The sequence below is a fragment of the Microcoleus sp. B7-D4 genome (assembly GCF_036705125.1).
Classification (GTDB): Bacteria; Cyanobacteriota; Cyanobacteriia; order Cyanobacteriales; family Microcoleaceae; genus Microcoleus.
Genome location: NZ_JAUBTT010000057.1, coordinates 1 through 57,122, shown reverse-complemented (window position 1 = coordinate 57,122; position 57,122 = coordinate 1). Strand labels below are relative to the sequence as shown.

Below are 57,122 nucleotides of genomic sequence, written 5' to 3'. Positions count from 1 at the left end.
GCCGTCAATATCGACAAAGGTGGGGGAGGCGTTTAACCCCACATTGGTGAGGTTGAAGGGGTTTGTTTGGGGGGCGGTAAAAGTTTTGGGTATGTTATCGGCGATTTGCAGTACGGCAGTTTTAGTCTTCGTTACGTTGTATCCTGTGCCAGCAGTGAGGGTGATTTGTACGGTTTCGCTGGGATCGCTGACGTTATCTAAGACGGGAATGACGTTAATATTGGCTGTGGTTTGCCCTGTGAGGATGGTGACGCTACCCGATAAGGCGGTGTAGTCGCTGCCCGGTGTGGCTTTACCGCTGACGGTGTAGTTGATGGTGGTGTTGGCGGTGGCGGCGGCTGAGAGGGTGACGACGAAGTTGCCGTTGACGGGGGCAATGGGTTCGGCTTCGCTGGGTCTGGTGCCGGGGGCAATGCTGACACCGGGAAGCAAATCTTGGTAGTAGCGCGTGTTGCCGTCCCGTGCCCCAACAAAGGCATCTAAATCGCCGTCGCCGTCAATATCGACAAAGGTGGGGGAGGCGTAACTCCCCACATCGGTGAGGTTGAAGGGGTTATTTTGGGGGGCGGCAAAGGCTGGGGTGCTAGCGTTGCCGGTATTCCGGTAGTAGAAAGTGTTGCCGTCACTTCTCCCAACAAAGGCATCTAAATCGCCGTCGCCGTCAATATCGACAAAGGTGGGGGAGGCGTTATTCCCCACATCGGTGAGGTTGAAGGGGCTTGTTTGGGGGGCGGCAAAGACTGGGGCGCTAGCGGTGCCGGTATTCCGGTAGTAGTAAGTGTTGCCGTCATTACTCCCAACGAAGGCATCTAAATCGCCGTCGCCGTCAATATCGACTAAGGTGGGAGAGGTGTAAGTCCCCACAGCGTTGAGGTTGAAGGGGTTTGTTTGGGGGGGGGCAAAGGCGGGCATAGTTTTTTAAGGGGTAGGGGGTCAGGGGGATTTGGGCTATTACCCTGAGTTTTGGATACTTTCAGAGCGGCTTGATTTTAGGTTGTTTGAATTTTTGGTGCGGCTATTCCCGCAGGGGGATGACATTTTTTTTATATTGTTCTATAATAGAGGGTTAAGTTTAAATGTGTCAACCCCTAGCTCGGTTTGGTTTTGAAAACCGAGCTAGGGGTAAGGGTTAAGGAGAGGCATCGCGCCCAAGTGAAGTAATACTTTAGCTGTTTGAAGCTTTAGTAAAACCGAGAGACTTCTGTAACAGTTTAACGGCGATGCGCGAAGAGCCTATTCCGGTTAAATAGGGGCGCAGATGCCGATTAAGGAAGGAGAGCATTGGCTCGTTGTCTGCCGCCACTGAAAAAGTGCAATTCTCTATCTCACTGTCGATTTGCAGTTTAATTGATGCGGCTAACAGGGATATTCCTCGACCTAATTTTTGATACTTTTTTCGCACCAATAAGCTGGAGTAGCGAATAGTATTTGGGGCGACGCGGTGGGTGATCATCCAGCCGATGACTTCTCCATTATGGCACAATCCTAAACTATTGAGCGGTTCGATTCTGGATTCGTCGCTAAAGGGATTCAATGGGTTTGGATATTCCCCTTGTTGGAGAATGGCTTGGCGCTCCTGGGCGGTTAATTCGCTCCAGGGAAAAACGGTAAATGAATCGGGTAAGGGGTATTTGTGCAGCCAAGGGGCTTCGGCAATTTTTTTGGTTGTGGTTTGGGCTAATAAAAAGGTGGTTTGAGGGGGGAGCCAGCCTTTGTTTTTTAATAGGGGTTCGAGGGCTAGTGCTGTTAATTCACTGCTTTTGTAGGAGATTTCGACTCGCTGACAACCGACTTTTTTCAGTTCTTTTTCCAAATTCCCGATCAGGGTTGTGCCGATGCTTTGATGGCGATGGTTGGGAACGACGTAGCAGGAGATGATGCTGGCAGATAAGGATGGCTGGTTCTGGGATTCGGGAAGGATTTCTGCGATCGCCATTCCTACCATTTGATGGGAAATGGTGGCAGAAATTCCTACAATTTCGCCCCGTTTAGTTTGGGTTTGCCAGCGTTTTTGCAGGCTGGGGAAGGTGAAGGCATCGTAGGCGGAAATATTGTCGGCTGTGAGGTTGTAAACAGCTTGGTATTTGACGGGATAGCGCGTTTCTTCTGGTTGACGCGGTGGGTTTAGCAAGGTTGGTTTTCCAGAAGTCAGGCTTTCAAGAACTGTTCTCACTTCGGTATTGTCGGGTTTGAGGCGCAGCACTTTTCTCAAATAACCTTCAGCTATGGCAGTTTCTCCGTGGGAGGCGTGCAACTTTCCGAGGTTAAGATAGGCGAGATAGAAATTCGGATCGAGGCGTAGTGTTTCTTCATATCCAGCTTTTGCTGCTGCGATATTCCCTTGCAATAGGTAAGCGCTGGCGAGATTGCAGCGGGTGGCTGCTTGATTGGGATTAATCTCGATGGCGCGTTGGAGTAGGGCGATCGCTTCTGGGATTTTTCCCTGTAATTGCAGGAGATTTCCTAAGTTATTGTAGGCAGGGATATAGTTGCGATCGAGGGAAATGGCTTCTCGAAAATAAGCGGCTGCTTCTTCTAATTTTAGTTGTTTTTGTAACTCTCTGCCGCGATCGAAAGCTGCGGCTGCGGTTTCTAATTTTTCTGTGCCAATCACGGCAGGCACGAGGGATTCGCTGACTTTGACAGATGTTTCAGGGGGTTGATGAATGCCGGGTCTGATTGATATAATGCTAGAACCTGGGAAAGTAACTAATCGTTCGATTTCGTCGGTTTGAAATCCTAATGCCATTGGCTGCCGCACTCCGGGCAATACAGCAATGTCAAATAATTCTTTGACGACTTCTTCAAATATCAGCGAGTGGACGATATTGCCTGTGTTTAAATCGACTACCATCAATCCGCATTGAGGTTGTTGCTGTTGGGCGGATAAGCGATCGCTTAATGTCAATCCTTGAAAATTTTCATGTCTGGGTTTGGAGAGTCCGACGATCGCATAGTTGTTATGAAATGCCAACCCTCTGACGAAACCGGGGCAGAAGGCGATCGCCTGAAATTGTCCATTGTCTACATAGCCTAATTCGCCAGTACCGGAGTTGAGTACCCACAGTTTATTCTGGTAAAATCGGGGCGAGTGGGGCATGGTTAAGCCGCTACAAATGATTTCGTTAGAACGGATATCGATAATGCAGCCGCCGCCGCCTCGATGCGATCGCCAACCTGCGGGAATATCGGTTTGGGAACAAGCAGTGACGTAAGCGGGTTCGCCATCTACCATTGCTAAACCGTTGAGGTGACAGCGATCTTCGGCGGCGAGGGAGGAGATAAACGGCGGTTGCCAGATGGGGCGAAAACTGTAGTCGCGATCGCGTGTTGCCAGACAACTAAATTGGGTGTTGACAAATACCCAGTTTTGCGATTTATCTACGATTAGGTCGTGAGTATTTATGTCACCAGTGGTGTAGCCGATGCGGGGAACGTAGAGTTTGTCGTACCCTAAATAATCGCCCACTTCCTCACGGCAAAGATTGTCAAATTGCCAGATTTGATAACAGGTACTCATCACGAGGCTTTCAGGGGTGGCAAATAGTCCCATCGGGCGATCGAATTCGCGATCGAACACTGACAACCTGCCATCGGGTTTCAATCCAATCAAGAATAACCGATTGGTTTGATAGGTGGTGAAGGCGAGGCTGATTTTCTGTGCAGCCAGCCATTGATTGAAGTGTGTTAAGGGGGTAATCTGAATCATAGAACTCATAAATTGACTTTATAGTTAAAGATTTTTGGCGTTGCTTAATCAGGGTATGAAAAAGAACCAGGCAAAAATCCAGAAGCTTTGTGGACAATGGTTTTTATGATTTGCATATTTAGCCGTTCATACCGTAAATCAGCAACGCTGATATAATTATCCCATTGCCTAGTTAGTATCCAGCTTTTATTTGACGAATTTGGCTATGACAGAAACACCAAAATTTTATATTATCAAACGTCCTGCCGGTAATTGCGAAATTTTGCCGTTGGCGCAGCCCTCGCAGAGGATCGCGCAACTCGAAGAACAAAACCCGAATATTATTGAAAAGTGGGGCCCTTACGATTCGGCAGAAGATGCCATCGCCCGTCGCGTCGGATTAATTCGTGCAGGCAAATGTCAACCAACCAAATTTTAGATTTTAGATTTTAGATTTTAGATTGAAGATAAGAAGGACTAAAATTCTGACTACAAACCAGGTTCGTAGTGAGGACTTTAGTCCTTCTTTACTGAAGTTTTTGTGACTAAAAACTACTTGGATTTAGCCGGTGCCACACTCGGTTTGGCCTGCGCCGCCGTCGGCTTAGCTGGCGCTGCATTCGGTTTCGACTCCGCCTTATTGTTCCCTGTTTTACCAGTAACTTGCTTTGTCAAAACTTCCATAGCTTTCGCGTACTGCGGATCTGCCGTCGTAGCAATTTTATCGCGATCGCGCCTCAATTCCTGTTTTTGAGCCTCGGTGAGTTCTACCTTAAAATCCGGTTCAATCCCGGCCTTGTTGATATCAGTGCCGTTGGGAGTAAAATACTTGGCAATTGTCACCGCCAAACCGGCACCATTTCCCACGCCGCGTACTGACTGAACTAAACCTTTACCAAAGGTCTTTGTTCCCACCAAAACCGCGCGTTTGTTGTCTTGCAAAGCACCGGATAGAATCTCGCTAGCACTTGCTGAACCGCCGTCTACCAGTATAACTAACGGTTTGTCTGTGATCGCTCCCTTATTTGCCGTTTGTTTATCAGCCTCACCGACTCGATCGACCGTCGAGACGATCGTACCTTCTTTGAGCCACATTCGAGCAATTTCAATACTTCCGTACAGCAACCCGCCGGGATTGGAACGCAAGTCTAAAATATAGCCCGTCACCTTTTTCTGTTCCAAATCCTTAATTGCCGATCGCATTTCCGATGCAGCATTGGCACTGAACTGATTTAAGCGAATATAGCCGACTTCTCCGATGGGAGTTTTCTGCACCGACTTCCGCACTGGATGAATTTCAATTTTAGCGCGTTTCAGTTTAAAGTCTAATTCCTTGTTTCCCCGCAAAATAGTCAGCGTCACCTCAGTATTCACCTGACCGCGAATCAAACTTACTGCTTGATTCGTATCCATGCCTTCTGTGCTCTTGCCGTCAATCTTAGTAATGATATCTTTTGCCAGAATACCAGCACTAAAAGCAGGGGTATCTTCGATCGGCGAAATCACCACCAACTTCTTAGTTTCCTCATCTTGAGTCAACTGAATCCCAACTCCTGTCAGTTCCCCAGAAGTTTCAACCTGCATATTTCTGAACTCTTGAGGGTCCATAAACCGCGTATAAGGATCATCCAGCTTCTTCAACATTTCCCGAATTGCTTTGTAAGCTTCGTCGTCGCTGGTATAAGTCCGGTTCAAATAATCATTTCGCACCGCTTTCCAGTCAACCTGGTTAAAAGTGCCATCAACATAACTTTTGTCAATAATCTGCCAAACTTCATCAACCAACTCTTTAGGGCTTCCCCGAAAAGAAGCCAGAGATTTAGAACTGCAACCAGTGTTCGCAAGAGTTACAGCAGTGAGTACCACCGCTGCTGCACTTAGAACAAGCCCTCGTTTTGTTATAACCATTTGTCTGACGCGCGGGACGAAAAGAGTTCAGAATAATTACGCTCAATCTAACACAGGCAAGGCCCGGTCGTAGTTGGCGTACATATATTATTCAACTTTGCCGAGTTCTGCGGTGTCAACTTAAGACTGAAACCCTCTATCTCCATGTTTGTATCAAAGTCTCGATCCCCCTAAATCCCCCTTAAGAAGCAGGGCTGTTTCATTCTCGGTAGGGGCAAACCCCCCGTGGTTGCCCCCATGTCCCAAACGCCTGTGAAATCGTCTGTGGGGGGGCGGGCACGGGGGCACCGCCCCTACAAAACCCTGGTTTTTCTGAGAATGAAACAGCCCTGCCTTAAAAAGGGGAGTAGGGGTTTACTTCGATCCCTCTTGTCCCCCCCTTAACAAGGACTTTGAGCGCTCTTGTCCCCCCCTTACTAAGGGGGGTTAGGGGGGATCTCCGGGTTTAAAAACACGCATTAGGGGCGATCGAGAGCAATTAAGGATCGACCCAGCGATCGTCCGATTTAATCAAGTCAATCAATTCTGCCACGCCTCGGTCTTCCGGCACCTTCTTAATTTCTTCCCGGCCCCGGTACAGCGAAATATAACCCGGTTGCTTCCCGACGTAGCCGTAATCAGCATCAGCCATTTCTCCGGGCCCATTGACAATACAGCCCATTACTGCTATGTCCAAACCGGTGAGATGCTTCGTAGCCTCTCTCACTTGGTGTAACACTTCCTCTAAATTAAACAAAGTGCGACCGCAGGAAGGACAAGCGACATACTCAACCATCGTTTTCCGCAGTCCCAAGGCTTGCAGAATGCTGTAGCAGACGGGAATCTCCTTTTCTGGGGCCTCTGTCAGCGAGACGCGGATAGTGTCGCCAATGCCGTCAGCTAACAAAGGTGCGAGGCCTGCGGTGGATTTGATGCGGCCGTATTCGCCGTCTCCTGCTTCCGTGACGCCCAAATGCAGCGGGTAATCCATGCCGAGTTCGTCCATCCGGTGCACCATCAAGCGGTAAGCAGCCACCATCACGGGCGCGCGGGAGGCTTTCAGGGAAATTACAATATTTCGGAAGTCGAGGGATTCACAAATTTTGATGAATTCCAGGGCCGATTCCACCATGCCTTCGGGCGTGTCGCCGTAGGTAAAAAGCATCCGTTCGGCGAGGGAACCGTGATTAACGCCGATTCGCAAAGCTTTGCCTTGGTCGCGCAGGGAAATTACCAGAGGTTCCAGGGTTTCGCGGATTTTTGCGCCAATTTCCGCGAATTCGCTTTCGGTGTATTCGCTTCTGTCGGCTTTCGGCTTCTCGAACACGTACAGTCCGGGATTGATTCTCACTTTGTCTACGTGTTTGGCGACTTCCAGGGCAATTTTCATGCCGTTGTGGTGGACATCGGCGACGAGGGGCACGGGTTGGTAGGTGGCGTGCAGTTTTTGCTTGATTTCGGCTAAAGCTTTGGCGTGGGCCATGCTGGGCACGGTGACGCGGACGATTTCGCAGCCAATCTCGTGCAAGCGCCGAATTCCGGCCACTGAACCGTCGATGTCGAGGGTGTCTTCGTTAATCATCGACTGAACTACGACGGGGTAGCCACCGCCGATGGTGACGCTACCGACTTTGACGGGCCGGGTTTTGCGGCGTTTGATGGTGGTGTCGAAGGTTGGTTGGGTGGTGGGGGTTTTAGTGGGGTTCGGCAGAGTTTGCATAACTGGTTGCTAGAGTTTTGTTACTAAGGTCTATAAAATTCTGTTTCCTATTTTTCAGGTTGCCATAGAAAGGGTCTGTTTGGACAAAGAGGTTTTGGGATTTAGGATTTGGGATAAAAATGCTCGCCTACCTCCCACTCACATGATGTAGGTTGGGTTCGTCGTGTTACGCAGGCATCACCGGGAACGCGAAGATAGGTTAATGAAGATTTTGGCTGCAATTTCTCGTTAGAATATAAGTTAGAATATGACAAAATTATATAAATACTTTGGAGTTTTCAGCAGTTATGCCAGATGAAACGATTAGGATTGTGACCAGCGATATTCCGGGCGAGTCGCCTCAAGTCGTTACTGCTGATGGTGGCAAAAGTCTGGGAATGGGGGGAGCACCTTTCTTGGATATGGAATCACCGTCAAAGTCTTCTAAAACGCCAAAAGTTCCCGATGCCACGGGTGAATTTAGAATTCATAATGTCAGTGTAGAGACATTAGAGCAAGAAATGGCTCATTTGCTGGCAGTTGTCGATCGACTCCTAATCCGCAGTGAAGAGAAGCGCGAGCGCAAGTCTAAGATGGAGTTAGATGAAATTGAGTTATCGGTGGAAATTAACGGTCAGGGGCAAATTAGCATCATCGGTAACGGGGCCGCAGCGGGAGGAAAAGGAGCGATAAAGCTCAAGTTTAAACGGGAACAATCAAAGTGAAATGGCGAAAAATTGGGCTGTTGTCATAGGTATTAATGAATACGAACACCTGCAACGTCCGCTGAAATATGCTAAGCGCGATGCAGAATTAATGCGGGATTTTCTCTGCAATGAGGCGGGATTTGAGAAAGTTTACCATTTCTCGGAAGACTCATCGGAAAAACAGTTGCTGCCTACTAGATCGAACGTGATGCGGTTGTTACACGTTATGTTTGAACAGCCTTTTATGAGTGCGGGAGATAACTTTTGGTTTTTCTTCAGCGGTCACGGGGTTCGTCAAAATGGGTGCGATTATTTGATGCCGACTGACGGTTTTCCCGAAGATATTGCAAATAGTAATATTTCAGTTAATTACATTATCCAACGCTTGCGACGCTGCGGTGCTGATAATATTGTTCTGATTCTGGATGCTTGCCGTGATGAGGGAAAGTCTGTTGAGGGGATTGGCCGTCAAACCGCTGAACAAGCGCGGCAAATGGGAGTCATCAGCATTGCTTCCTGTAGTCCGAATCAGATATCTTATGAAATTGAAGATTTACAACAAGGTGCTTTTACTTCTGCGTTACTAGAAGGATTGGGAACTCAAGGTCAATGTGCGACTGTTGAACGATTGAATCAATATTTAATCCATCGAGTACCCGAACTCAATCGCCAATGTGGGAAACCCAAGCAAACACCTCTCACTATTGCTGAACCTATTGAAAAATCTCACCTAATTCTTTTGCCAAAATACGCTACTTTAGCTGATGTGCTGACGCTAAAGTATGATGCTTCCCAAGCTGAAATCAACAAGAATCTAGATTTAGCAGAACAGTTGTGGATTCGGGTATTAGTTGCATCTCCTGGTGATACGGATGCGATTAAAGCAGTAAAAAGAATTGCTATTTCACAGACACAGCCAACAGCTATACCAGATCAACCGAGTTCGGAAAATCGTGCTAAAACCCAAAAATCCCCTCAACCTGCACCTCCTAATTCTACTCCTATTGAGTCGGATGTTCCCCTCAAGTCAGAACGCGGAGTAGACTACACTAAGTTGCGCGATTTACTGGCAACTCAAGAATGGCAAAAGGCCGATAAGGAAACGGTTAAAAAAATGCTGGAAGCAGCGGGGAAAACAGAGGAGACCTGCCTCAGAATGGAAGATATTGATCGATTTCCCTGTGAAGATTTACGCACCATTGACCGACTTTGGGTAAAATACAGTAATGGACGTTTCGGCTTTTCGGTGCAGAAGCGCATTTATCAAAGTCTGGGGGGAACCAGGGAATTTGATAGTAAAATATGGGAAGCTTTTGGCGATCGGGTGGGATGGCGTGTGAAAGGAGAATGGGGAAAAGATCTAAAATTCAACACAATAGCACCTGAAGCACACCTCCCGTTGTTGGGGGGTTGGGTTTGGTTGTGGGTGGGGGAGGTGTGGGGGCGGAGATGGTTAGGGTTGTTGGGGGGTGTGGTAAATGGTGGGGGAAGTGGTAAGGCAAGGGGGGGGTGGTGGGCATCTCTTCTCTCGCGTCGAGACTTGTAAAGTGTAACATCTAAGCGTTTCAGGATTTCGTGAAGATTTATAACAAAGGCTTGAAGCACGAAACCGCGCCACTTCTACGTTTCCGATACCTGGCACATTCGATTTACCAAATTACTAAAGAGTAGAAACTAGCTATTTTTTGATCGGCTGTAATAATAGCAGCTTGACTTCTTTTGGCAACTGCTACAACCACTCTATCTGCTGGATCTCGGTGTTCCCATTCTAATTTGACACTTTCTAGCCAAATGTCCTCATCAATTGGAACGATCCGAATAACATTAGACTTTTTTAAAGTAGCAATATAGTCATCAATACTTACTCCTAAATCTAACTTATGATTTTTGATCTTGATAGCTATTTCCCAGATGGCCGTTGATGGAACTAAACCATTTTTTTCTTGTTCCATCTGCTGACAAGCATCTTTTGCCGATTGAGAAAGTTTCTCTGGATCTAAACTCCACCAGATGAGAGCGCAGGTATCCAGGACAACTGTCATACTTCCTGCCATTCTTCAGTTGTTGGCGTAGTTAAATCTTCAAAATATTTTACTTTACCCCGCATATCCTTAAATAATTCTTCAGTTGAAAGAGACTTTTCATACTGAGAAATTATCACAAGTGGTTTAGTCCCATCCATCACTAAAATTTCTTCGCCTTCAAGCTCGACAAGTCGCAAAAATTCTAGTAATTGAGCTGTTAATTGACTTTTGTCTATGGTTTTCATAGGACAAGGATTGGTGTTGTGTTCAAACTACATTATATCTCAATACGGTTCACTGAGCAAAGGATGTCATTGCACTACGGGAAAGTAATCGCAGGGACTATGAGGCTTTTGAGTTAAAGGAGGTGCGGGGCGAGCAATGCTTTTTTTCCTGATTAACTTTTACCCAATCGTACCTCATCTTTATGAGAAAAGCTATACTTAATCTATGGTGAAAGCTTTAGAGGCGATTTATCTGCCAGATGCGAATCGATGGATTAATTGGATACAAAGGAGAAATTAACAATGCTATCTGTAGAAAAATGCCCAATTTGCGGCGGTGAAATAGTTGTCAAAGAAGTCGATAAACTTTTACGGGGCGGCAAGCATACTGCTATATTAAAAGTATCCGCTGAAGTTTGCCTAAGCTGTGGAGAACGGTTGTACTCTGTGGAAACAGTTAGGAAATTTGCCAAAATTAGACAGCAATTGCAGCGAGAAGAGACTCAAGAATTTCAAGCGATGGGGCAATCTTTTCGCGTTGGATAAGTTATACAATAAAAAAAATGAAAAACTTAACTCAATTAACCCAGCTTGAATTAGTGATGCTGGAATTAGTAGCTAAAGGTCAAGGAAAGTGGAGTTGGTACGAACTCGCGAATGCACTTTCCCGTCGAGATGTACCGCGAGAACCTGACATGATGGTTGTCTTAAAAAAACTGGCTGCTGATGGCTTGGTTCAGCGATATATAGAAACAGGTTCGCCTCGCGATAGATGGGAATTGACAACTGAGGGGACGATTTTGTTGACAGAGTTAACTGCTTCTGAACTGACTACTTTATGCAAATATGTTGAAGTTTAACTTAGAAACACAATTTGTAGTTTGCATTAACAATCAAGACTATCAAGCATCCTTGGAAGTGCGAAAAATCTACCAAATAATACCGGATAATCGCGCTGCGGAACATCAATTTATCCGAGTTATTGACGAATCCGGCGAAGATTATTTGTATCCAGTCGCATATTTCGTACCCATCGCATTGCCGAAAGCCGTAGAAGCAGTATTTGCATAGACAAAGGTTGTGTAGGGGCGGGTTCACCAACATCTATGTTTATAAACAGCAATCTCAATAAACCCGCCCCGCCCAATATTGTGTTACAATAAATAAACCTGAGTGTTAACATCGCAAATGTATGACAGCTAAAATACACATCAGCAAATTAGGTAATTCCTTGGCTTTGCCAATACCAGACTACATAGTAAAGTTTCTCAACCTTAAAGCCGAAGATTCAGTAATTTGCAGCATAGAAAATGGGAAACTGGTCATAGAGCCTGTAAATAATAAAATATCAAAGTATACCCTAGATGAATTATTGGCAGGCGAAATAGAATCTAGCGAAGAAGTCTCTTGGGGAAAACCAGAAGGAGAGGAAGTTTGGTAAACTATATCCCCGAACGAGGTCATTTTATTCGCCTCAATTTTGATCCTCAATCAGGACACGAACAAATGGGGACTAGGCCTGCACTGGTGGTGAGTCAAACTAAATTTAACCGAAAAATTGGGTTTGTGTTCGTCTGTCCCATTAGCAACACACAACGCAAAAATCCGTTTTATGTTCCCATTCCAGAAGGTGAAGCGATAACAGGTGTAATTATGACGGATCAACTCCGTTATGCAAGATTATCGCGCAAGGCAGGCAAGTTTTCTTAGTGAATGTCGATCGGATATAATTGAGGAAGTTTTGAGGCTAATTCAACCTATTTTGTTTGAGAATATGACGGTTGATGAATAGTTAATCAAATTATAAACTAGATTTGTAGTTGGCATTAAGCATCAAGAGTATCCAGAAATCTCTCTCGCGGATGATGCGATCGCCCCTCCTCCCCAGCAAAACTAAAAAATGTACTGGCAAATCCCTTCACAGACCCAGGCTCAGCAGTTAAATAATCTGAGGTTTTCCATTGGACGATCGCACAAACTCACCCGCCACCGCTGTTAACAACCGCCGACCTCTAATTATCGCAGGAATTCTCCTCGGTATCGGTCAAGCAGGCTTTTTTGACGGCATTGTGCTGCACCAACTCCTCCAGTGGCACCATATGTTTAGCAGCGTTAAAACCGATGCTACCGTTGCCGGTCTAGAATTAAATACCCTCGGAGATGGATTGTTTCACGCTGCGGATTGGTTGGTAACACTAGCGGGAATCTTCTGTTTGTGGAGTGCTGTGAAGCGCAAAGATGTTCCTTTGTCAACTCAAACTTTTTTCGGTTCAATATTAATTGGTGCTGGATTGTTTGACTTTGTTGAAGGCATTGTTGACCATCAAATTTTGGGAATCCACCACGTCAAACCCGGTATCAACGAGTTAGCTTGGGATTTAGGATTTCTCATTCTCGGTCTTATTTTAGCGCTGTTAGGTTGGATGCTGGTACAGAGGGAAGTTCCCGCAGATACTAAAGTTTAAATGAATGGAAGATTGGGAATTATACCAAATCCGGGTTTAAAATCCCCGATGAGACTCGACCGTTTCAACCGTTGAGTCTCTTTTTAACTCATCAGTTCATCCCGCCGACTCCAACCACGCAATCAAATCCTCTTGACTCCTAAAATCCAACAAAGCTTCTCCCAAATCATCTAACTGTTCCCCAGATAATCCCTGGATGCGAGTTTGAACTTCCAGTGTCACCTCACCCACCCGCCGCACTATCTGACGCATAATTAATCCTATTTCCCCTTCAATTTTACCCCTTTCGATTCCTTGTTCGATTCCCTGTTCGATTCCTTGTTGTATTCCCTGTTCAATTCCTTGTTGTATACCAATTTCTATCCCTTTCATCACAGACCCGATTTGGTCTTGGATAAACATTTCTCGTTTGTCTACATCATTCAATTCGTCTAGTGTCAAATTTGCTCGGTTGGCAATTCCCAGCGCGGTATTAATCTCTTCAATAGACCCCAATGTATCTGGTACTGCTTCCAAAGAGGGCGCGTTTTTCATAAAGTAGAGCCATTTTTCCGGCAGAGTTTCGAGTTGGTTCAATTCTTTTTTGAATTTCGGTAACTCGACAAACACTAACTTTAACTCGCAGTTGGGATAGACGAATTTTTCTTCGGTTTCTGTGAATTCAAAGTTAGAGATTAGTTTTTCGGTGTTTTCAAATAAGATAAAGTCGGTAATGGTTAAAGCAATGACCGGATTTAATTTTAAATAACCTTCTCCAGCTTTTAGTTGAGTAGAATAGGTTTTGGCTGCATTGTAGACTACCCGTTTTTCAAAGGCGGCGACGTTGAGTACCTGCATTTCCACAATCACGGTTTTGTTGCCGGTAATCTTGGCTTTGACATCCAGGTAAGTGTCTTTCAATCCTGTAACGCTGCCGGCTGAATAAGGGTCAATGATTTCTATTTCTTGGATTGTTGGTTCTCCGTTATACAGCATTGCATTTAGGAAGCTGATTAAAATTTCTGGATGTTCGGAAGAAGCGAATATTTTTTTGAATGCAAAGTCTGTTTTGGGGCTGATGAAACGCATATATTTTAGAGGATTTTTTTTACCGCAGAGGGCGCAGAGGACGCAGAGGAAGAGAAAAGAGAGGAAGATGGATATTGGCCAATATTGGAAGGGTTGGGTTTTGTTGTCTCAACCCAACCTGTTATCTGAATGCTTTTATCAGCCTGTGGCTTCAGTAGTAGTTGCAGGTGACATAACTAGCTTTCCAGTTATATCCATCGTCGCAAGCTTCAGCACTTCATTAAAAGCTAAACCCCGAATTTTGAGTTCCCACCGAATGCCTTTTGCTTTCATTCGCTTGGCTTTCCGCATATCGACATCAGCAGCTTTTTGATGCAATAGCAAATACTTCATTGCTGCTGTAGCTTCTACTTTTGTGGGAAATGCAATATAGGTGATAAATCCGCCGTCCCAGTGATTGGCGTTGCGGACGCTGCTGATAGTCGCAACTCTCGGACTAAAGCGGTTCCAGTAAAAGTCGCTGTAGCCGATCGACTGTGTATTGACTTGGAGTTTGTTTGCCATTTGACTTAACTCCTATAACCTTGTGCGCGGGGTTAACAGCAGGGCTTTGATTCTGCTATTTATATTATAGCATTGGGAAGTGGGAATTGGGAGCGAATGCTGGCTCTTGTTTTACTTCTCTGACTGCTTCTGTGAAGTCGGGAAAGTAAAATCTCCCCAATATCTTTAGTTCTTTTTTGTCTCGAATACAACGGCCTCAAAAAGCTCTACAAGCTTTAAGTCTGAATAAACCGATAAATACAAATACTTTTCCAGTTTCGACCGATTTCTAGGTAAAAATAAACCTAAGCCTGATAAGTTTTTATACTTAGACCTAATTCTTGAGTCCAGTAATTCCCCATGCTGTTGCACTCTCTGAAGGAGAAAATCATTTAAAAATAACAATAAATCCTTACAAGCTGACGGACTTGCGCCTGATAATTGGGTAAGTTTTTGTAAAAAAATTGCGAAATCAACAAAGGTTTCTCCAGAGCTATGATAAACTACTACAGTATTGTTATTGGAAAAATTGACTTCAGGCCCTAAAATTGAGGAGATAAAAAGTTTTACAGGCACAATATCTGCTTGCAAAATAGAATCAATCACAACATTAACTTTTTCAGGCAAGTAGCGGAAATAATGATTGTTAGTTAATGTCAAACTATGGTACATATTAGGCGGTTCATAATCCATAATCTTTTTAGCTAGCTGGGAACCATCAATGTCTGGATAATCGCTCAAATAACTTAACGATTGCTCATAATAGTAATTGGGCGCTCCCAGTTGGAGTTGAGATGAAAGCGTATACTTAGCAGTATTTTGGAAGGTATGGTGTACTTCAATATTTCCTTTGTTACAATTTTGAAAAAATAATAATTCTAGATTTCCCTTTACAGATTGGTTAAAATTAAATATAACTTGATTGATTTTTTGAAGATTCATCCATCTAATTTCTGAAATATAAGGGGAGGTAGGATGTTCGTCGGGGCTGATTTCCATAAGCGTTCCACTATGACCTAAAAACACAATAGCCCAGCGTTTGGCTTGAAATTGAGATTGTGCCCAAGTCAGATACTCACTCAAGACTTCTGGGCTACTACTATCTGCTGTTTCTAAGTATTGCGTATCAACTTTACCTGGGCTAATGATGCTTCTAGAAACTTGTGCTGCTCCACTAAAGTCTGATTGTACTACGACCAAAACCTTGTCATTTTTTACACCTTTACTTAGCATTTGAATAATTGGTTGTCCGAATATTGAGAGATTATTGTCATAGGGCATCCAGTATAGTAATATCCAGTCATAATGATTTTTGACCGTACTTCCAAGCATATATTGGTCTCCCGAGTAATATATTGTCTCTATTAAAGAACTAATACTTACTGTTATCAATTTGATGGCTTTTCTTCTTTTCACGTTCTCTGCTCGTGGTTGAGGATCGTCAGCTTTTTGGAGACTGTATTTTTGGCTAACTAAAACCTCAATTCATATTCAGCAGTGACGCGATTGTCTCCTTGAAAATTACTGGAACTTCTGAGTAAGAGTTTATCGCTCAATCGATAGCGCACAGTAAATTCTGTCGGTTGATTTGCTGACAAAACTCGAATGATTGAGGCTGAAATATTGCGCGTGATGTCAAACCCAACTTCTAAACCTAAACCGAGAGAACCCGCACCAGAACTGGAACTAGCAGTTTGTGCTTCGTTACCTCTAATCCGAGTGGGAAATAAGCGAAATTCGCTCAATCCTGTGGCGTTGGTAATAGCAGATTGAAGGTTGTTCAATAAACCCGCACCGGCTAAATTTGCGATCGCCAGTGTACTATCTCCCTGTCCCAAAGTCTGCACGAAACTGCCGCCCAATAGGGCTACAATCTCTGTTTCCGATCGACTCGGAGAACTCCTTAACTCCAGACTTTCCGCCAACTGAGAAGCCCTTCCCTGCACTAACGCTTGAACTCGGACACTCCGCACATTGCCGAAACTTGTCGGTTCGTCTGCTATTTCAGAGGCTACAGATGCGCCGGGAGTGCGGAACCGCGTTACCTCCTGCACCGAAGTTGCTAATCTCACATCCAGCGTCGGATCGAGTCCTTGTGTTGGTATAAAGGTAGCAGTCTGCGCGTATCCTCGATCGAGTCTAAACTGCGTTGTAAACAAATTCACCGACCCGGAAGTCAACCGAATCGTACCCTCCGGGCGAAGGTCATCTAAAGTTCCATTCACCGTCAAGCCCCCAGTCGCCTGAAAACTCAATATCGGCGCACTCGTTACCCGAATTCCCCGGCCCAAATTCAGCCGCAAATCGTTCAATCCAACTTCAAAGGAAGGGGAAGGGGAAGGGGAAGGGGAAGTCGCAGCAGAAGGGGAATCAGAAACCTCAGTCGCAGGGGAAGCAGAAGATGTGGAATCAGAATCAGAAGCAGAAGAGGAAGAAGCTAACTCAGTTCTGCCGCCGCCGGGACTTCGGAGAAATACTTCACCGTTGTACAGTTCAATATTACCGCTCAACTGCGGACGCCTAGCCGTGCCCCTTGCCTGCACTTGACCGACTACGCCGCCACTGTACAATCCTCTGAGGTTCACTGCCAACTTGTCTAAATTTACAGCCAAAGGATTATCCGCATCGACATCGCCCTCCGCAAACGGCACAGACAACGGAATCACGCCCTGGGCGACAACTTCTCCCTGACTCAACTGTCCCCGAATTCCTTCTACCCGAATACGATCGCCCTCAAAGCGCACCGTCCCAGTTAGCCCTGTCAGCGGTTCTGGGAAGGCTTGCGCGCGGACGGTTGCATTTTCAAAATTCGCAATTCCTTGCGCTACAGGATCTTGCAGCGTCCCTCCCACGCGAATTTGCACCTGTCCCTGGCCGCTGACCCACGCAACTTGCGGAGTCAATACATTAATAATTGCCAAACCTTCATTTTGCAAATTCGCCCTCAAATCGATTTGATCGCTGTCAGGTTTCACGGCTGCAAACGGCAACTCAAAAGGCAAACTTCCTTGCACCTCAATCGGTTCGGTTTGAGTTACCAAAGCGCTGCCGCCAAAATTCAGGCGGGCATTGCTATAACTGAAACTGCCGTCGGCTTGTTTAATCGGTTCTCCGTTTAGCGTGCCCTCAAGCAAACTCAATTCTCCGGTGGCTTGCGGGTTTTCCAAACTGCCGGCTAAATTCGCCCGCAAATTCAAATTTCCTGTGACATCCACAAAAGGCAATTCCACCAGTTTGGCTAACTCTTCCACCGGCACATTTTCTACCCGCAACTGCCCGGATTGAGCTTTTTGGCCGAGTTGTCCAGAAAAGCCGATCGCACTTTTTCCCGATCGAATTTCCAAAGGCAAAACAGTTAAGATTCCGTCCTGAAAACTGCCTTCAAGGCTGAACGTTTCAGCAACATATTCTCCCCACTGCCAGTTATCACCTTTCACGTTAAATTGAGCTTGCACACCCGTTTGCAAAGAACCGGCGACAGCAATTTCCGCCCCAAAAGTGCCCTGCAATTGGGATAAAGGAGGCAATTTTTCTGATGCTTCCACTGCTTGCTGCTGCTGCAAAAGTATTTCAATTTCTGCCAAACGGCGCAACTGTTCGATTAGCGGCGCTTCGGGTTCTCCCACTGCTACAGTTTGCACGTCGCCACTGTCACCGTAAACGGGAGGTTTTATACCTCTAGCCAAGTCCCCTAAATTGAAATATTGCAAAGCGGTTAAAACCTGCTGCAAATTGCCTTGCTGGACGTTAACTTTTCCGGCAAATTGCGGATTTGCGCCTGTTTGAACATTGCCGGAAATTAAGTATTGACCGCTGCCTTGGCGGAATATGCCATTTGTGAGAGTGGCGCTGCCGTTAGCGTAACTGAATTCGGCTTGGAAACTGTCACCTTTAATGTAGCCGATCGCCGGTTGGGCGATCGCAATTTGTCCGCTTGCTTGCAAAGTCGCCGGATTTAACGGCATCTTCCAACCGGGCACATTTACTTGTCCCGAAACCGTACCAGTTATCGGCCCCAAACCGGCCTCTTTACCGGGTGATAGATTCAAAGCAGCGAGGGGAAAATCGCTTAAATTAACTCGCAAAGTTTCTCCCTCGGTTTGGCCGCTAGCCACAGATTCCCCGCGTTGAAGTAAGAAAGATGTCGGCAGAAAAGATTGATTTAAAGCTACTTGAATTTTGTCGCTGGCGCCGGCCAAACGCAAATCTACACTTTTCCCAGCATCCGCATTCACACTCCCCGCCAGTACCGGATCAAAAGCGATTTGATTTACTGCTAAATCCCGCACTTCCACGTCGCCAACTAAGCTGAGGGCGCTGAGGGTTCCGGTGAGGCTGCCGGTAAAATCTACATTGCCGCGCAGGGGAAGATTATTCTCTGAAGGATTTTTGAGACCAATTGGTCTCAAAAATGCTAGTTGTTCTGCTGGTAAAGCTTCCAGATTAAAGTTGGCAAGTTTGACATCCAAATCTAAGTTGGAAATTGAGGGCACTCGTTTACCTTCGAGTTCGACGTTAACAAAGCCGTTTGCTGTCAAACCGGGAGTTGTGGCGTTCTCAATTTCCACCCGTTTGCCGTCCCAATTAAATACTGCCTCAAAAGGTTGTTTCAAAAACGGCAATTCCGAGATGCGGAAACTGCCACCGGCGCGAACATTTTGTAGGGGCGGTGCCCCCGTGCCCGCCGCAATCGGGCCGGATAAATTGATATTGCCGTTAAACAGTCCTGCAAGCTGGGGGAGATTTTGGGCACCAGATACTACATCTCCGGTTTGCAAGCTTTGTCGCTGCGACTCAAAGGCTTGCTGGAAGCGACTTAGAGCAATTTGCTCGCCCTGTATTGACGCGCGCCAATTCCCCGATGCGGCGCGGCCTTTAGCATTGACAATTCCTCCGCCGTTGGCGAGTCGAATTTGTCCGTCGCCGTTGGCGGTGATGCCCTTGGCGGTTAGATTATCTACTGTTCCCAAAATGCGGACTTGGCCGTCGAGGGTTCCGTTAATTTCTGGCGGTAAATCCGCTGTCAGCAAACCTGTTTGTTTGAGGGTTTGTTCTAAATTACTGACGGCAATTCCGTTGGTTTCCAGCAATGCTTGCAAGTTGCCGTTTTCCAATTTTGCCGTAGTATCGATCGCCCCGAGTCGATCGACCAAAATCACTCCTTCTCCGCTAGCACTAATTCCCTTAGCTGTCAAGTTATCCAAACTACCCGCTGCTTGGAATTCGCCATTAACTCGGCCGTCAATCGATTTTAGATTTTGGATTTTGGATTTTAGATTGTTGATGTTGGCAGTTTGCTGACTTCCGGGATTAAATGCTGAAGCTACATCTAAAATAGGTATTCCCAAATCTAGTGCTAAGCGGCTGAGAATAACTCGATCGGCATCGGCGAAAGCTTGCCAGCGTCTGTCTTCTAATTTACCTCTAAAAGCAACAGCACCGTCGGCAATATTGAGTTGGCCGCTGCTGTTGACAGAAATATCGGCGGCGGTTGAATTATCAAGATTGCCGCTGGCTTGAATTTGATTGGATATTTGTCCGTCAATCGATTTTAGATTTTGGATTTTGGATTTTAGATTGTTGATATTGGCGACTGTTTGGGGATTGTCAGCAGTGAAAGCTAAGCCAACATCTAAAATCGGCAATCCTAAATCTACCAAGCGGCTGATGGAAGTGCGATCGGTTTCTGCTGTTCCCTGCCAGTTTCCGGCTACCAATTCTCCTTTAAAAATAACATCACTGCCGGCAAGATTGAGTCTGCCGCTGCCGATGGCATTGATGCTGCTAGCCGTCAAATTGTCAAGACTTCCCGATGCTGTAATTTGACTCGATAGCAGTCCGTCAATCGATTTTAGATTTTGGATTTTGGATTTGAGATTGTTGAGATTGGCTGATTGCTGATTTTCGGGATTGAATGCTGAAGCCACATCTAAAATCGGCAGTGTCAAATCTACCAAGCGACTGATGGAAGTGCGATCGGTTTCTGCTGTTGCTTGCCAGTTTCCCGCTACCAATTCTCCGTTTAAATTCACATTGCTGTCGGCAAAATTGAGCCTACCGTTGCCAGTAACATTGATTCCGCCCGCAGTCAAATCGTCAACCTTTCCCGCAACTTGAAATTCACCTGCTAGCTGTCCGCCTAACGATTTTATATTTTCGATTTTGGATTTTAGATTGTCTAGATTTGCGGTCGTTTCCCGTGTTAAAAACGGCAAGCCAATATCAATCAATTGATTGACAGCTACTTTTTCTGTGTTGCCAAAAACTTGCCAACGACCAGATTCTAGTTCGCCATTAACATCAACAATACTGTCAGCAATATTCAGCGTTCCTTTGCCCGTCGCAGCGATCGCATTTAAACTCAAATCGTCCAGAGTTCCTGCTGCTTCGACGGTTCCGCTGAACAAACCCGCTAGTTCAGGAGGCAAATTAAGGTCTGGCAGGGCTTGCTGCAAAATGTTGAGATCCACGCGATCGCCCTCGATCATAGCTTGCCATTGACGGTCTTTTAGCGCAGCATCCACGTTAACAGAAGCGTCGCCAATTTTCACAACCGTATTTTGCAAATCCGCCGAATTTCCTCCGGCTCGAATTTCGCCCGCAGCGGGGAAAGTCCCTTGCGGTGCTTGCCATTGAACTCTAGCTTGAATGTTGTCTAACGGGCCGAAAATTTGAGCTTTTGCGGACACACTGCCAATTGTAACAGTACCAGGAATCGGGAGAGCGTAAACTTGGGCGAGATTATCTGCGGGCAAGTTTTCAGCTTGCAAGTCAAACACCAAACCAGATGGAGAATTCTTACTTTTTAAAGCAATATCAACTTGACCTTTGCCGCCAAGTTTACCCCCCGCCGCCGGCACTACCAAAATATCGCTCAAAGTCAAAGCTAAAGAGGAAAAAGGGCGAATAGAAGATTTAGGATTGGGATTTGGGGTTTGAGCCATTCTCCCGCGTTCCAATTTGAAATTAGTGCTAATATTGTTTAATTGCAGTCGATCGACCGTAGCAGGTTTTGTCGAGGCGATCGTACCTGTGAGCACCGGCAGATCAACGGTTCCAGTTAGCTTGGCATCCGCCTTCACCTCCCCGGCAAAAGCAACGGGCAATACTACTTTCTTTCCTAACTCTGTCTCCACCGCACTGACAACACTTGCAAAAGCGACTGGTTGCACGCTAGTTGTCAGATTGAAGCTAGCGTTCTCCAAATTAAAATTAGTTCCAGTTGCAACTGTTCCTGCTATTCTCAGCGGAATTAGACCGTAATTAGCCGCCAGACTATCGACAATAAAATTAGTTCCCTGAAACCGCAACTGACCGCTGCTATTTTGTATGATTTGTTTCAGTGGAGCAATACTCGCTTGCACTCCTCCAAAACTAGCCGTTCCGGTAATTCCCGATACTTTATTCTCTCGCACTTGCACGGTCAAATTGCCATTAGCAAGACCTCTTTGTAAAGAAATGCTGGAAAGTCTTAGCAAGCGAGCGAGGTCGGGCAAAGGCAAATTTTGACCTTGTAACTGCAGGTTAGTTAGAGCTGCAGGTAACATAGAATCAGCTTTAAGTATAAAATTATCGCTGTTAGTAAACTGACCGTTTACTTCGTATAGAACGCGCTGATTTTGGTCGCGAAATAGAGCACTGCCATTTTTCAGATTTACAGAAATAGGAGCCGAAGTTGTCTGTCCGAGTGCGGGACGCGGCACCAAAACTGCGGCGGCATTTTCAGCTCTAATTGCTTCAACTTCAGTTTTAAATAAACCCGGAGATTTCCGCTCTGCTGTGGGAAGATTAACCCAGCGGCCTTTAGCATCCTGTTCGATATAAGCGTTGGGTTTAACTAAGGTAATATCTAATTTGAGAGTGCGGGTGAACAGCAGTTGCAAAACCGAAAACTGCACTTTAACTGCTTCTGTAGAAACGTTATCGGGATCGGTAGGAGTTGCAGGTAAAGTCGATCGGCCAAACCGCAAACTTGTCAGAGAAAATCCCTCCAAACGTCCGAGTTGCACGGGCCGCTTCAGCAACTGACTGACTTCAGTTTCCACCAAAGGAGCTAACTTTTCCCGCACCCACTGGTATCCTACCGCCGCGCCAACCAAGGCGAGAATGCCCAATCCCGTACCGCTAAGCAGCAGCAGACGCCACCAGCGGCGGTGGGGACGGGGTGCGAGTTGATTTTTGTTATCGTCCGAGTTAGTCATGGGTGTTTCTCAGAAATCAGAGAATTCAGGAATTAAGGGAATCAGCCGATTTTAGACAGGTATAATTTCTGCGATCCGCCAGCGTGGCTTCTGCCTTTGGTAGACTCACAAGTGAGATCGGAAGTGCCGATCGGGCGTAAGCGTTGCCCGCCCCTACGGGGGCTACGCCAACGCAGAGGATCGAATTTCAAGATTCACGTCCCACTCCGGGGCAGAGTCCAATAACCTTTACTAAACTTAATCAAAACACGCAACACCACCTAATACCAAGTCCTCCAACTCCCCTAAATCCTCTCGATCCCGCTAGTGCAGGCTCGGTGGTCAATCTAAAATCTAAAATCTAAAATCTAAAATCTAAACACGTCCCCCTCCAGGGTAGACTCCAGAAACCTTTACCGAACTTAATCAAAACACGCAACACCACCTAAAACCGACAGTCAATCTAAAATCTAAAATCTAAAATCTAAAATCGCACGATCGCTCCTAAGATAAAAAAACGGTGGTTAAGAAGGTCTTTAAAACTTATGCGAGTGTTCGTCTTACTCTTCAATGCCCGCACCGAGAATGAGGGAATTCATACCATTCAACTCGGCGATCGCAACAAAGTTCTGATGTTTGAGTCAGAAGACGACGCCACCCGCTTTGGCGTGATGTTGGAAGCTCAGGATTTCCCAGAGCCCACTGTCGAGGCGATCGACGATGAGGAAATTAAGGAGTTCTGCGATAGTGTTGATTATGATTGGGAACTGGTGCCGGCGGGCGCGCTGGCGATCCCGCCAGAAGACAATGTAACACAGACTCAGTGGCAGCCGGAGCAGGAGCCGGAGTCGGAGCCGGATTCTGACGTTTCCCAAAACGAACTGGATTCTATTCGCCGCCGACTCGAAGGACTTTTGTAATAAGAAGGAAGTTCGGCAACGGATTCGCTTTCTTCGGATGTAACGGATGGATGTTGAGGTTCGAGGGAAAAAGGAAGAAAGAAGAGGGAAGAAGGATAAATTTGATATCTTCCAGCGCGATCAATCAAGGGCTCCATTTGTAGATACAGGGTTCCAGGCTGAACCTGTGACTCTGTATGTCTCCGGACTTCGCTTGAATGCCGACAACTGACAATTAACAACTGAGAAAAAATGAAGAATTTGGAAGAACGGGGGCATCTGCTGACGGAACAGGTGAATGCCAACAGCGAGAATTTAGACCAACTCAGTTCGATCGAATTAGTGGACTTGTTCAACCGGGAAGACGCCCAAACCTTAAGCGCGATCGCCCGCGCCCGCGAACAGTTAGCCCATGCGATCGACATTGCAGCCGAGTCTCTACGTCAAGGAGGCCGCCTGTTTTACGTCGGTGCGGGTACTTCCGGGCGTTTGGGGGTGCTGGATGCGGCCGAGTGTCCCCCCACCTTCTGCACGCCGCCAGAACTCGTACAGGGCATAATTGCCGGGGGTGCGGGGGCTTTGGTGCGGAGTTCGGAGGATTTGGAGGATCGGGCTGAGGATGGGGCTGAGGCGATCGCCCACCGTCACATTACCAACTTAGATGTAGTTGTCGGGATTACGGCTGGGGGTACGACGCCGTTTGTCGCGGGCGCTTTGCAGGCGGCACGCCAGCGGGGGGCGAAAACTGTGTTTATGGCCTGCGTACCCGTCGAACAAGTGAATTTTGAGGCTGATGTTGATATTCGGTTGTTGGTTGGCCCGGAGGTAGTGGCGGGATCGACGCGCTTGAAAGCCGGTACAGTCACAAAAATGGCTTTAAATATCATTTCGACTGGGGTAATGGTGAAGCTGGGGAAGGTTTACGGCAATCGGATGGTTGATGTGGCGGTTACTAATAAGAAATTGCGCGATCGGGCTGTGCGGATGTTGCAAGATTTGACTGATTTGAACCGGGATGAGGCGGGTTTTCTGCTCGAAAAAAGTGGCAAGTCTGTAAAATTAGCTTTGATGATGCACTGGACTAATTTGGAGAAGGAAGAGTGCGATCGCATTTTGGGGGAGTTTCAAGGGAATTTGCGATCGGCAGTAGCATCAATTAGTCAGTAGTCAGCAGTCAGCAGTCAACAGTCATTAGTCATTAACAACTGCCAACTGCCAACTGTCAACTTTCAACTGTCATTTGCGATATCGATGCAAAAAATTGTGAAATCTCTTCAGTGGATCTGATGTGATAAACACTTTTGGTATTTTGGGCGCGATCGACATACTCGCGATATCTGGGAGTCAAATACTTGTGACACAACCAAAGAACGCGGTAACTATTAATTGAACTCTTCAAGATCGGACTCTTGTCAGGCCAGCCTTCTGGTAGCCTAAAGCTACCTGTAATCAGCCGTTTAGTCACCCACCAGAAATGCACGTATAGGGGCAGATCGACAAAAACCAGACTATCCGCCTCGTTGAGTCGAAGCCAGACGGTTTCCATACAACCAAAACCGTCTATAATCCATCGGTCAGTAGCCAAAATTTTCTCATGGATACGCTTATATTCTTCGTTTGGAACCTCAGCGCCCCCAGATTTATATTGAATCTTATCCAAGGGGTAAAGTGGCAAACCAGTGATTTCTGATAATCTCTTGCTGAGAGTTGATTTACCGCCTCCAGCGTTGCCAAACACCGCTACTTTTTTCATAGTTATCCCTCTTATGAATGATGCAGTTTGTAGCAATACTTGATATTATTACTATAATAATCAATCTATCAAAATAGCCCCCTTGATTATCCTCTCCAAATTCAACGTAAAGCGCTCTTGTTTTTAGATTCCCGACTTCTTGGAGGAGTCGGGAATCTGGATATGATGTTTTTTAGGCGTTGACAAAAACAGAAGATGTAAGCTGACTTTCACTTACACCCTGCACGATGCCCAGATAACTGGTACCCGACTTAATCGCCGTAGATGCGACGCTTGCACCTCCATCCAACTGCAAACTCACAGCTTCAAAAGTCAAGTTTGCAAATCCGATACCGTCAGTCAAACCAATTTTATCCCCAGCCCCAAAATCGACGATCACATCCGCCCCAATTAAAGTAGCCGAAGCAGACAAACCTCCGGCTAAAATAAACGTATCATTTCCGCCGCCGCCCGTCAGCATATCTTGCCCGCGATCGCCCGCCAACAACTCGTCGCCGTTACCGCCAATCAAGACATCATCTTCTTTTCCGCCACGGATAGTATTGTTACCGTCAGATCCAATTAGTCGATCGTTATCATTGTTGCCGCTGATAAAATCATTGCCAACACCGCCATCAATTAAATCGGATTCTTTGCCGCCGGATAAGCTGTCATTGCCTCCTGCGCCATTAATTGTATCCGCACCTTGCATTCCATTAATGCTATCAACACCTTCTCCCCCGGTGATATTATCTTTGCCGGAAAGGGCAAAAATTGGCAATCCCGCAGCATTTGCTGGTATTTGAGTATCGGCACTATCTGATAGGAAATAATTGCCGCCACTGGCTGTATTTTTGGGTGCTTGTGTCGGGCTGCCGTCCCCTGTAGCATTGGGTATTGGCGAAGTAATAGATATAGTGTTGGGTGTGGGAGTAGGTGTGGGAGTAGGTGTGGGAGTAGGTGCGGGATTGACACTACCGTCAAGAGAAGTCGCAAAAACTTGCGTCCAATAGTGATTCCAATTTTCTGTGCCAGTATCATCGGCTAAGAAATAGTAACCGATGCCAATTTCTTTGAGATTCGGGTTAAGAATGTTAGCCCGGTGGCCGCTGCTGTTCATCCACGATGATACAACTTGTTCGGGTGTAGAAGAACCCGCAGCAATGTTTTCTGCGGCCGCTGAGAATTGATAGCCCGTTGCAGAAATCCGACTTCCTAATGACGAACCATCTTTTCCGGTATGGGAAAAGAAGTCTTGCAGTGCCATGTTTTGGCTGTGATTTCCCGCCGCATTTAGTAACTGAGTATTTAAGGTTAGCGGGGACAAACCTAATTTGCTGCGTTCGATGTTGGTAAGTTCTAAAACTCTGTTAATAAAGTTTTGATTGGTGGTTGAAGTTGGTGCAACTTGAGAGACCGATCGCTCTCCTATTAAAATGTCAGAGGACTGATAACCGGAATTTTGTAGTTGTTCAAGCATGGGGACGTTCAAGAGTTTTAAGAGTTTTTTTTGCTGGTAGATGACTTACCCTCTTAACGATAGTTTCCCCGATCGCTAGCTGGCCCGGCACAATTGAATAATTGTGTTAATCCCTGCCGCTGCTGTATTTATTTTGATTATAGCTGTTCTCAAAGTGGGGATGTCAAGAGGCTGGCTCTGATTGGAAAAGGGAAGAGTACGCTCGATTTGAAGGAGAGTTTCACAAGAATTTGCGATCGCCCGTGGCATCAATACAATTTTAGATTTGAGATTTTAGATTTGAGATTTTTCCTGATTAGTATGGTTTACGCGGCGCACCCAGCCCGCTGGCTTGCTGGCTAGAAACCCGGTTTCTACGATTTTTGCAGAGAGGAACGACAAATATAGGAAGAAACCGGGTTTCTGAATTCTGTGTGCGATCGCAAACTAAGTTTTTAGTAGAATCCTCACAAAAAATTCTAAATTAATTCACAATTCACAACCGCGCAGGGTTGTTCCGGATCGCAAAAGCAATCTCAAGATTTCAAACTATTTTCTTGTCCGACTTTAGCCTCCTGAGCAACTTGATCAACCTCATCTTTGGCGAGAATTTCCAAAGCTGTCTGTGCTTCTGCACCGCCCAACCGCCCCAAAGCTTGGGCGACTCTGTAACGGATTTGCCAATCTGCATTGGAAGCGTAGGGAAGCAGCAGCGGCAGCGCCCGTTTATCTCCCAATTCACCTAATGCACTAATGGCAATGGTTTGGATTAATTCGTTTTCAGAAGTCAGGGCATTTTCTAACATCGGAAAGGCTTTGGGATCTCCCATCTCTCCCAAAGCCGCGACGATGCTTAGTTGCACCAGCCATTCAGAGGTACTGCTATAAACTTGCTGCAAATCTTCTAAAGCATCGGTTAATTTCAATGCGCCCAAAGCATCGGCTGCTGCTGCTTGCACGTCGGGTTCGGGGTCGTTGTTCAGGCTGTTTCGCAGTACCTCTAAAGCGTTCGGTAGATTCTGCGTGCCGAGGGTTGATAATTGGCTGACTGCTGCGTAGCGAACCCGGACGTTATTATCGCCGATCGCAATTTGAATTAGTTTATAGGCGATCGCGGGTTCTAGTTGCCGCAGTTGGTTGACTGCTCGCAGTCTTTCGCCAAAATCCTCGGAATTCAGCAATTGTTCGACAGACTCAGGGGTAATGCTCATCGGATTTTAGATTTTAGATTTTAGATTTTAGATTTGGTAATTGGTAATTGCCAAAAGCAAGCGAGATTTAAGGAGTGATCGACTCATTTTCTGATACACTCCTGGAACTGCAACAGTTAATTTAAGATTCGGCAGCCATCGAGCGAATAATATCTCCCCTAGTGAGGATGCCGATTACTTTGCCAGCCGAATCGACCACCGGCAATCGGTGGATACTGCGATCGTGCATCAGTTTGGCAGCTTCTTGGACAGATTTGTCGGGCCCGATGGTAACTGGCTCTGTACTCATGGCTTCTCCTACTGTTTGTCCTAAAGCCTTGTGGAGTTCTCGCTCGTAACGAGAGGGATTTTCCAAATAAATTACGCTGTCGAGCACCATTATGTAAGCGGGGGGAGTTACGCCGGTTTCCCGCCACATCAAGTCGGTTTCGGAGATGACTCCTACCAACAAGTCATTCTCATCTACGACGGGAAGACCGCTAATGCGTCGTTCGGCTAAAATTTTAATCGCTTCGTTCAAGGGCATTTCGGGTCGCGCCAAAATCGGCTCGCGGCTCATTACATCGGCTACTGTTTTTGGCATGATTAGGGGTTGATTGAGTTGTTGCTCTAAATCGATCATATAGGGAAAGGGCGGCACAGACTGAAGAAAGGCAGCTCTGCTGAAGGGATTCGTTAGAAAGTAGAAGGAAGGAAAAAGCTTGAATGCCAGAATTTTGCTGTTTTTTTCGATCGCACTATAAAATTCTGCCCTTTGCCGGACTCCGGCGAGCGATGGGTCTGACCAAAATTAATGGGATTCAAGCCCCGTCCTTCTAGGACGGCTTTTTCTTGGTTTTCAAATTCCTAATTAACTCTCTAAGAACATCAGACTTAGTTCTGCCAACCGCCACACAATATTTTTCAAGTATCTCTAATTCAAAGTCTTCGAGCCTAAAATCTAATCGTTTTTTCATGAGTTTGTACGGATATATGGTGTACAATACTAGCATGAAATCACGCTACCAGTACCGAATTTATCCATCCGAGCAACAACGCAAAGACCTGGCAAGGCTCTTTGGTTGTGTGAGAGTCGTATGGAACGACGCTCTGGCACTGTGTAAGAAATCGGAGAAACTACCTAGCAATGGAGATTTGCAAAAAATATGCATTACTCAAGCCAAAAAGACCCAAGAGCGTGAGTGGTTGAGCGAGGTTTCTAATATCCCATTACAGCAATCTATTGCTGATTTAGGTGTAGCTTGGAACAACTTTTTCGCATCTATTAAGGGAAAAAGAAAAGGCAAAAAGGTTAATCCCCCTAAATTTAAGCAGCGGACAAACAGACAGTCAGCCCGTTTCCGAAAAGGGGGATTTAGCATCAAAGCTGCCAAGGTTTTCTTAGCCAAAATTGGGTGTATTAAGACTAAATGGTCGCGACCTCTGCCGTCTGAACCAAGTTCAGTCACCGTTATTAAAGACACCGCAGGGCGCTACTTCCTTAGTTTTGTTGTTGAGGTGCAGCCCGAAACCAAGCTAGCTTCTAACCCAGCAGTGGGTATTGATTTGGGCATAAAAATTTTTGCGGCGCTCAGCACGGGAGAGCGAGTGGCAAGCCCCAGCTACTCAAAGTTAGACCGTAAAATTCGACGCTCTCAACGCAAGTTATCACGACGCTCTAAAACATCAAAGCGGCGTGAACGGATGCGATTGAAGGTGGCGAAACTCAAAGCAAAACTGCGAGATATCCGCAAGGACTTTCTGCATAAACTATCGACTAAGGTGATAAACGAGAACCAAGTTATCGCCCTAGAAGATTTAAACGTCTCCGGACTCCTGAAGAACCGCAAATTATCCAGAGCAATCAGCTCCGCTGGATGGCGGGAATTCAGAACAATGTGTGAGTCTAAGTCGGAGAAAGTTGGACGTGAGGCAAGTTGTCATCAGCAGATGGGAACCAACCAGCCAAGTTTGTTCGGATTGTGGTTACCGCTGGGGCAAGTTAGACCTTTCGGTGAGAGAAATTGTCTGTATGAATTGCGGCACTCTTCACGACAGAGACGACAACGCCTCAAAAAATATAGAACAAGTCGGGGTAGGGCATATCCACGACTCAAAATGGGCAGGGAGGGAGTGTAAGACCTCAATTGAGGCAGTTCCCGATGAACTGTCAACCCGTCTAAAGTACGAACAGTTAACTCTGTTCGACTGGTAGGGAATCACCGCGCCTTCAGGCCGGTGAGGATGTCAAAAGATTGTTAAGATATATTAAAGAGCGGATAAATCCTTACCAATGCCAGAATCTCCAGCCACAGAACCAGACTCCCAACCAGAAGCGCGCTGTGTATTGGTTTGCCAGTATCAATCTTGCCTGAAAAATGGTTCAGCAGCAGTGCTAGCTGCTTTTGAAGCTCAACAAGTTGCAGGGGTGAAAGTGGAGGCCTGTAGTTGTCAGGGACAGTGCACCACTGGCCCGACTGTGCGAGTTACCCCAGACGAAATTTGGTATTGTCGAGTTAAACCGAGTGATGTACCGTTGATTGTGGAAGAGCACCTCAAAGGGGGAAAACCTGTAGAGGCGCTGTTCAATCCGAGAATTCATGCGCGTTATTATTATTAATATTGACTTGATTCGGGAGAAATTTTAATACCAAATCCAAATTCTGTACCCCTCCAAATTATTCTGGTAATAAGCTGCTAGGCAGCTAAACCCGACAAAGTGAATCAGAGAAAATTTGGCTCCAGCTAATTAGGTTAGAATGACAGTAACTTCTACAACTTATGCAATTTGTTGCTACACATAGCACGCGATATCTTGAGAGACACGACTTGACATCATTGGTGTCCACTTAAGTCGAAGACTGCCTGGGACTGTTCTATTCTTTCACTTAACGGAGGTGTGAACATACTTTTTGACCGCTACTCTGAGGTAAAAACCCTCTGACTGTCAGGCAGAGAGAGGGTCGCAACTATCTACGCCTTAAAAGAGGTCGTGTTTGCCTTTATTCGCATCTAGCTCAATTCGTGCTGGACAATAGGCTGCTGGAACGTTGCAATAGCGACATTCCCAGTGACTCGGCGCTTGAGGTGGAGGAGTTGATCCACTAATTATGGCAACAGTTTGGAGGAAGAAATCCTTGAATTTAGTGTCAACATCTAATGGAGGAATTTCTACTATTTCATCGGGATACACGAGCCGCCCCGCAGGAGTCTGACCTTGGCAGAGAAGTTTGCCTTTTGGCGAGAGAGGAAACAGCAGCATATAAATCAGCACTTGATACTTGTGTGCAATTTTCTGCTTGCCGGATTTACAATCTTCTATGATGATCTGACCAAAATCATTCACTACAATGTCCGGCTTGCCACCGATGTCGCAAGTCTTGCCGTTAATTGTGAAGGAATTGTCATCCTCAACATAGACAGCAGACCCTTGGGCTTGATGTTGCATTTTCTGTTGGATTACCATCTTGTCATGGGCAGAGGAGTCAAAATCACTGGGTAGTTTGGGGAACTGGTAGTTAGCCAACGACCATGCTGTGAACTGGCACTGCTTTTCTTGAGCCATTAAGCCAGAAAGCCAAGTCACCCAGATATAGGGTTTTGAACGTTTTTTAGCAGCGGGTTGAGTCGTTCTGGTTTCCTTGGGGAGTTTGGTAGATGTTGATTTGCGAGTCGTCTTAGGTTTTTGATTGGAAGAAATTGAGAAAGCTTGTCCTGATTCTTCGGGAAAAAGGGAAAGTTGTATGTTCATATTTTTTTATGTGAAATCTACTTTTTTGGTAGATGATTGACTGCTGAATCTAGATTAATCAAGAAAACCTGTCAATTAAATAAGTTTAAAATAGAGAAGAAATAGAATTTAATAGAGTTTTTGGTCAAAACCGAATTTACGTCGAAATTAGAAGAATGAATTGCTATGCTAAGATGACTGGCAATAACTTAATATAATCTCCCTATTGCGGGTGTGATATGGACTCCCAGGATGACTCACAACAATTAAAGCTTATGTTTCTAGATAAAGTGGCTAACCACTACGGTTTTTTTGGGAAGCAGCGAGATGTTTTCTTAAGTCGTTTTGATCAGAACAATGCGAATAAGAAGCGTAAGGCACTTGCAGAATATCTGTGGAAAAACGAGGAGATTGTCAATCAGGAACAGACTTTCCAAGATCACTTGACTGCTGTATGCGATGTGCTGTCTATAAATGGCTGTCCTATTGTAAAACCAACTGGTCGAGGTCAGCCCCGCAAAGGTGAAAGCCCTTGGGAGCAAGCATTCAAGTGGTTGTGGGAAAAACAGTTTCCTGAGTGGCTTCAAAAACAAAGGTCTAATGATTCAAGCGTTGGTACAACCGCTCTTATCGCGGCAGAAATGGACGACTGGCGCAGACAGTTTCGATCACTGATTGACATTAAGACAGAAGGTTTCGTAGGTCGTAAATACGTTTTCGATAAGATTGAGGATTTCCTGAGCAACAAGCCCAACGGTTATTTCACCATCGAAGGCGACCCCGGCTTGGGTAAAAGTACAATACTCGCCGAGTACGTCCGACGACATGAATGCGTAGCCCATTTCAACGATCGCCTGGGAAGAATCAATTGCACTAGCCAATTCCTAGAGAGTGTTTGCACGCAACTGATCGCCAAATACCGCTTGCCCTACTCGGAGTTGCCGCCAGATGCCAATCAAAACAAGGCTTTCTTGGAAAAATTACTGTCTGAAGTCAGCGAACAACTCAAGCCGGGAGAACGACTGGTAATTGTTGTCGATGCGCTGGATGAGGTTGACTTGGAGAGCCAGGACAAAAGTGCCAACATCCTATACCTGCCCCGCTACTTGCCCAAGAATGTTTACTTCGTGATTTCACGGCGGCGGGGGGTCGATATTCTCTTTGTGGTGGATACGCCGAAGTACCTGTTTGACCTGATGGCAAAGGAATACGCTGACCGTAGCTTACAAGATGTCCAGACCTATATTCGGCAGCACGTTAATGAGCATGAGCGACTGCGCCAGTGGATTCAGGCTAACAGCTTGACAGTCGAAGATTTCATTACCCAACTAGCCGACAAGAGCGAAAACAACTTTATGTATCTGCGCTGCGTGCTAGTAGAAATTGAGGATGGGATTTACCAAGATGGAAGCATTGAAAGCTTACCCCAAGGTCTAGAAAATTATTACAAAGATCATTGGCGACTCATGGGCATGACCACCGACCCGCCACCGATCGCCAAGTTCAGAATTGTTTACATCCTATCAGAAACTTCCGAGCTTATCCCAGATAAAGACATTGTTCAAATCATCAAATATACGGGAGAACAAGAGGCCGAATTTAACGTGCAATACGTACTTAAGGGATGGAAACAGTTTTTACACAGCCCAATCATGTACGGACAAACCTTTTACAGGTTTTATCACCATAGTTACCGTCGGTTTATTGAAAACCGCGAGGATGTAAAGGCAGCAGGGATAACAATTGAGAACATAAAAACTCTGATGGCAGATAGTAACTGGCAGGAGTTGTACGGCGATGGGTAAGTTAGCAGAACGCTTAAAGCAACTACCGCAAGGTAGCCGGGTTTATAAATTGAAGGCTCTACCAAAGCTCCTGGCAGACGCTGTACAAGTAGATCGGCTGTACATCCTCCTAACAGATTTTGATTTCATTGAAGCTAAGATTTCTGAATTAGGGCCACAACCACTGATTGAGGATTATGACTTGGCTTTCACTCCCGATATCTTAAATGCTGGAGAGTGGGTTAAGAGTGAGGGTAACAATTTGAGATTGATTCAAGGCGCATTGCGGTTATCCGCGCACGTTTTGGATCAGGATAAAATGCAACTAGCAGGACAATTGTTAGGGCGTTTGATGGCTTTTGAGGAGCCAGAGATTAAGGGACTTCTGGAACAGGCCAAGCAGTGTAAAGCAGCTCCCTGGTTGCATCCACTGACATCTAACTTAACACCACCTAATGGAGCATTACTGCGTACCCTGATTGGGCATACCGGGGATGTAGATGCAATTGCCATTACGCCCAATGGACATCAGGTAGTCTGCGCTTCATCTGATAACACCCTAAAAGTTTGGGATTTGCAAAGTGGGGAAGAACTACGTACTCTCACCGGGCATACCAGCTTAGTACGGTCAGTCGCTATCACTCCCGATGGAAAACAAGCTGTTTCCGCTTCATTTGATAACACCCTAAGAGTTTGGGATTTGCAAAGTGGGGAAGAACTACGTACTCTCACTGGGCATACTAACTTCGTAGAGGCAGTCGCCATCACTGCCAATGGAAAACAAGCTGTTTCTGCTTCAGGGGATTTCACAGTTAAAGTCTGGAATTTGGAGAAGGGAACTGAAGAAAGCACCCTGAATGGGCATACCTTTTTTGTTGAAGCCATAGCTATCACACCGAATGGGCTACAGGCTGTTTCTGCTTCCTGGGATAAAACTCTCAAGGTCTGGGATTTGCACACTGGACGCGAAGTACGTACCTTTAACTGGAATACTAACTCAATAGTGGGAGTTGCTATTACTCCTGATGGGCAACAGATTGTATCCACTTCCTGCGATAGCATCAAAGTTTGGGATGTAGAAAGTGGAACTGAAGTGCTTACTATCAACGAGGATACAGCTTCAATTAATTCGGTTGCTATTACCCCCAATGGAAAACTGGTAGTTGGTGCTTTAAACGATAACACCCTCAAAGTCTGGAATTTACAGACCGGAGAACAACTGCGTACCCTTATAGGTCATACCTACCCGGTACAGGCTGTTGCTATTACCTCAGATGGGCAACAAGTTGTTTCAGTTTCAAACAATAAGACCATCAAAGTTTGGGATTTGCATAGAAGTGTTAGAGAGCGTAATCTCATGGGGCATACCGATTTGGTATGGACGGTCGCTATTACTCCAGATGGGCAACAGGCTGTTTCCGCTTCCTGGGATAAAACCCTTAAGATATGGAACCTGCACAATAGAACTGAAGTGCGTACCTTAACTGAGCATAATGACAAAGTGCAGGCAGTTGCTATTACCCCTGATGGTCAAAAAGCAATTTTAGCTTTGTGGGATAAAAGCCTCCAAATTTGGGATTTAAAAACAGGAACTGAAGTGCTTACCCTCGTCGGGCATACCAGCTATGTAGGATCAGTTGCTATCACTCCCGATGGGCAAAAAGCTGTTTCTGCTTCAGGGGATTTCACTGTCAAACTTTGGGATTTACATAGTGGAGAACAACTGCGTACCCTGATCGGGCATACTTATATGGTAAATGCAGTAGCCATTACTCCTGATGGACAACGAGTAGTTTCAGCTTCATCAGATAACACTCTCAAAATCTGGGACTTACAGACAGGAAAAGAACTACATACTCTTATAGGGCATACCAGCTATGTAGAGGCAGTTGCCATCACCCTAGATGGGCAACAGGCTATTTCAGCTTCAAGGGATAAAACCCTCAAAATGTGGGATTTACAAACAGGAAAAGAACTTCGTACCCTCATCGGGCATACTGACAAGGTATGGGCAGTTGCTATCATACCCAAAGGACAACTAGCAGTTTCAGCTTCAGAGGATCACTCTCTGAGGGTCTGGGATTTGCAGAGTGGCAGAGTGATTGCTAGTTTCAGTAGCGAGGATGAGTTACTTGCCTGTGCGGCTGCATCGGATGGGGTGACGATTGTCGCGGGTGACTCATCAGGCCGAGTGCATTTCCTACGTTTGGAGGGGATGTAATGCAGTCAACCCCGATGCGCTCCTTCTTAGCTGCGTAGCAGCTTAGCTGTGGTTCTTTATCTGGCCAATTAACAATCACACACTACCAATTATCAGATCATAAATAGGTTATTCAACCAGAGTTGGGCATATATGTACGACTTGAAAATCCAAGGAATTGCGGTTAGTTTGTTCGTCCTAATTCTGGGGCGTCCGTCGGCGGTTGCGGCTCAAACGTCGGCGGTTGCTGGGGATATTTGTCTTGGGGAATTGGGAGCGCAAGTAGATGCGATCGCCAACCGTCCCGAATTTAGCCGATCGCGCTGGGGCATTTTGATTCAACCTCTATCTTCTACTGCTACTCTCTACAGCCGCGACGCCCAAAAATATTTTATTCCAGCATCAAATGCCAAGCTGCTAACCACAGCCGCTGCTTTGCAGAAACTCGGTGCAGACTTTCGGATTAAGACATCGGTTTACAGCGGCGAAAATGGGAGTTTGTACGTTGCCGGCAGGGGAGATCCGAGCATTGCTGAGGCTCAGTTGAAATCCTTGGCGCAGCAGTTGAAGCAGCGGGGAATCAGTCAAGTTAACCAGTTGATTGGGGATGACAGCTATTTTCAAGGCAGTGCAGTTAATCCGAATTGGGAATGGGAAGACGCGCAAGCTGGCTACGGAGCGCCGATTAACAGTTTAATTTTCAATCAAAACGCGATCGACCTTCTCTTGTCCCCCCAGGCTCTGGGGCAACCTCTGAAAGTTACTTTTGCCGAACCAAAGCTGGCAAATCAGTGGCAACTCCAGAACAATTCAGTAACAGTCGCCCAAAACGAATCCGAGTTTATTGAAGTTGGCCGGGAGTTCGATCGACCTATAATTCGAGTGGGCGGACAGTTGAAAGTTGGTGCAGAACCTGAATCAGCTTATGTCGCAGTTGTCAACCCCGCTAATAATTTTTTGCAGTATTTTCAACAAGCCCTGGCTGCTGAGGGAATTCCTGTTAAACAGGCTTTAGTTGCATCGGCTTCTCGCAATCTAAATCAAGAATTAGCGACCGTTGAATCGCCGCCGCTGGCGGAATTGGTGAGAGAAACTAATCGCGAAAGCAACAATCTTTATGCAGAAGTTTTATTGAGATTGTTGGGAAAAGCTACAGACAAGATGCCCCTGCCACAAACACTCACAGGCAAGATGCCTGTGCCACAAGAGGATACAGGTGAAATGGGTTTGAAAGAGTTAAAAACAGTTTTAACTCAATTAGGAGTAAATCCAAACAGCTACAGATTAGCCGACGGTTCCGGCTTGTCTCGCCACAATTTAATTACTCCAGAAGCCTTAGTGGAAACTTTGAGATTTATGGCCAATTCACCTGCTGCATCTATTTACCGCCAGTCACTGCCGATCGCTGGCGAGAGCGGCACTTTGAAAAATCGCTTTAATATTACACCAAACCGCGTAAATTTGCAAGCAAAAACAGGAACTATGAGCGGAGTTTCGGCGCTGTCGGGATATATCGAAGTTCCGAATTACGAGCCGCTGGTGTTTAGCATTATCGTCAATCACTCTGACCTATCGACTGCAAAAATGCGATCGGCAACGGACGAAATTGTGCTATTATTGAATCGCCTGCGCCGCTGTTAAAACAACAGATTTAAGGTAAAAAACGTGAGTTCAGTAGTTACGCATAAAAAACCGGACACCCAAAAACCCTACAAGTTTTAAGTTTCATTAGATTGCAGCGGCGGGGATCGAAAAGCAGCTACAATAAAAGTAGAAAAATTAACACCATTGGGACGTTTTAGCCTGCTACCAGTCGGCGGGTTCTGTACTTCCCGAAAATAAGTCTAACTTTCCAACTATGAATTCTTTAGATTCCGAACAGCAACACATCTTTGTGGAAACCAATAACATCCGCCTGCACTGCGTTTCTCAAGGAGAAGGCGAACTCGTTCTCCTCCTGCATGGGTTTCCAGAGTTTTGGTACTCTTGGCGTCATCAAATCCCTGCTTTAGCGCGTCATTTCAAGGTGGTAGTGCCGGATTTGCGGGGCTACAACGATTCCGACAAGCCGGAAAGCGGCTATGATTTGGATACGCTAAGCGCCGATATTCGCGGTTTGATTGCGAGCCTCGGTTATACAAAAGCTCACGTTGTAGGTCATGATTGGGGAGGGGCGATTGCGTGGCACTTAGCTCAAAAATTCCCCGAACAACTCAATCGCTTGGCAATTTTAAACGCTCCGCACCCGCAGCGATTCATGCAGGAAATGGCGAGCAATTTAGATCAAATCCGCCGCAGTTGGTACGTTTTGGCATTTCAGGTTCCGGGCATTCCAGAATTGTTGATCCGGCAAAACTTGAAAGATTTTGTTCACAATGTTTTCCAAGGACAAGCTGTTCGCAAAGGATCTTTTAGCGCTGAGGAAACTAAGATTTATCAGACTGCTTTAGAAAAGCCGGGAGTATTAGCCGCCGCTATCAATTATTACCGGCAGATGTTTCATCCGCAGAGGCTTTGGAATTTGGGGCAGAAATTAGAACCTGTGACAGTGCCTACTTTGGTGCTTTGGGGAGAAGATGATGCGTTTTTGAGCCACAAACTTGTAGAAGGTTTAGACAGATTAATTACGGCTCCGTTTAAGTTGAAATTAGTTCCTCACTGCGGCCACTGGATTCAGCAGGAAGCGCCGCAAACGGTGAATCGAGAATTGCTGAGTTTTCTGAGAAATTCTTCTGGTTCTGTGGCTGTGGCATAGAAAAAAAGTAACGCTTGCACATAAGAACGGGCTCTCCGGCCCGTTCCTAATATCTGACGCACCCTACTTATTTATTAGTCCCAGAGCAAATTTTCTTGGATCAGCAGTGCAATCATCGCAGTTCTGGAACAAACACCGAGTTTGATAAAAATCCGCCTCACGTAAGTAGCAACCGTCCAGTGACTGATATTTAAATTTTTGGCAATACATTTGTTTGGCAGGCCTTGGGCTATTAATTGCGCGATCGCTCTTTCGCGTGGACTCAGGCTAATTTCCGCTTTGTAACTTATGCTTTGCATACTTTTCCAATGAGGTAACGAGTTAAAATCTAATCAATTAAGGGTAGAATTCCGAGTTTCTCTCGAACTTCAGATAAAGGAGTTTCCCAATCAGATGCAACGTCCCAATTAATTAATCGAGTGGCTAATTTTCCGTGTTTTAAGCCTTTGATAATTTGTCCGATCGCGCATTGGCCACCGATCAGTCCAACTAACACTAAAATCGCACAAGAAGGACGAAATACTTGAGCGCGAGTAAACGCTTGAAGTATAAATTCATCTTCTGTTGAAGCTGAAAGACCAGTCAGCACCGGTTAAACGTCGTGGTTTCGCTGAATCCAGTCTCCCGATGCGATCGGCTCAAAGCCTTGTTCGTCTAGAAATCGCGCCACTTCGCACCCTAATGTTCCTGCTGGCAGTTGGCGCAATTTTGCCAAGTCTATTTCAAAATGTCGATCGCTCTCAATTTGAGGATTAATTGTTCGAGCCATCTTTAATATAACTTCTAATTGACCGTCAGCCATGATTGATTCTCCCTTCAACAATGATTTAAGTTTCGGGCAAATTAATTGGTGTTTGTCAAGTTCATTTTTGCGCTGAATCGAGACGACTTTTTTTACCGACTCAGCTTAGAAACCTTACTTTCTCTCAAAGCAATCGGCTATCAGGAGCTTTTACATTTCTTTACAAACTGCCTCAGAGGTGAAATCTGCCAGTTTTCAAAATCGGGCTAGTGTTAGTTGCCCCCACTTGACCCACCGGGAAGTACCCGTAAAATCCACAGTATTTAGCGGTGACTGGAACTCCCTTACTTACGTATATAAATTTATTCTGCTGCTAATTATTGGAACCTGCAATGAGTCCGAAGTTGAAGCTTGCAGGCCTCGTGATGCAGGTGCATACAAGTGAAGAGAGTTGAAGTAAGGTGAAGTAAGGTGAAGTTATCCAGAGTTGATGTTTAGGAATTACGCAGTAGTGCCAATCCCCCGTGGTTGCCGAAGTTGTCGTGGTCATCATGGGCGATTGCCCCTATGTCGTTAGAATGCCGCTCAAATGAGTGTCACTCATTTGAGCGACTGGTCAAATATGTTCACCAACAGCTACAAATAAAGTAGAGATTCATACAAGGTGTTACTATGAAAAAACTTTCCATTTTGTTATCCACAGGAGTTGTGTCATTGATTTGGTGCGCTGCTGCTAGCGCTACCACTTATGTTAATCCTAACGGTAAAACTACTTTAAACTTGTCAGAAAAAGGAAACAATCGCAGCGGTTTTTACTTAACCAAAGTAGGCAATCGGGAATTTTTGGGCAATATTCAAATTACCCGTTCCGAAGGAGCAGCAGGCTCTTACTATTACAATGGGACTTTCAAAGACACTGCGACAGGCCCTGGCCGAAAAATTGTTTGTTCTGGAGATATTGCCATTATCAGGCGTCAAGTTGGAAGAAGCAGCCAATTGGGAGCCGAAGTTACTTGGAAGGTAAAAGCAGGAGAAAATTGTCCTTCTATTGGCCAGACATTTAAAGTAAATTTAGTCGAAGCTTTACCGCGTCCTAATGCAAGTGGCGACTATACTTCTAGCAATGCTAATACTTGGTCGAGTCCAACAAATGGTCTTGTAACTTGGCCTGCTTGGCGAGTCACGTCGCGAGATGGACAACTCAACTGCCGCAAGAACGCAAACGGAGCAATTCAACAAGTTTACCGGGCGGATAGAGATACAGTTGCTGCTGAACTCAGGGGAGCAAATGCGATTACGATGGCGAACGGTCAACCCTGGTTGCTGACAAGACAAGGCTGTTATGTGCGCGCTAATTCTCAATACGTTCAGCCAGTTTCTATGCCTGAATAAGTGTTCGTAAATAGGGAGCATCTCAATGAAAGTAGCCTAGCTAGAAATTGGAGTTAGGAGTCAGGAGTCAGGAGCCAGGAGCCAAAAGAAGTATTTTTACAAATATGAGATGCTCCCGCCAGATTCTCCCTCAGTGGTTCTGGCTTTCCGATCCCCTCAAAGGGCAATCGGATTGTTGCCTCAATTAGCTTGTTAATTCGTTTTAAAGTTTTCTTGTCTTGCCCTTGCCAATATAATAAATAATCGCCCCAAGCCTCATCCGTCCCTGCTAACTTTCTAGTCATCCAACAAATTTCGCTCCACCACTTTCCCCTGCTTAAACTGAGCAATAGAACGCTCCAAATGGGCAGCATTGGCGGGAGATTTGAGTAAATGAAGTGTTTCCAGCAAACTATTAAAGAACTCTAGCGACATCACCACGGCATCCTCCGCATCCCGTCTCGTGATGATGGTATAGTCCGTATCTTCCCCTACTCTGTCTAAAACAGCCTTGAGGTTATTTCTCGCTTTGCTAAAAGAAACAATATTCATCTACTTGACATTTGTACTACTTACTGTACAAGTATATCAATCCGCAATATATTCGGCAATCGGGCTCTCATATGATGTCCGGTCAATTTACTGGTTCTATGGCTGTGTTACTGGTTTATATCAATTCCGTTCTTCATCCCAATGATATAAACGGAGGAAACGGCAGTGCCGTGTCCTCTATATCATTCCGGTGCAGCCGGAATTCATATTACTGGTTTACTTGTTGACTGGCTGTGCCTCTTAACCCATGTAAGCGACAAGCGAACCGAAGCCGAGCGAAAATTAAATTCGAGGCTCGCTTGTCGCTGTTGAGCGTTACTTTCGTTCTTTGTGAAAGTAACGAGTAACACGAGTAAACAACCAGTAAACGAGTAACTATTGAGGACTAAAAAACTTAGATTTCTTCGTCCAAACCATCTACATCATCTACCTCATCTACATTATCTACATCATCTACATCATCTACCTCATCTACCTCAACAGGAGCGACAGAATTAGCAGAAACCACAGCACCAGTCTCAAGTTTCTTTTTAACTAGCTCCTCAATTTCATTTTTGAAATCGATGTTTTTCTCCATGTGCTGGATCACTTTGTCTCGTCCTTGAGCTATGTTCTCTCCGTTGTAGCTATACCAAGAACCTTTTTTGATGATTACTCCCATTTCGTCGGCCAAGTCAGTCAGACAGCCTAAAGTAGAAATGCCTTTGCCAAATACAATGTCAAATTCGGCAATACGGAAAGGCGGAGCAACTTTATTTTTAGCAACTTTAACTTTCGTGCGGTTGCCGTATTCTTCTGTACCTTTTTTCAAGCTTTGAATGCGGCGAATGTCAAGCCGCACGCTGGCGTAGAACTTGAGTGCGTTACCGCCGGTTGTTGTTTCCGGGTTGCCGTAAGTTATGCCGATTTTCTGCCGCAATTGGTTGAGGAAAATGACGGTACAGCCGGATTTGCCGATGTTGCCGGTGATTTTCCGCAAAGCTTGGCTCATCAAACGCGCTTGCAAACCCATGTGGGAGTCGCCCATGTCGCCTTCGATTTCGGCGCGGGGGACGAGGGCGGCTACGGAGTCAATTACTACGATATCGACGGCGACGGAACGGACGAGTTGATCGACGATTTCTAGGGCCATTTCGCCGGTATCCGGCTGGGAAACTAAGAGATTTTCAATATCGACGCCTAAAGCTGAGGCGTAGGTGGGATCGAGGGCGTGTTCGGCATCCACGAAGGCTGCGATACCGCCGGATTTTTGGACTTCGGCGATCGCGTGGAGGGCTAGAGTTGTTTTACCGGAACTTTCCGGGCCGTAAATTTCAATAACTCGGCCTTTTGGCAAACCGCCGCCCAAAGCAATGTCCAGTGTCAGGGCTCCGGTGGGAATGGTTTCTACCCTCATGCGAGTGGAGTCTCCCAATCGGACGATCGCCCCTTTGCCAAAGCTGCGCTCGATTTGGGAGAGTACGGAAGTTAGAGCTTTTTGCTTTTCTGAGTTTTCAGTGGAAGTTTTTATAGACGCTTCTTTTTTTGCCATTTGCGGTACGCGGGTAGACCCCTTGCGGAGCTTGTTGATTAACTGTACAACACGTATGTTAGCAGTTATTTTTGGGGTCTGGAGGTTCTGGGAGCATTTGGTTGAAGATTCTTGATTTTGGGGTGGTTCAGCCTGCTCCCGCCTTCAGAATGCCCAAGATGTAGAAGATATTTAACTGCTTCCCAGGCTCTGTCTGGGAACCGATGTAAGCGAGGCTCTGCCTCGAAAAGCTTACATTAAAATTGGAGGCAGAGCCTCCGGATCTGTGTTACCAGGCTCTTCCTGGTAACAAGTAATCGCCACAATTAGGACAAGCATGGCATCTACAACACATCAAGACACATCTGTCAATAGCAAAAATTCCGGCTGGTTGATTAACTTATTGGCGATCGGCATTTTACTAGGTATCGGATTTCGGTTCTTTGAAATCGATCGCAAACTGTACTGGCACGACGAAGCCTACACATCAATCCGCGCCGCTGGTTTCACCCGCCAAGAAATCGACGACGAACTATTCCAAAACCGGATTGTTCCCGCACCACAATTGCAAAAATATCAGCGGATTAAACCGGGAACTACAGAAGCAGACACAATTCGTTCTTTAGCACTAGAAGACCCGCAGCATCCGCCTTTATACTTTCTCATGGCTCGTTGGTGGATGCAGGAATTTGGCAGTTCTCTAACAGCATCCCGCACTTTGCCAGCAATATTGAGTTTGCTGTCGCTGCCTTTGATGTACGCTTTAGCTCAGGAACTTTTCGCCTCGAATTTGGCGGCGTTATTAGCAACAGCACTTTTGGCTTTATCACCCTTTGACATATTGTTTGCTCAGACAGCAAGGCAGTACAGTTTGCTGACAGCCACAGTTATTGGCAGCAGTTGGCTGCTGCTGAGAGCAGTGCGGTTGCGAGGTTGGCAAAATTGGGTATTTTACTCGCTGGCGATCGCCCTTGGTTTCTACACTCACCCTTTCTTCAGTTTAACACTCATTGGACACGGAGTTTTTATAATTTATTACTGGTTGTTTGTCAAAAAAACAAAATTGCGAGGTCATGTAACTAATTCCCAATTTTTCTTAGCAGTAACAGCAGGTTTAATATTGTATCTGCCGTGGATTTACGTGCTGGCGACTAACCTGGGACGAGCATCAGCTACGACAGATTGGACGCGAGTATCTCCTGGTTTGCTGTATCTTGTTAAATTGTGGACGCTCAGCTTTACAGCATTATTTTTTGACTTCGACTTAGGCTTTGATAATATTTGGACTTATCTGCTGAGATTGCCATTTTTGCTGTTAATTGCGGCAGCCATTTACCAAATCTGCCACCGGACTAGCAGTTCAACTTGGCTGTTTATTTTAACATCAATTTTTGTACCTTTTTTGATCTTGGCGTTACCGGATCTAATCCTAGGCGGCAAACGTTCGGCCGTCAGCCGCTATCTGATTTCCTGCTTTCCGGGAGTGCAGCTAGCAGTTGCTTACTTGCTCGCAAGTAACGTGAAAACTCAGCAGCGGTTTTGGCAAGTCATTTTAGCGCTGGTATTTACAGCAAGTGTAGCATCCTGTACTGTCAGCGCTTTTTCTGATACTTGGTGGAGCAAAGACTTGAGCTATTTTAATGCTGAAGTTGCGAAAATTATTAACAAAGAGGCGATAGCTAATCGATCGATTAAAGATACAATTGTAATTAGCGATCGCGGCAACGATTTTACGAACATGGGAGATTTGCTGTCTCTGAGTTATTTGCTCGACAAAGACGTGCGGTTGATGCTGCTGAGCCAGTCGCCAGAAATCGAGATGCTGAACAAATATTCGGCTCCCCTGGTGTTCCGCCCTTCGGAAAAATTGATCTCGGCACTCAAGCAAAATCAACGCCGCCTAGAGCCGATATTGGAATATGCCAGACTTTTTCGAGTGCGGCGAGCTTCTTAAACCAATTCCCAAAAGTAGTGATAGCGATACAGATAGATTGTACGCGAGCATTTGTAGGGATACCGCACCGTGCCGTCTCCGACGCTGTAGGGATAGGGCATTGCTCAAGGAGTGTCAACTTAAAGCTGAAAGCCCTGAGAAATCTCGTTTTTACGCTAAGTATAGATCCCCCTAAATCCCCCTGATTGTTGGGGAGTAGGGGTTGACTTTGATCCATTTCCGGTTCCCCTCTTAAGAAGGGGGGCTAGGGGGGATCTAGATTTAATGGTCAAACAGCATTCTCTGGCTGGGTTTGACGTTAAGTTGACACCTATGGACACGGTGCAGTGTCCCTACTTATCTGGGCTGACACACCCGACACGATCAGCAATAATTATTTGAATACTTAGGATTAAACACAATGCAAGAGTTAAATAATTCATCTTCCGAATCCGCCCAGAAGTTTCGCAATCTTCAGGCAGAATTACGCGAACGTTGGCGAGCGATAGAAGAATTCGACAGCGGAGATTGTGACATTATTATCATTCCTTCTGTCAGCTTAGATCAGCAAGAAATGCAGAAAGTTGAGGGTGTTTACCACTACGAAGAGCGGCATTTATTTTCATTGATTCGCCTGCGAAATCCCCGCACGCGCTTAATTTACATTACCTCGGAGCCATTGCACCCGATGATTGTGGATTATTACCTGCAATTGCTGCCGGGAATTCCATTTTCTCACGCGCGCGATCGGCTTTTGCTGTTCAGTGCTTACGATGCATCCGCCAAATCCCTCACCCAGAAAATTTTAGACCGTCCCCGCTTGATGGAGCGCATTCGTCAAGCAGTGCGGCCGACAAAATCTTATATGGTTTGTTATAACTCGACGCCCTTAGAACGCGAGTTATCTGTTAAATTGGGGATTCCTTTGTGGGCCAGCGATCCCGATCTGTTATACTGGGGAACAAAAAGCGGCAGCAGGCAAATTTTTAAAGAATGTGGCGTGCCTTATCCTGACGGTTCTGAGTTGGTTTTTAATGCGGAAGATTTAGCGGAAGCTGCGGGCGCGTTGTGGGAACGGCAGCCACATTTGCAGCGGATCGTAATTAAGTTAAATGAAGGTTTTTCGGGGGAAGGGAATGCAATTTTAGATCTGAAGTCCCTCGCAGGTAAAGCGCCTACAGAAAGAGCGAAGGCAATTGGCGATAGCTTCCATAATTTGCGCTTTCAAGCAACGGGCGAAACCTGGGAAAATTTTAGCAGCCGCATTCCCGAATTAGGGGCAATTGCCGAAGCATTTATCGAAGGAGAAGAAAAGTTCTCGCCCAGCGTTCAAGGCAGAATTGTCCCCAGCGGCGAAGTAGAAATTCTCTCAACCCACGACCAAATTTTAGGAGGCCCAGACGGTCAAATTTTCTTAGGTTGCCGATTTCCTGCCGACGAATCTTATCGAATAGCGTTGCAGGAATTGGGATGGAAAGTAGGGCAAAACTTAGCTAAAAAAGGGGCTTTAGAGAGATTTGGAGTAGATTTTCTCGCTGTAAAGCAATCCGATGGGAAATGGGAGCTTCAAGCAATAGAAATTAACTTACGTAAAGGAGGCACAACTCATCCGTTTATGGCTTTGAAGCTGTTAACAAACGGTCGGTACGATCGTACTACCGGATTATTTTACAGCCAGCAGGGCCGTCCGAAATATTATGTCGCTTCGGACAATTTGAAAAAAGAGCGCTATCGGGGATTATTACCGAACGATTTGATGGATATTATTGCTGACAATCAACTGCACTTTGACAGCGGTACTGAGACGGGCAGTGTGTTTCATTTAATGGGTTGTTTGTCGGAGTTTGGCAAATTGGGAGTGACGAGTATCGGCAATTCGCAGCAAGAAGCTGAGGAGAGGTATAACAAAGTTGTGAAAGTTCTCGATCGCGAAACCTCATACTAAATCTCATTTAACCATTAATTATTTGGTCGTGGAAAATGGCTAATAAGTAATTGGTACTTTAAACTGACAACCGCAGATTTTAATCTGCGGGTTGCGGGTTGTAGCTAATTTTTAGCGGGATAAAGGGGCGTGGGGTCGATCGACCCTGTGCGGTTGAGTGGCCAAAAACGCACAATTGCCCTACCGATGATATTTTGCTTGGGTACAAAGCCCCAGTAATGACTGTCACAGCTTGCGTTGCGGTTGTCGCCGAGCACCAAGTAAGAATTTTGAGCTACAACTACAGGCCCGTAGGGATACTGCGGAATTTCTTCAATATATTTTTCCTGTAGCGGCTGCTTGTTAATAAAAACTTTTCCCTCTCTGACTTCCACACTGTCCCCCGGCAGTCCGATCACTCGCTTGATATAGGCATCTTTGATCGGTGGTGGCTGTCCCGTGCACAAACTAGCCTGGTCAGGAGGCATAAATACGATAATATCTCCTCGCTGGGGCTCTTGGAATCGATAGCTTACCTTATCTATGATTAATCGATCGTTAATTTGCAAGGTTGGGAGCATCGAGCCGGTCGGAATGTAGCGTGCTTCGGCAACCAGGGTGCGGATACCAAAGGCTAAAAATGCTGCTAAGCCGATCGTCTTAATTCCTTCGATCCAAGGATTTTCGGTGTCTTGCGGAGGTTTTTCGTCGGCTGACTTGTCTAGACGAGTCATAGGGTATTGTAGTGACTGAGCTGGATACGAATTATAAACTTAATAATGCTTCCATGCTAGCACGCTGTTTACTGAATTAAGGATATCTTATGACTACCCAATCAAGTTTGTTAATCCGTCGCGCTCGCATTCTTTTGCCCAACGGTGAGTTTTTGGTAGGAGATGTGCAAATCTGCGATCGCAAAATTGTCCAAGTTGCTGCGGAAATTGTCGAATCTGGCGATCGAGAAATAGATGCGAAAGGCTTAACTCTGTTGCCCGGAGTAATTGATCCCCAGGTACACTTCCGGGAACCGGGTTTAGAACACAAGGAAGACTTATTTACCGCTAGCTGTGCTTGCGCTAAAGGCGGCGTGACATCGTTTCTGGAAATGCCGAATACGCGACCTCTGACCACAACCCAAGCTGCCTTAGATGATAAACTAAGTCGCGCTGCCGAGAAGTGTTTGGTCAATTACGGCTTTTTTATTGGGGCTACTCCTGAGATTTTACCCGATTTGTTGGATGCCAATCCGACTCCGGGAATTAAGGTGTTTATGGGTTCGATGCACGGGGACTTATTGATGGATGATGCAGCAAATTTAGAGGTAATTTTTGCGAAGGGCGATCGACTAATTGCGGTACACGCAGAAGACCAAGCTAGAATCAACCAGCGTCGTCAAGAATTTGCTGGTATTACCGATATTGCAGTTCACTCGCAAATTCAAGACAATCAAGCAGCTTTATTGGCAACTCAACTAGCAGTAAAACTTTCTAATAAATATCAGCGCCGACTGCATATTCTGCACCTATCGACAGGAGAAGAAGCTGAGTTTTTGCGCCAGGAAAAACCGAGTTGGGTAACGGCAGAAGTAACGCCGCAGCATTTGTTGTTAAATACCAGCGCCTATCAAAAAATTGGCAGTTTAGCTCAGATGAATCCGCCTTTGCGCGAGCCCCGCGATAACGAAATACTTTGGCAAGCTTTACTAGACGGCGTAATTGATTTTATCGCCACCGACCATGCGCCACATACATTAGCAGAAAAAGCTCAAGATTATCCGAATACGCCGTCTGGAATGCCCGGTGTCGAAACTTCTTTGCCTTTGATGCTGACCCAAGCAGTAGAGGGAAGATGTACAGTGGCACAAGTTGCTAATTGGATGTCGGCGGCAGTTGCTAAGGCTTATAAGATTCCGAAAAAAGGGCAAATTGCACCGGGTTTTGATGCAGATTTAGTCTTAGTTGATTTGGAGAAATACCGCCCGGTAGTCGGCGCAGAGATGGCGAGTAAGTGCGGCTGGAGTTCCTTTGAAGGATGGAATTTGACTGGATGGCCAGTTGTGACTGTTGTTGGAGGAAAAGTTGTTTTTGAAAATGGTAAATTGGATACAAATGTGAGGGGAGAAGCCTTGACATTTGACGCTGAGTAAGCATGAATTTAACTCAAATGTTATAATTGGGTATTCCCGCTCGCAAAGGCGATTTTACCCATGCTTCTCGAAGAACTAGAAACACAACTCCTGGCCTTAACTCCGACTGAGAAAGCTGAAGCCATACGGCTTTTAACCCAAAGTTTAAACAATAGCTGGCCAGGAATTACCAAAACTCCCGACGTGTGTGGCGGCGATGCTTGCATTGCCAAAACTCGCATCCCAGTTTGGCTGCTTGAAAGTTTTCGCCGTGAAGGTTCAAGCGATGCTGAACTTCTACAATTTTATCCCCATCTCCGCGCGGCAGATCTAGTCAATGTTTGGACTTATGCTGATGCACATCTGGAGGAAATCGAAGAAGCAATCTGCAAGAATGAGGAAGCCTGAGTCATGCTGAATTTGTATGCAGACGAACAATTTCCTTTGCCCGTTGTGCAATTGCTGCGCGCTTTTGGTCACAATATCCTGACTGTTCAGGAAGCAGGAAAAGCAGGACTTGGGATTCCAGATCCAGAGGTGCTAGCATTTGCTATAAGCAAAGATAGAGCTGTTTTGACATTAAATCGGTTTGATTTTATCGGGCTGCACAACCGACAGCCAGACCACTCTGGTATTATTGTTTGTACCAAAAATCGGAATGTAGAAATGTTGGCAACACGCATCAATGATGCTATTGCTGGTGAAGAAAGTTTGAGAGGCAAATTGATTCGTGTCAACCGTCCGCAGTAAGTACGCGCTGAGATGTTACACCATTCTCTCTTAACAGGCTGAGTGAGAATGGTGCAACATCTAAATTCGATCGCCCTGTCTCACTTTTCCCATTGCCCATCCAATAACTCGCCATTACCAATTACTTCAATTTGCCGCCCGTTATCTAGATAACTCAAAGAAATTTGCAAATAATTTTCTGGTTTGTACTGCAATCTTTCCGCCCATTCGATCGCCACAATTCCCAAATCCCTTTCTAATCCGTCCCAATAACTTTCTAAGTGCAAAGCCTCGGCTTCTTGGGGTTCTAGTCGATACAAATCTAGATGATACAGCGGAATTCGTCCTCCAAAATACTCGTTAATCAGCGTAAAAGTAGGACTTTCGATCGAGTCGGAGATTCCTAAACCTTCAGCGATACCTTGAACCAAGGTAGTTTTGCCTGCACCTAAATCTCCTTGTAATAAGATTACAGTGCCGGGGGGGAGCGATCGACCTAACGCAAAACCAAACTTGCGCGTAGCTTCAGCATCTGGAAGAGAAAGTATCATTTTAGTTATTTGTTATCTGTTATTAGTCATTTGTTATTTGTTATTTGTTACTCGTTTGGATCGGCCAATAACCAATAGCCAATAACATGAGTGAACAGTCAACTGTCAACTGTCAACTGTCAACTGTCAACTGTCAACTGTCAGCAGCTTAAATGTTTTGCGCGCGGCCGTACCAACGCAGCAACATCCCCGCCAACCTTTGCGAATTGTGGCGAATTAAACCCGTATTTTTATCTTCATCCATGACATTTGCGATGACAATTCGCCGCCCCAATTGCGTTACGGCTTCTCGATCGAGTACAACCGGATAAGAATCCTCCTGAGAATAGCGAATCAAAGCCTTTGCAGAAGGGACTTTTCCTTGAACTACTACAGCATCGAACAGCGGCCTGCCGCAAGCGCGGTCGATCGCCCGAATGTGGTCTGCAACACTGTATCCGTCGGTTTCCCCCGGCTGAGTCATAATATTGCAAACATAAATGCGCGGAACTTCGCTGTTGGCGATCGCATCAGCAATTTCCGGCACCAACAAATTCGGAATGACACTCGTATAAAGACTCCCCGGCCCAATAATGATAAAATCCGCTTCCCGAAGTGCTTGGGCTACCTTGGGCAACGCCGGAGGATTAGCAGGAGTGCAGCCAATTTTGATGATTTGGCCGTTAGCTTTTGTAATACTGGACTCCCCCTCAATCCTGCGGCCGTCAGCCAGTTCTGCCCACAAAGAAACGTCGCTCAGAGTAGCCGGCAGCACCTCTCCCCTCACTGCTAAAACTTTAGAACTCGCGGCGATCGCCTGTTCCAAATCTCCAGCAATATCGCTCATCGCCGTCAAAAACAAATTCCCAAAACTGTGACCCACCAAACCGTCACCAGCCCGGAAACGATATTGAAATAACTCAGTCAATAACTTTTCCTCATCTGCCAAAGCAGCCAAACAATTGCGAATGTCTCCCGGCGGCAATACCCCAATTTCCCGTCGCAGCCGCCCGGAAGACCCCCCATCATCCGCCACCGTGACAATAGCAGTGATTTTGGCGCTGTAGTCCTTCAATCCCCTGAGCAAATTAGAAAGACCGGTACCGCCCCCAATTGCCACAATTTTCGGGCCGCGGTGCAAGCGGCGGTGGTTGAGGAGTCGATCGACCAGTTCCTCATTCCCTTCGGGCATCAGCACTTGGGTAATAGAGTTCAAACTGCGAGTTTGTCCCCACAGAATTAATAAAATCCCGCCAGCAATCACGATCGGGCCCGACACGTAATTGGGAATAACTTCCGCAATCCACGCCAAAAAATTTCTCAATAATTGCAATAAGAAGAAAATGGGAGTCATCCCAGTCCAAATCGCTAAACCCAAAGTGGCAAGTACCACGCCGCTGGCACTAATCAGCAGCCACCGTTTCACTAACAGTCCGGGGGCTAACCACTTAAACCACTGGTGAACTCGCCCGTTCCGCAAAGAAGGGGGGTAAGGATTTCTGGATTGGGCAAAAACCTGCTTGGCTTTAGCCAAGACACGGAGGGCTTTAGGAAGTGAACTAATTGACATGGTTAATTAGTCTTAAGGGTATTGGAACAGCTCGATCTGACAAATTTACAATACAAGAGAGTTTTGATTCTGGCAGTCAATTTAAGTAATTAGTGATTAGTCATGAGTCATGAGTCATTAGGTAGACTGATGACTGAGGACTGATAACTTATTGATAACATGCTATGGCTGAGCCACTAATCGAACTCAAGGGGGTAAGTAAGTCCTTCGGCCAGAACCAGATCCTCGATCGAGTCGATCTGAGGATTTATCGGGGAGAGGCCCTGGCAATTATTGGCCCTTCGGGGACGGGCAAATCTACTATTTTGCGGATAATTGCGGGTTTGTTGGCCCCGGATGCCGGTGAGGTTTTTGTTCAGGGACAGCGCAGGGTGGGATGGGTGGACGACGTGGCAGATCCGATCGGAATTGGGATGGTGTTTCAGCAAGCGGCTTTGTTTGATTCGCTGACGGTGGAGGAGAATGTCGGTTTTTTACTTTACCAGCATTCTAAGCTGCCGCGCCGCCGCATTCGGGAATTGGTGGAGGAAAAGTTGGAGATGGTGGGTTTGCCGCGAATTGGCGAACGCTATCCGGCGCAGTTGTCTGGGGGAATGAGGAAGCGGGTAAGTTTTGCCCGCGCTATCATGGCGAATCCTGATAATGACAGGGATAATCCAGAGGTTTTGCTGTACGACGAACCGACGGCGGGTTTAGATCCGATCGCTTCGACGGTAATTGAAGATTTAATCCGCGACTTGCAGGCTGCCCAAGGTGTTTGCAGCACTTATGCGATCGTCACTCACCAAGACAGTACCATCCGCCGCACTGCCGATCGCATCGTATTTCTCTATCGAGGCAAAGTGCAGTGGGAGGGAACTGTCAATGACATTGCATCGACAGATAATTTACTTATCCGACAATTTTTTAGCGGCAGTGTTACTGGGCCAATTCAAGCGCTTGGATAGTCAATTGTCAATTGTCAGTTGTCAGTTGTCAGTTGGCCGTTGTCAGTTGGTCGTGGTCAATTGTTTGTCTTGTTGGGAGATAGTATATGTCACAAACAAACTTTCAGAAGTTAGATGTTTATAAATTAGCTGAAAAATTCGCTGATGAAATTTGGAATATTGTTATAAAATGGGACGCATTAGCAAAAGATACTGTCGGCAAGCAAATTATTCGATCGGCTGATAGTATTGGTGCTAATATTGCTGAAGGAGATGGTCGAGGTAGCTATCAGGATCATCGGCGATTTATCAAGATTGCCAGAGGTTCTTTATATGAAACAAAGCACTGGTTGAGACGGGCTTATACTAGGCAACTACTAACAAGTACGCAAGTAGAAACACTCAAGCCAATTATTGACGAACTCTCGCCAAGGCTAAACGCCTATCTAAAATCTATAGGCAACACATCAGACAAAAATTAACAACTGCCAACTGCCAACTGCCAACTGCCAACTATCAACTATCAACTGCCAACTATCAACTGCCAACTGCCAACTGTCAACTGCCAACTATCAACTGCCAACTGCCAACTGCCAACTGCCAACTATCAACTGCCAAAGGAGGTAATATGCAATCGCGAACTGTAAGAGAAGGTTCTGTCGGGTTCTTAATTTTAGTAGGAATCGGTTTATTTGGCGGCTTAGTGCTCTGGCTGCGGGGCGTGCAGCTAGGGAACCGCAGCTACAAATTCGCCGTAGAATTTGGCAGCGCCCAAGGAATGCAAATAGGCACGCCCATCAGGTATCGTGGGGTTGCAGTCGGTAAAATTACCGCCCTCCAACCGGGTTCCAACGGCGTAGACGTGACGCTGGAGATTGCCCCCGGTACTTTAGTGATTCCCAGGGATGTTACGATCGAAGCGAATAAATCGGGTTTAATTGGCGAATCGTCGATCGACATTACCCCCAACTCGATTTTGCCAGAATCATTACTTACCGCCAATCCCGTTAGTGCCGACTGTCCCCCGGAGATTATCTGCCAAAATTCGCGCTTAAAAGGTCAAGCTGGAGTCACTATCGACGAACTAATTAAATCCACAGTCCGCCTAGCTAATTTATACACTGACCCCGCGCTGTTTAACAATATTAAATCTCTGGCAGAGAATACAGCAAACACAGCTAAAGGTGCAGCTAAACTCACTCAAGATTTATCGAATTTAACTAAGACTTCCCAAGCGGAAATAAAAAACTTGAATCAATCTGTAAGGGGAGACCTGGGCAGCTTAAATCAATCATTAAAAACCGAAATAGCAAGTTTAAATCAATCATTAAAGGGGGAAGCAAGCACCTTAAATCAATCATTAAAGGGGGAAGCAAGCACCTTAAATCAATCGCTCAAGACGGAAATATCAGGAGTTGCCGCTGATGTTTCTAAAGTAGCAGCTACGGCGGACACTTCCACAAAAGCCGTATCTGCAGCTGCGATTAATTCTGCTAATTCAGTAACTCAAGCAGCCAATCAAATTACATTGACAGCCAACCAAGTCAATTCTTTAGTAGCAACCAACCGCGGCAGTTTAGTCTCAACTCTGAATAACATCAATCAAAGCAGTCAGGAACTGCGGGTAGCTGTCAGCAGTTTGAGTCCGACAATTAATCGAATCAACCAAGGACAATTGCTGAACAATTTAGAAGTTTTATCAGCGAATGCTGCCCAAGCTTCTAGTAATTTGCGAGATTTATCCAGCCAGGTAAACAATCCCGCCAATTTGCTATTATTGCAGCAAACTCTAGATTCTGCACGAGCTACATTTCAGAACGTGCAGAAAATTACTTCCGACGTGGATGATTTGACGGGAGATCCGGCTTTCCGCAACAACATTCGCAGGTTGTTCAACGGATTGGGAGGCTTGTTGGGTTCGACAGAACAACTGCGACAGCAAGTTAAAGTGACTCAAACATTAGCTCCCCTTTCTGAGAAAGTAAATGCGAGTACACCTCCCAGAGATTCATCAGTAGATCCTGGATTTCCTCGCTTGCAAAAACAGCCCAAATTGCCTGTGATACCTTCTCAAACTGCCCGGTCAGTAGAACCAGTTGCTCCCGAAAAGACCCATTAAAACAGGGTATCATTGAATAACCGCCCTTGCACAAAAGTCAGGGCTGTTTCATTCTCGGTAGGGGCCGTGCCCCCGTGCCGGCCCTCTTGGTCTGATCTGCCGATCGAATCCTCTAGGTCGGGGGTAGGCACGGGGAGTAGGGGTAGCACTACCCCTACAAAATTCATGTTTTTGGTGAGAATGAAACAGCCCTTGCACAAAAGTGGCGATATACTCTAATTAGTAACCAGCGCAATACACACCCAGATTACAGCTAGTTAATAAGGTGCGCCTTTCGCACCCCGGCATTAAAGTTATTGTCCAAATCCTATTAACAAAAAACTCTTTCTATCGAAACAAGGAAAACCAATGACGCAAACATTATCGAAACCGGACGTAACCAAAAGTCAGTATAATATAACTTGGGAAAAATTGCCAGATGACTTTAAATTACCAGACGATCCTGTGGAAAACATCGACCAACCACTTTTAGCCGCGGCCCTCCGAGAAGCTTTGGATCTCGCAGGATTTATCCTAGCTTCAATGCTAATAGCTTCCAATTTTGGACTCTGTGCCAAAGTTAACGGCAAAACAGTAGTAAAAGCCCCTGATTGGGTGTACGTTCCGTCGGTATTGCCAGCAGAACCAGGAGAAGTTCGCCGCAGTTATACGCGCAATGCTGAGGGAGAAGTACCTGCTGTAGTGATGGAATTTTTATCGGATACTGACGGCAGTGAATATTCAAACAAACCGACATATCCTTACGGAAAATGGCGGTTTTATGAGCGAATTTTGCAAGTACCGATTTATGTAATTTTTGAACCTAAGTCGGGAGTATTGGAAGTGTACAAACTCTCGAATTCTGGAGAGTACGAATTGCAAGAACCGGATGCTAATCAGCGATTATGGATAGAATCAATGGGTTTATTTCTGGGGGTTTGGGAAGGTGAAAAATCTCAGAGAACGGGTTATTGGTTGCGCTGGTGGGATGAGAATGCCAATTTGCTGCTGTGGGGTGCGGAACGGGTGGAACAGGAACGCCAGAGGGCCGAAGAGGAACGCCAGAGGGCCGAAGAGGAACGCCAGAGGGCCGATCGATTAATGGCATACTTGAGAAGTCAGGGCATTGATCCTGATGGCATTTGAAGGTGTAGGGTTCGCGCGATCGAACAAAAGTTAATAAAATTGAGAAAACCGTTGCGCTCTCAAAAGCTTAATCTAAAAAAAGGATAAGGAGAAAATATGACACAAACAGCAGTCAAAAACTCTGTCACCGATAGTTGCCTGACTCTAAGAGGAGTGAGTTGGTCGCAATTTGAATCGCTAGAAGCCGCTTTTGAGTCTGTCGGCGGTATCAAATTTGCTTACTTAGATGGAATTTTAGAAATTATGACAGTTAGCCCCGAACATGAAGAGACAAAGGGTACTATCAGGGCTTTATTAGAAGCATACCTGAGAGAAAAGGGCATCCGGTTTTATATCAAGGGCGGGCCGACTTTGGGTAGTAAAGAACTGGGGGCGAGAAAGGAGCCTGATGAATCATATAATTTGACGACTAAAAAGGCAATTCCCGATTTGGCGATCGAAGTTGTATTCACCAGCGGTGGCATCGATAAACTTCAACTATACAAGCGGTTGGGCATACCCGAAGTTTGGTTTTGGGAAGATGGAGTGCTGAGTATCTATTATTTGAGGGAGGAGTACGAAAAAGTCGATCGCAGCGAGTTGTTACCGGAGTTAGACATTGCTTTGTTAGTGAGATATGTAACTTACTTCGATCAATATGATGCTGTTACTGAATTCATCAAGGCTTTGCGGGAATAAGAGGAATTTAAAAGTGCGATCGCTGCGGATGTGTAGTCAAAAATAGATAATACCATAAGCCCGACTTCTTGAAGAAGGCGAGGCTCTCAAGCACGAGAGCGTTTTACGTTTAATTAAATTAACCTACTTAGTTGCTGAAAACAAGTTTATAATAGATATACAACTCACAGGAAGCACGACCATGACAACAGTCGTTCCCACCCTCCAAACTTCTGAAATCGTATACCCTAGCGCTGATGGAGAACCATTGGCAGAAACTTACGACCATGTTTACGCAATCTTAACTACTTTAGAAGTCTTAAAACAATACCTCGGAGACCGTCGAGCTACTGTTTTAGCCAACCAATTTTTATACTACGCTCAAGGTTTCCCAAAAGTCCGCGTAGCACCAGACGTGATGGTGATTTTTGATGTGGAACCGGGTGGCAGAGATAATTACAAAATCTGGGAAGAAGGTCAAGTGCCGAAAGTGATTTTTGAAATTACCTCACCAGGTATTAAGTCGGAAGATCAAAATAATAAAAAAGACTTGTACGAAAGGTTAGAAGTTCAGGAATATTGGTTGTTTGACCCTAGAGGTGAATGGATTCCCGAACAATTGCGGGGGTACCGACTGGGAGTAGAGGGGTATCAATTAATTAGAGATAATCGCAGCGATGTATTGCAACTGCGGTTAGAAATAGAGGGAAAAATTCTTGGGTTTTATCGGGAAGATAATGGAGATAAATTATTGATTCCCGATGAATTGGCTTCAGCTTTAAAAGCGGAACGGCAACGGGCTGCTGAACTCGAATCTTTGCTAGCGCGTTATCGAGAACAATTTGGAGAATTGCCGGAGGATAACGGCTAAAGATGCAGGGGTGCGATCGCGCTTGACCAATTCGATCGCACTTTTATTTCTCAAGTAAATTGTTAGTGGAATGACGATCTGTCACAGCCGGGGCAAATTAGATGAGCAAGGATTAGGGGATGCGTAAGTCCTGTATCATCAGAAAAATGGGTAGAAACCCCGTCCTTCTAGGACGGCTTTACAATTGAATTTGCAATGCGCCACGAGTTGTAGGACAAAAACTTACAATCTGCGGGCGATGCGTTTTGAGTTAGACGCTTGCCT

The 57,122-nt window shown here is 45.9% G+C and carries 54 protein-coding genes and 1 pseudogene; 31 read left to right on the top strand and 24 right to left on the bottom strand.

The window, feature by feature from the left end:
- The coding region (locus QUB12_RS22570) for an FG-GAP-like repeat-containing protein (RefSeq protein ID WP_333308454.1) at positions 1-912 on the bottom strand (912 nt) is incomplete at its 3' end.
- A gap of 253 nt (positions 913-1,165) precedes the next feature.
- Complete coding sequence (locus QUB12_RS22565; RefSeq protein WP_333143618.1) at positions 1,166-3,718, bottom strand: TIGR03032 family protein; 2,553 nt, start codon at positions 3,716-3,718, stop codon at positions 1,166-1,168.
- Positions 3,719-3,914: 196 nt separating this feature from the next.
- Between QUB12_RS22565 and QUB12_RS22560 the strand changes: the two genes are divergently transcribed.
- A complete protein-coding gene (locus QUB12_RS22560) occupies positions 3,915-4,127 on the top strand; it encodes a DDE transposase family protein (RefSeq protein ID WP_333143617.1) in 213 nt (70 codons plus the stop codon).
- A gap of 113 nt (positions 4,128-4,240) precedes the next feature.
- Here the strand turns inward: QUB12_RS22560 and ctpC are convergent, their stop codons facing one another.
- Both ctpC and ispG read right to left on the bottom strand, forming a co-directional pair.
- Positions 4,241-5,596 (bottom strand): carboxyl-terminal processing protease CtpC, encoded by a 1,356-nt coding sequence (gene ctpC / locus QUB12_RS22555; RefSeq protein WP_333143616.1) that lies wholly within the window; start codon positions 5,594-5,596, stop codon positions 4,241-4,243.
- A gap of 478 nt (positions 5,597-6,074) precedes the next feature.
- Positions 6,075-7,295, bottom strand: coding sequence for a (E)-4-hydroxy-3-methylbut-2-enyl-diphosphate synthase (ispG, locus tag QUB12_RS22550; protein WP_333143615.1), 1,221 nt, complete (start codon positions 7,293-7,295; stop codon positions 6,075-6,077).
- A 287-nt stretch (positions 7,296-7,582) separates the two neighbouring features.
- Between ispG and QUB12_RS22545 the strand changes: the two genes are divergently transcribed.
- On the top strand, positions 7,583-7,999 hold the full coding sequence (locus QUB12_RS22545; RefSeq protein WP_333143614.1) for a Pepco domain-containing protein: 417 nt from the start codon (positions 7,583-7,585) through the stop codon (positions 7,997-7,999).
- A gap of 1 nt (position 8,000) precedes the next feature.
- Positions 8,001-9,527, top strand: coding sequence for a GUN4 domain-containing protein (locus tag QUB12_RS22540; RefSeq protein WP_333143613.1), 1,527 nt, complete (start codon positions 8,001-8,003; stop codon positions 9,525-9,527).
- Positions 9,528-9,630: 103 nt separating this feature from the next.
- Here QUB12_RS22540 and QUB12_RS22535 read toward each other — a convergent pair whose 3' ends face one another.
- Both QUB12_RS22535 and QUB12_RS22530 read right to left on the bottom strand, forming a co-directional pair.
- A complete protein-coding gene (locus QUB12_RS22535; RefSeq protein ID WP_333143612.1) occupies positions 9,631-10,023 on the bottom strand; it encodes a type II toxin-antitoxin system VapC family toxin in 393 nt (130 codons plus the stop codon).
- Positions 10,020-10,250: a prevent-host-death protein gene (locus tag QUB12_RS22530; protein ID WP_333143611.1), complete on the bottom strand. Its 231-nt coding sequence runs from the start codon at positions 10,248-10,250 to the stop codon at positions 10,020-10,022. The genes QUB12_RS22535 and QUB12_RS22530 overlap by 4 nt, the downstream gene beginning before the upstream one ends.
- A gap of 282 nt (positions 10,251-10,532) precedes the next feature.
- On the opposite strand from QUB12_RS22530, the gene QUB12_RS22525 reads away from it, so the two are divergent.
- The 6 genes from QUB12_RS22525 to QUB12_RS22505 all read left to right on the top strand — a co-directional run bounded on the left by QUB12_RS22525 (position 10,533) and on the right by QUB12_RS22505 (position 12,694).
- Positions 10,533-10,775 (top strand): YgiT-type zinc finger protein, encoded by a 243-nt coding sequence (locus QUB12_RS22525; protein ID WP_333143610.1) that lies wholly within the window; start codon positions 10,533-10,535, stop codon positions 10,773-10,775.
- A gap of 17 nt (positions 10,776-10,792) precedes the next feature.
- Positions 10,793-11,089 (top strand): hypothetical protein, encoded by a 297-nt coding sequence (locus QUB12_RS22520; RefSeq protein ID WP_333143609.1) that lies wholly within the window; start codon positions 10,793-10,795, stop codon positions 11,087-11,089.
- Positions 11,076-11,300 carry a hypothetical protein gene (locus QUB12_RS22515; protein ID WP_333143608.1) on the top strand — a complete coding sequence of 75 codons (225 nt, stop codon included), beginning with the start codon at positions 11,076-11,078 and terminating at the stop codon, positions 11,298-11,300. The genes QUB12_RS22520 and QUB12_RS22515 overlap by 14 nt, the downstream gene beginning before the upstream one ends.
- Positions 11,301-11,421: 121 nt before the next feature.
- Positions 11,422-11,670, top strand: a complete 249-nt coding sequence (locus QUB12_RS22510) for an AbrB/MazE/SpoVT family DNA-binding domain-containing protein (RefSeq protein WP_015174616.1) — start codon at positions 11,422-11,424, stop codon at positions 11,668-11,670.
- A 65-nt stretch (positions 11,671-11,735) separates the two neighbouring features.
- Positions 11,736-11,939 carry a type II toxin-antitoxin system PemK/MazF family toxin gene (locus QUB12_RS37615; RefSeq protein WP_445252057.1) on the top strand — a complete coding sequence of 68 codons (204 nt, stop codon included), beginning with the start codon at positions 11,736-11,738 and terminating at the stop codon, positions 11,937-11,939.
- Between the two features lie 251 nt (positions 11,940-12,190).
- Positions 12,191-12,694 carry a DUF2243 domain-containing protein gene (locus QUB12_RS22505; protein WP_333143606.1) on the top strand — a complete coding sequence of 168 codons (504 nt, stop codon included), beginning with the start codon at positions 12,191-12,193 and terminating at the stop codon, positions 12,692-12,694.
- A gap of 96 nt (positions 12,695-12,790) precedes the next feature.
- Here QUB12_RS22505 and QUB12_RS22500 read toward each other — a convergent pair whose 3' ends face one another.
- The 4 genes from QUB12_RS22500 to QUB12_RS22485 all read right to left on the bottom strand — a co-directional run bounded on the left by QUB12_RS22500 (position 12,791) and on the right by QUB12_RS22485 (position 22,446).
- Complete coding sequence (locus tag QUB12_RS22500) at positions 12,791-13,762, bottom strand: Rpn family recombination-promoting nuclease/putative transposase (RefSeq protein WP_333143605.1); 972 nt, start codon at positions 13,760-13,762, stop codon at positions 12,791-12,793.
- A 138-nt stretch (positions 13,763-13,900) separates the two neighbouring features.
- Positions 13,901-14,266, bottom strand: a complete 366-nt coding sequence (locus tag QUB12_RS22495; RefSeq protein WP_172192314.1) for a hypothetical protein — start codon at positions 14,264-14,266, stop codon at positions 13,901-13,903.
- A gap of 165 nt (positions 14,267-14,431) precedes the next feature.
- Positions 14,432-15,577, bottom strand: a complete 1,146-nt coding sequence (locus QUB12_RS22490; RefSeq protein WP_333143604.1) for a clostripain-related cysteine peptidase — start codon at positions 15,575-15,577, stop codon at positions 14,432-14,434.
- A 140-nt stretch (positions 15,578-15,717) separates the two neighbouring features.
- Positions 15,718-22,446, bottom strand: a complete 6,729-nt coding sequence (locus QUB12_RS22485) for a translocation/assembly module TamB domain-containing protein (protein WP_333308452.1) — start codon at positions 22,444-22,446, stop codon at positions 15,718-15,720.
- Positions 22,447-22,970: 524 nt separating this feature from the next.
- On the opposite strand from QUB12_RS22485, the gene QUB12_RS22480 reads away from it, so the two are divergent.
- Genes QUB12_RS22480 through murQ form a run of 3 tightly spaced genes read left to right on the top strand, consistent with a single transcriptional unit; the run spans position 22,971 to position 24,491 of the window.
- Positions 22,971-23,345 carry a DUF3110 domain-containing protein gene (locus QUB12_RS22480; protein ID WP_333108882.1) on the top strand — a complete coding sequence of 125 codons (375 nt, stop codon included), beginning with the start codon at positions 22,971-22,973 and terminating at the stop codon, positions 23,343-23,345.
- A 46-nt stretch (positions 23,346-23,391) separates the two neighbouring features.
- On the top strand, positions 23,392-23,556 hold the full coding sequence (locus QUB12_RS22475; protein ID WP_333143601.1) for a hypothetical protein: 165 nt from the start codon (positions 23,392-23,394) through the stop codon (positions 23,554-23,556).
- A gap of 20 nt (positions 23,557-23,576) precedes the next feature.
- On the top strand, positions 23,577-24,491 hold the full coding sequence (gene murQ / locus QUB12_RS22470) for an N-acetylmuramic acid 6-phosphate etherase (RefSeq protein ID WP_333143600.1): 915 nt from the start codon (positions 23,577-23,579) through the stop codon (positions 24,489-24,491).
- 55 nt (positions 24,492-24,546) lie between these two features.
- On the opposite strand, the gene QUB12_RS22465 is transcribed toward murQ, so the two are convergent.
- The 4 genes from QUB12_RS22465 to QUB12_RS22450 form a co-directional block, all read right to left on the bottom strand.
- Positions 24,547-25,077, bottom strand: a complete 531-nt coding sequence (locus tag QUB12_RS22465; protein WP_333143599.1) for an adenylate kinase — start codon at positions 25,075-25,077, stop codon at positions 24,547-24,549.
- A gap of 172 nt (positions 25,078-25,249) precedes the next feature.
- Positions 25,250-26,536, bottom strand: a complete 1,287-nt coding sequence (locus QUB12_RS22460) for a CAP domain-containing protein (RefSeq protein ID WP_333143598.1) — start codon at positions 26,534-26,536, stop codon at positions 25,250-25,252.
- A 515-nt stretch (positions 26,537-27,051) separates the two neighbouring features.
- Complete coding sequence (nblB, locus tag QUB12_RS22455; RefSeq protein WP_333308450.1) at positions 27,052-27,726, bottom strand: phycobilisome degradation protein NblB; 675 nt, start codon at positions 27,724-27,726, stop codon at positions 27,052-27,054.
- Positions 27,727-27,847: 121 nt separating this feature from the next.
- A complete protein-coding gene (locus QUB12_RS22450) occupies positions 27,848-28,348 on the bottom strand; it encodes a CBS domain-containing protein (RefSeq protein WP_333300728.1) in 501 nt (166 codons plus the stop codon).
- 332 nt (positions 28,349-28,680) lie between these two features.
- On the opposite strand from QUB12_RS22450, the pseudogene QUB12_RS22445 reads away from it, so the two are divergent.
- The 3 genes and pseudogenes from QUB12_RS22445 to QUB12_RS22435 form a co-directional block, all read left to right on the top strand.
- A pseudogene (locus tag QUB12_RS22445) lies at positions 28,681-29,577 on the top strand (RNA-guided endonuclease InsQ/TnpB family protein); the annotation flags it as partial.
- Positions 29,578-29,605: 28 nt separating this feature from the next.
- Positions 29,606-29,920, top strand: coding sequence for a zinc ribbon domain-containing protein (locus QUB12_RS22440; RefSeq protein WP_333143595.1), 315 nt, complete (start codon positions 29,606-29,608; stop codon positions 29,918-29,920).
- 78 nt (positions 29,921-29,998) lie between these two features.
- Positions 29,999-30,325 carry a (2Fe-2S) ferredoxin domain-containing protein gene (locus QUB12_RS22435; protein ID WP_333143594.1) on the top strand — a complete coding sequence of 109 codons (327 nt, stop codon included), beginning with the start codon at positions 29,999-30,001 and terminating at the stop codon, positions 30,323-30,325.
- A gap of 360 nt (positions 30,326-30,685) precedes the next feature.
- Here QUB12_RS22435 and QUB12_RS22430 read toward each other — a convergent pair whose 3' ends face one another.
- A complete protein-coding gene (locus QUB12_RS22430) occupies positions 30,686-31,456 on the bottom strand; it encodes a PD-(D/E)XK nuclease family protein (protein WP_333143593.1) in 771 nt (256 codons plus the stop codon).
- A 254-nt stretch (positions 31,457-31,710) separates the two neighbouring features.
- Here QUB12_RS22430 and QUB12_RS22425 point away from each other — a divergent pair, with 254 nt between their 5' ends.
- The 4 genes from QUB12_RS22425 to QUB12_RS22410 all read left to right on the top strand — a co-directional run bounded on the left by QUB12_RS22425 (position 31,711) and on the right by QUB12_RS22410 (position 38,174).
- A complete protein-coding gene (locus tag QUB12_RS22425) occupies positions 31,711-33,240 on the top strand; it encodes an ATP-binding protein (RefSeq protein ID WP_333308448.1) in 1,530 nt (509 codons plus the stop codon).
- Entirely contained in the window at positions 33,233-35,440 is a 2,208-nt protein-coding gene (locus tag QUB12_RS22420) for a beta-propeller domain-containing protein (RefSeq protein ID WP_333143591.1), read from the top strand. The genes QUB12_RS22425 and QUB12_RS22420 overlap by 8 nt, the downstream gene beginning before the upstream one ends.
- Before the next feature lie 132 nt (positions 35,441-35,572).
- Entirely contained in the window at positions 35,573-37,060 is a 1,488-nt protein-coding gene (dacB, locus tag QUB12_RS22415; RefSeq protein ID WP_333308447.1) for a D-alanyl-D-alanine carboxypeptidase/D-alanyl-D-alanine endopeptidase, read from the top strand.
- A 217-nt stretch (positions 37,061-37,277) separates the two neighbouring features.
- Positions 37,278-38,174 (top strand): alpha/beta hydrolase, encoded by an 897-nt coding sequence (locus tag QUB12_RS22410; RefSeq protein WP_333108273.1) that lies wholly within the window; start codon positions 37,278-37,280, stop codon positions 38,172-38,174.
- 74 nt (positions 38,175-38,248) lie between these two features.
- On the opposite strand, the gene QUB12_RS22405 is transcribed toward QUB12_RS22410, so the two are convergent.
- Genes QUB12_RS22405 through QUB12_RS22395 form a run of 3 tightly spaced genes read right to left on the bottom strand, consistent with a single transcriptional unit; the run spans position 38,249 to position 38,976 of the window.
- A complete protein-coding gene (locus QUB12_RS22405) occupies positions 38,249-38,473 on the bottom strand; it encodes a helix-turn-helix transcriptional regulator (RefSeq protein ID WP_333108272.1) in 225 nt (74 codons plus the stop codon).
- 29 nt (positions 38,474-38,502) lie between these two features.
- A complete protein-coding gene (locus QUB12_RS22400; protein WP_333308445.1) occupies positions 38,503-38,763 on the bottom strand; it encodes a hypothetical protein in 261 nt (86 codons plus the stop codon).
- 3 nt (positions 38,764-38,766) lie between these two features.
- The gene (locus QUB12_RS22395) at positions 38,767-38,976 is read right to left on the bottom strand and encodes a hypothetical protein (RefSeq protein WP_333308443.1); all 210 of its coding nucleotides are present in this window, start codon (positions 38,974-38,976) and stop codon (positions 38,767-38,769) included.
- Between the two features lie 612 nt (positions 38,977-39,588).
- On the opposite strand from QUB12_RS22395, the gene QUB12_RS22390 reads away from it, so the two are divergent.
- Positions 39,589-40,308 carry a hypothetical protein gene (locus QUB12_RS22390; protein ID WP_333308441.1) on the top strand — a complete coding sequence of 240 codons (720 nt, stop codon included), beginning with the start codon at positions 39,589-39,591 and terminating at the stop codon, positions 40,306-40,308.
- A 53-nt stretch (positions 40,309-40,361) separates the two neighbouring features.
- Here the strand turns inward: QUB12_RS22390 and QUB12_RS22385 are convergent, their stop codons facing one another.
- The 3 genes from QUB12_RS22385 to recA all read right to left on the bottom strand — a co-directional run bounded on the left by QUB12_RS22385 (position 40,362) and on the right by recA (position 42,370).
- The gene (locus QUB12_RS22385; protein WP_333308439.1) at positions 40,362-40,592 is read right to left on the bottom strand and encodes a type II toxin-antitoxin system YoeB family toxin; all 231 of its coding nucleotides are present in this window, start codon (positions 40,590-40,592) and stop codon (positions 40,362-40,364) included.
- A complete protein-coding gene (locus tag QUB12_RS22380; RefSeq protein WP_333308437.1) occupies positions 40,585-40,839 on the bottom strand; it encodes a type II toxin-antitoxin system prevent-host-death family antitoxin in 255 nt (84 codons plus the stop codon). The genes QUB12_RS22385 and QUB12_RS22380 overlap by 8 nt, the downstream gene beginning before the upstream one ends.
- Positions 40,840-41,233: 394 nt before the next feature.
- Positions 41,234-42,370 (bottom strand): recombinase RecA, encoded by a 1,137-nt coding sequence (gene recA / locus QUB12_RS22375; RefSeq protein ID WP_333308435.1) that lies wholly within the window; start codon positions 42,368-42,370, stop codon positions 41,234-41,236.
- Between the two features lie 316 nt (positions 42,371-42,686).
- Between recA and QUB12_RS22370 the strand changes: the two genes are divergently transcribed.
- Positions 42,687-44,303: a glycosyltransferase family 39 protein gene (locus QUB12_RS22370; RefSeq protein ID WP_333308433.1), complete on the top strand. Its 1,617-nt coding sequence runs from the start codon at positions 42,687-42,689 to the stop codon at positions 44,301-44,303.
- A 400-nt stretch (positions 44,304-44,703) separates the two neighbouring features.
- Positions 44,704-46,227 (top strand): peptide ligase PGM1-related protein, encoded by a 1,524-nt coding sequence (locus tag QUB12_RS22365; protein WP_333308431.1) that lies wholly within the window; start codon positions 44,704-44,706, stop codon positions 46,225-46,227.
- Between the two features lie 104 nt (positions 46,228-46,331).
- Here QUB12_RS22365 and lepB read toward each other — a convergent pair whose 3' ends face one another.
- Positions 46,332-46,940 (bottom strand): signal peptidase I, encoded by a 609-nt coding sequence (gene lepB / locus QUB12_RS22360; RefSeq protein ID WP_333143576.1) that lies wholly within the window; start codon positions 46,938-46,940, stop codon positions 46,332-46,334.
- Between the two features lie 89 nt (positions 46,941-47,029).
- Between lepB and QUB12_RS22355 the strand changes: the two genes are divergently transcribed.
- From QUB12_RS22355 to QUB12_RS22345, 3 genes are read left to right on the top strand one after another with little or no spacing between them, the layout of a single operon-like run.
- Positions 47,030-48,352 (top strand): dihydroorotase, encoded by a 1,323-nt coding sequence (locus QUB12_RS22355; protein WP_333143575.1) that lies wholly within the window; start codon positions 47,030-47,032, stop codon positions 48,350-48,352.
- Positions 48,353-48,412: 60 nt separating this feature from the next.
- Positions 48,413-48,739 (top strand): DUF433 domain-containing protein, encoded by a 327-nt coding sequence (locus QUB12_RS22350; protein ID WP_333143574.1) that lies wholly within the window; start codon positions 48,413-48,415, stop codon positions 48,737-48,739.
- Positions 48,740-48,742: 3 nt separating this feature from the next.
- Positions 48,743-49,081: a DUF5615 family PIN-like protein gene (locus QUB12_RS22345; RefSeq protein ID WP_333143573.1), complete on the top strand. Its 339-nt coding sequence runs from the start codon at positions 48,743-48,745 to the stop codon at positions 49,079-49,081.
- An 80-nt stretch (positions 49,082-49,161) separates the two neighbouring features.
- On the opposite strand, the gene tsaE is transcribed toward QUB12_RS22345, so the two are convergent.
- Positions 49,162-49,611 carry a tRNA (adenosine(37)-N6)-threonylcarbamoyltransferase complex ATPase subunit type 1 TsaE gene (tsaE, locus tag QUB12_RS22340; RefSeq protein ID WP_333143572.1) on the bottom strand — a complete coding sequence of 150 codons (450 nt, stop codon included), beginning with the start codon at positions 49,609-49,611 and terminating at the stop codon, positions 49,162-49,164.
- A 148-nt stretch (positions 49,612-49,759) separates the two neighbouring features.
- Positions 49,760-51,160, bottom strand: coding sequence for a gluconeogenesis factor YvcK family protein (locus QUB12_RS22335; protein WP_333143571.1), 1,401 nt, complete (start codon positions 51,158-51,160; stop codon positions 49,760-49,762).
- A gap of 164 nt (positions 51,161-51,324) precedes the next feature.
- Between QUB12_RS22335 and QUB12_RS22330 the strand changes: the two genes are divergently transcribed.
- From QUB12_RS22330 to QUB12_RS22305, 6 genes are all read left to right on the top strand, one after another.
- Positions 51,325-52,107, top strand: coding sequence for an ATP-binding cassette domain-containing protein (locus tag QUB12_RS22330; protein ID WP_333056232.1), 783 nt, complete (start codon positions 51,325-51,327; stop codon positions 52,105-52,107).
- 86 nt (positions 52,108-52,193) lie between these two features.
- The gene (locus QUB12_RS22325) at positions 52,194-52,568 is read left to right on the top strand and encodes a four helix bundle protein (RefSeq protein ID WP_333308429.1); all 375 of its coding nucleotides are present in this window, start codon (positions 52,194-52,196) and stop codon (positions 52,566-52,568) included.
- A 146-nt stretch (positions 52,569-52,714) separates the two neighbouring features.
- Positions 52,715-54,205 carry an MlaD family protein gene (locus tag QUB12_RS22320; RefSeq protein WP_333308427.1) on the top strand — a complete coding sequence of 497 codons (1,491 nt, stop codon included), beginning with the start codon at positions 52,715-52,717 and terminating at the stop codon, positions 54,203-54,205.
- Between the two features lie 348 nt (positions 54,206-54,553).
- Positions 54,554-55,330: a Uma2 family endonuclease gene (locus QUB12_RS22315; RefSeq protein ID WP_333308425.1), complete on the top strand. Its 777-nt coding sequence runs from the start codon at positions 54,554-54,556 to the stop codon at positions 55,328-55,330.
- Between the two features lie 96 nt (positions 55,331-55,426).
- Positions 55,427-56,008 (top strand): Uma2 family endonuclease, encoded by a 582-nt coding sequence (locus tag QUB12_RS22310; RefSeq protein ID WP_333308423.1) that lies wholly within the window; start codon positions 55,427-55,429, stop codon positions 56,006-56,008.
- Between the two features lie 181 nt (positions 56,009-56,189).
- Entirely contained in the window at positions 56,190-56,858 is a 669-nt protein-coding gene (locus QUB12_RS22305; protein WP_333308422.1) for a Uma2 family endonuclease, read from the top strand.
- The last annotated feature ends 264 nt before the right edge of the window (positions 56,859-57,122 follow it).

Bases quoted from the DNA above. Each gene is read 5' to 3' on its own strand.
- QUB12_RS22565 (WP_333143618.1), bottom strand. From the start codon at position 3,718: ATGAGTTCTATGATTCAGATTACCCCCTTAACACACTTCAATCAATGG.
- QUB12_RS22560 (WP_333143617.1), top strand. From the start codon at position 3,915: ATGACAGAAACACCAAAATTTTATATTATCAAACGTCCTGCCGGTAAT.
- ctpC (WP_333143616.1), bottom strand. From the start codon at position 5,596: ATGGTTATAACAAAACGAGGGCTTGTTCTAAGTGCAGCAGCGGTGGTA.
- ispG (WP_333143615.1), bottom strand. From the start codon at position 7,295: ATGCAAACTCTGCCGAACCCCACTAAAACCCCCACCACCCAACCAACC.
- QUB12_RS22545 (WP_333143614.1), top strand. From the start codon at position 7,583: ATGCCAGATGAAACGATTAGGATTGTGACCAGCGATATTCCGGGCGAG.
- QUB12_RS22540 (WP_333143613.1), top strand. From the start codon at position 8,001: ATGGCGAAAAATTGGGCTGTTGTCATAGGTATTAATGAATACGAACAC.
- QUB12_RS22535 (WP_333143612.1), bottom strand. From the start codon at position 10,023: ATGACAGTTGTCCTGGATACCTGCGCTCTCATCTGGTGGAGTTTAGAT.
- QUB12_RS22530 (WP_333143611.1), bottom strand. From the start codon at position 10,250: ATGAAAACCATAGACAAAAGTCAATTAACAGCTCAATTACTAGAATTT.
- QUB12_RS22525 (WP_333143610.1), top strand. From the start codon at position 10,533: ATGCTATCTGTAGAAAAATGCCCAATTTGCGGCGGTGAAATAGTTGTC.
- QUB12_RS22520 (WP_333143609.1), top strand. From the start codon at position 10,793: ATGAAAAACTTAACTCAATTAACCCAGCTTGAATTAGTGATGCTGGAA.
- QUB12_RS22515 (WP_333143608.1), top strand. From the start codon at position 11,076: ATGTTGAAGTTTAACTTAGAAACACAATTTGTAGTTTGCATTAACAAT.
- QUB12_RS22510 (WP_015174616.1), top strand. From the start codon at position 11,422: ATGACAGCTAAAATACACATCAGCAAATTAGGTAATTCCTTGGCTTTG.
- QUB12_RS37615 (WP_445252057.1), top strand. From the start codon at position 11,736: ATGGGGACTAGGCCTGCACTGGTGGTGAGTCAAACTAAATTTAACCGA.
- QUB12_RS22500 (WP_333143605.1), bottom strand. From the start codon at position 13,762: ATGCGTTTCATCAGCCCCAAAACAGACTTTGCATTCAAAAAAATATTC.
- QUB12_RS22495 (WP_172192314.1), bottom strand. From the start codon at position 14,266: ATGGCAAACAAACTCCAAGTCAATACACAGTCGATCGGCTACAGCGAC.
- QUB12_RS22490 (WP_333143604.1), bottom strand. From the start codon at position 15,577: ATGCTTGGAAGTACGGTCAAAAATCATTATGACTGGATATTACTATAC.
- QUB12_RS22485 (WP_333308452.1), bottom strand. From the start codon at position 22,446: ATGACTAACTCGGACGATAACAAAAATCAACTCGCACCCCGTCCCCAC.
- QUB12_RS22480 (WP_333108882.1), top strand. From the start codon at position 22,971: ATGCGAGTGTTCGTCTTACTCTTCAATGCCCGCACCGAGAATGAGGGA.
- QUB12_RS22475 (WP_333143601.1), top strand. From the start codon at position 23,392: ATGGATGTTGAGGTTCGAGGGAAAAAGGAAGAAAGAAGAGGGAAGAAG.
- murQ (WP_333143600.1), top strand. From the start codon at position 23,577: ATGAAGAATTTGGAAGAACGGGGGCATCTGCTGACGGAACAGGTGAAT.
- QUB12_RS22465 (WP_333143599.1), bottom strand. From the start codon at position 25,077: ATGAAAAAAGTAGCGGTGTTTGGCAACGCTGGAGGCGGTAAATCAACT.
- QUB12_RS22460 (WP_333143598.1), bottom strand. From the start codon at position 26,536: ATGCTTGAACAACTACAAAATTCCGGTTATCAGTCCTCTGACATTTTA.
- nblB (WP_333308450.1), bottom strand. From the start codon at position 27,726: ATGAGCATTACCCCTGAGTCTGTCGAACAATTGCTGAATTCCGAGGAT.
- QUB12_RS22450 (WP_333300728.1), bottom strand. From the start codon at position 28,348: ATGATCGATTTAGAGCAACAACTCAATCAACCCCTAATCATGCCAAAA.
- QUB12_RS22435 (WP_333143594.1), top strand. From the start codon at position 29,999: ATGCCAGAATCTCCAGCCACAGAACCAGACTCCCAACCAGAAGCGCGC.
- QUB12_RS22430 (WP_333143593.1), bottom strand. From the start codon at position 31,456: ATGAACATACAACTTTCCCTTTTTCCCGAAGAATCAGGACAAGCTTTC.
- QUB12_RS22425 (WP_333308448.1), top strand. From the start codon at position 31,711: ATGTTTCTAGATAAAGTGGCTAACCACTACGGTTTTTTTGGGAAGCAG.
- QUB12_RS22420 (WP_333143591.1), top strand. From the start codon at position 33,233: ATGGGTAAGTTAGCAGAACGCTTAAAGCAACTACCGCAAGGTAGCCGG.
- dacB (WP_333308447.1), top strand. From the start codon at position 35,573: ATGTACGACTTGAAAATCCAAGGAATTGCGGTTAGTTTGTTCGTCCTA.
- QUB12_RS22410 (WP_333108273.1), top strand. From the start codon at position 37,278: ATGAATTCTTTAGATTCCGAACAGCAACACATCTTTGTGGAAACCAAT.
- QUB12_RS22405 (WP_333108272.1), bottom strand. From the start codon at position 38,473: ATGCAAAGCATAAGTTACAAAGCGGAAATTAGCCTGAGTCCACGCGAA.
- QUB12_RS22395 (WP_333308443.1), bottom strand. From the start codon at position 38,976: ATGGCTGACGGTCAATTAGAAGTTATATTAAAGATGGCTCGAACAATT.
- QUB12_RS22390 (WP_333308441.1), top strand. From the start codon at position 39,589: ATGAAAAAACTTTCCATTTTGTTATCCACAGGAGTTGTGTCATTGATT.
- QUB12_RS22385 (WP_333308439.1), bottom strand. From the start codon at position 40,592: ATGACTAGAAAGTTAGCAGGGACGGATGAGGCTTGGGGCGATTATTTA.
- QUB12_RS22380 (WP_333308437.1), bottom strand. From the start codon at position 40,839: ATGAATATTGTTTCTTTTAGCAAAGCGAGAAATAACCTCAAGGCTGTT.
- recA (WP_333308435.1), bottom strand. From the start codon at position 42,370: ATGGCAAAAAAAGAAGCGTCTATAAAAACTTCCACTGAAAACTCAGAA.
- QUB12_RS22370 (WP_333308433.1), top strand. From the start codon at position 42,687: ATGGCATCTACAACACATCAAGACACATCTGTCAATAGCAAAAATTCC.
- QUB12_RS22365 (WP_333308431.1), top strand. From the start codon at position 44,704: ATGCAAGAGTTAAATAATTCATCTTCCGAATCCGCCCAGAAGTTTCGC.
- lepB (WP_333143576.1), bottom strand. From the start codon at position 46,940: ATGACTCGTCTAGACAAGTCAGCCGACGAAAAACCTCCGCAAGACACC.
- QUB12_RS22355 (WP_333143575.1), top strand. From the start codon at position 47,030: ATGACTACCCAATCAAGTTTGTTAATCCGTCGCGCTCGCATTCTTTTG.
- QUB12_RS22350 (WP_333143574.1), top strand. From the start codon at position 48,413: ATGCTTCTCGAAGAACTAGAAACACAACTCCTGGCCTTAACTCCGACT.
- QUB12_RS22345 (WP_333143573.1), top strand. From the start codon at position 48,743: ATGCTGAATTTGTATGCAGACGAACAATTTCCTTTGCCCGTTGTGCAA.
- tsaE (WP_333143572.1), bottom strand. From the start codon at position 49,611: ATGATACTTTCTCTTCCAGATGCTGAAGCTACGCGCAAGTTTGGTTTT.
- QUB12_RS22335 (WP_333143571.1), bottom strand. From the start codon at position 51,160: ATGTCAATTAGTTCACTTCCTAAAGCCCTCCGTGTCTTGGCTAAAGCC.
- QUB12_RS22330 (WP_333056232.1), top strand. From the start codon at position 51,325: ATGGCTGAGCCACTAATCGAACTCAAGGGGGTAAGTAAGTCCTTCGGC.
- QUB12_RS22325 (WP_333308429.1), top strand. From the start codon at position 52,194: ATGTCACAAACAAACTTTCAGAAGTTAGATGTTTATAAATTAGCTGAA.
- QUB12_RS22320 (WP_333308427.1), top strand. From the start codon at position 52,715: ATGCAATCGCGAACTGTAAGAGAAGGTTCTGTCGGGTTCTTAATTTTA.
- QUB12_RS22315 (WP_333308425.1), top strand. From the start codon at position 54,554: ATGACGCAAACATTATCGAAACCGGACGTAACCAAAAGTCAGTATAAT.
- QUB12_RS22310 (WP_333308423.1), top strand. From the start codon at position 55,427: ATGACACAAACAGCAGTCAAAAACTCTGTCACCGATAGTTGCCTGACT.
- QUB12_RS22305 (WP_333308422.1), top strand. From the start codon at position 56,190: ATGACAACAGTCGTTCCCACCCTCCAAACTTCTGAAATCGTATACCCT.